Raw genomic sequence first — 57054 nt, forward strand, 5'->3', positions numbered from 1 at the left:
GTCGATCATGTCGTCGGTCAGCACGCAGATCTTGCCGGCGACCTCACCGACGACGCGGTTGGCGACGGTCTCGTTGGGCCGGTCGGTGCGACGGGTCTTGTGGATGAAGGCCAGCGGGGCGCCGCCGAGCTTGGCCGACCAGCGCTCGGCGACCTTGATCCGGCCGGCGTCGGGGGAGACGACGCACAGCGGCTGGTGGCCGTACTTCTCCATGACGTAGTCGGTGAGGATCGGCAGCGCCATCAGGTGGTCGACGGGGCCGTCGAAGTAGCCCTGGATCTGGTCGGCGTGCCGGTCGATGGCGATCAGCCGGTCGGCGCCGGCGGTCTTGAACAGGTCGGCCATCAGCCGGGCCGAGATCGGCTCGCGGCCGCGGTGCTTCTTGTCCTGGCGGGCGTAGCCGTAGAAGGGCATGACCACGGTGATCCGCTTGGCCGAGGCCCGCTTGAGGGCGTCGACCATGATGAGGTGCTCCATGATCCACTCGTTGATCGGAGCGGTGTGGCTCTGGATCACGAAGGCGTCGCAGCCGCGCACCGACTCCTCGTAGCGGACGTAGATCTCGGAGTTCGCGAACTCGTACGCCGAGGTCGGCACCAGGTCGGTGCCGAGCAGGTCCGCGACCTCCGCGGCCAGCTCGGGGTGCGCCCGTCCGCTGAAGACCATCAGGTTCTTCTCGGTGGTCTTCTTGTATCCGGTCACGTCGAGGTGCTCCTAGATGCCGGGAGAGGCGCCGCGGGGGTGGTGGGCGCCGCTGATTGTGCCCCTCGCGGGAGCCTCAGCCCAACTCTGGGGCCGAGGCTTGGGACGAGTCGTCGGTCACCTCTGGACCACCTGCTGTTCCCCTGCCCGCCGCCTCCGCGGCCTCGGCCTGCGCGGTGCCGGCCCGGCGCTCCAGCGCCCAGCCCTCGATCACACGCATCGGTCCGGCGCTCACCGCCAGCGCGCCGGGGGGCACCTCGCCGCGCACGACGGTCCCCCCGCCTGTGCTCGCGCCGTCGCCGATGACGACCGGGGCCACGAAGGTGTTGTTGGAGCCGGTGCGCGCATGCCGACCGACGACGGTGCGGTGCTTGGCGACCCCGTCGTAGTTGGCCGTGATCGTGCCGGCGCCGATGTTGGTGCCCTCACCGATCTCGGCGTCGCCGACGTAGGAGAGGTGCGGGACCTTCGCGCCGTCGCCGATCACGGCGTTCTTGGTCTCCACGAAGCCGCCGATCTTGCCGCCGGCGCCGAGGCGGGTGCCCGGGCGGAGGTAGGAGAAGGGCCCGACCTGCGCGTCGTCGCCGACCACGGCCAGCTCGGCGTGGGTGCGCACGACCCGGGCACCGGCGCCGACCTCGCAGTCCTTGAGCGTGGTGTCGGGGCCGACCACGGCGTCCTCGCCGATCGTGGTGGCCCCGAGCAGCTGCGTGCCGGGCAGGATCGTGACGTCGCGGCCCAGGTCGACGTGCACGTCGATCCACGTGGTCGCGGGGTCGACGACGGTGACCCCCTCGCGCATCCAGCGGTCCACGACCCGGTCGTTCAGCAACCGGCCGAGCGCCGCGAGCTGGGCGCGGTCGTTGGCGCCCTCGGTCTGCACGACGTCCTCGAGGACGTGCGCGCCGACCATCAGCCCGGCCTCACGGGCCAGCCCGACCAGGTCGGTGAGGTAGTACTCGCCCTTGGCGTTGTCGTTGCCCAGCCGCGGCAGGGCGTCGAGCAGGAACCCGGCCTCGAAGGCCATGATCCCGGAGTTGATCTCGGTGATCTCCAGCTGCTCGGCGGTGGCGTCCTTGTGCTCCACGATCGCCAGCACCTCGCCGTCGCCGTCGCGCACCACGCGGCCGTAGCCGGCCGGCTCGGCGACGTCGCCGGAGAGCAGGCTGACCGCGCGCTGGGCCGCCTCGTGCTCGGCCACGAAGTCGCGCAGGCTCTGCCCGGTGAGCAGCGGGGTGTCGCCGTACGCCACGAGGACGGTGCCCGAGGTGGTGCCGGCGGCCTCGACGGCGACCCGCACCGCGTGGCCGGTGCCCTTCTGCTCCTCCTGGACCGCGAGCAGGCAGTCGGGCAGCAGCGCGGAGACGTGCGGAGCGACGAGCTCGCGCTGGTGGCCGACGACGGCCACGACCGAGCGCGGGCTGGTCTCGGCCACCGCGGCGAGCACGTGCCCGACCAGGCTGCGCCCGCCGATCTCGTGCAGCACCTTCGGGGTCTTCGACCGCATCCGCGTGCCCCCGCCCGCAGCGAGGACGACGACGGTCAGGTCCTTGAGCACGGGCTCGGCCACTGGTCTCCCTCGCCGTCGGTCCGGGTCGACCCCGGCTGACCGCCACACTCTAGAGGTCCTGCCGCGACACGCCAGGGGGTGATGGGTGCCGACTAGCCTGCGCAGGTGACCGATCGCACCGACCTGGCCGCCCGCCTCCTCGACGCCCAGGTGGCGTGGGTCGTCGAGCAGCTCGAGCACGACCTGCCCGCGATGGTGGCCCGCGACGTCGCCGACCTCCTCGACGCCGGCTCGCGCGTCACCGTGGGCAAGGTCGCGGACCCGGAGGCGATCACCGCGCTCATCTCCGACGTCCTGGTCCGAGTGCCCCCGAGCACGGCCGCGAGCACGTTCACCGCCGTCCTCGCCGAGGTGCTGCACGACGGGCCGACCGATCAGCACACGCTGGGACAGGTCGTGGCGCGCGAGCACGTCGAGGCCTTCGCCGACACCCTGCTCGGCAGCGGCGAGCGGCTGCACAGCGCCCTGGACGACCTCACCCGGAGCCCCGCGGTCTCGGCCCTGGCCTCGCGCTTCATGGGCCGGGTCGTGGCCGAAGTGGTGCAGGCCAACCGCGCGGTCGCGGAGAAGCTGCCGGGCGTCGGCTCGCTGGTCTCCCTCTACGCCGGCGCGGCCGGCAAGGTCATGGGTGCCACCCAGCTCGACGCGCTCGTCGGTGCCGCGGCCGGCCAGGGCGCCGGCTTCGCGGTGCGCCGGCTCAACGCGGTCGTCGTGGAGACCCTGCGCGACCCCGGCACCCGCGCGGCGGTGCTCGAGGTCTACGACCTGTACGCCGACAAGCCGCTGTCCGGGGCGGGCGCGGTCCCCCTGGACCGGGTCCAGCACCTCGCCGGGATGGTCCAGGACGTCGTCATCGGCGCCGCACCGTCCGAGCCGGTCCTGGCGATGGTCCGCGCCGTGGTCGACGGCTTCGTGGCGACGTACGCCGAGCACCCCGTCTCCGAGCTGGTCACCGACCTGGGGCTGGACGCCGCGGTGCTCACCGAGCACCTGCTGCCGCCGCTGACCGCGCTCGTCGCAACTGCCCGGGAGTCCGGGGACCTCGAGCCGCTGGTGCGTGCCCGCCTGGCGCCCTTCTGGGAGTCCCCCGCTGTCGCAGGGATCCTCGCCGAGGGCTGAGCGCGCCCGACCCGGGCCCGGCCCGGCTCAGCCGGCCGTGCGGCCCGCGTCGACGACCTGGATGCTGCCGTTGACCGCGGCCGCGTCGTCGGAGGCGAGGAAGCAGATCGTCGCCGCGACGTCGTCGGCGGCCATCAGCCCGCGGGTGGCCGCGACCCGCATGATCAGGTCCCAGTCGGCGCCGTCGGGCACGCCGATCGTCTGCACCTGCGGGGTGTCCATCCCACCGGGGCACACGCAGTTCACCCGCAGCGGCTCCTTGAGGTACTCCACCGCCAGCGCCCGGGTCAGCCCCACGATGCCGTGCTTGGCGGAGGTGTACGCCGCGGAGTAGGCCTCCCCCATCACACCGGCGACCGACGCGACGTTCACGATCGTCCCGCCGCCGCCGGGGGCGAGCAGCAGGTGCGGGATCGCGGCCTGCGCGACGAAGAACGGCCCGCTCAGGTTGAGCGCGATGTCGTGCGCCCACTCCTGCTCGGTCACCTCGGTGGTGCGACGGAAGTCGTGGCGACCGGCGTTGTTGACCAGCACGTCCAGCCGGCCGTACGCCGCCACCGCCTCGGCCACCATCGCGCGGCAGGACGCGGGGTCGGTCTGGTCGAGGTGCCCGAAGCGCACCTCACCCGGGCCGTCGGAGCACTCCGCGGCGAGATCGGCGAGCAGGTCCTGCGACCGTGCCGCGGCCCAGACCCGTGCCCCGCCGGCGGCGAGCCGGCGCACGGTCGCGGCGCCCAACCCGCTGGAGGCACCGGTGACGACCGCGACCCGGCCGGTGAAGTCCTGGACCATGGCGAGAACCTAGCGGCGCCGGGTCCTACGGTGGCGCCATGACACCCGTCGGCGACCCCGGACCGTTCTCCGCCCACCTCGGGTTCCGCGTGGTGCGCGCCGACGCCCAAGGCGCGGTGGTGGAGGCCGACCCGCAGCCCGAGCACCTCAACGGCGGCGGCATCCTGCACGGCGGCTACCTCAGCGCGCTGCTGGACAGCGCCACCGGCTGGGCCGTGCACGGCGCCGGGCCGGCGGGCATGGTCGCGCCGCACGTCACGCTCACGACGCAGTTCCTCAGGGCGGGCGTCGCCGGCCGCCCGCTCGTGGCGACCGCCACCTGCACGAGCCTCGGCCGGCGCATCTGCACCACGGAGGCCGAGGTCTCGCAGGGCGGCAAGGTCGTCGCTCGCGCCACCGGCACCCACGCCGTCGTCGTCAGCGGAGGCTGACCCGGCGCGGGACCGGCACTGGACCGGCTTTCCCGCACGTGGTGGTGTGTGCCCGTGGACCTCACGTACCCCGTCATCGTGGCGGCCGCCAAGACCTGGTTCAAGGTCTCGGCGATGGACATCCACATGACCGGCGCCGAGCACATCCCCACCGAGGGCGGGGCCCTCGTGGCGGTCAACCACGTCTCCTACGTCGACTACCTCATGGGTGGCTACCCCGGTGCGCAGCGCGGCCGCTACATCCGCTTCATGGCCAAGAAGGAGATCTTCGACTCGCCCCTCGGCGGCCCCTTCATGCGCAGCTTCGGCCACCTCGAGGTCGACCGCGAGGCCGGCGCGGCCTCGATGCGCACCGCAGTCGACGCCCTGCGCAAGGGCGAGCTGGTCGGCATCTTCCCCGAGGCCACGATCTCCCAGAGCTTCCTCATCAAGGAGCTGAAGTCCGGCGCCGTGCGCATCGCCGCCGACGCCGAGGTGCCGCTCATCCCGATCGTGGTCTGGGGCACCCAGCGGATCCTCGCCAAGGGCAGCAGGCTCGACCTCTCGCGCCACCACCGCATCGACATCGAGGTCGGCGAGCCGATGCACCCCACCGGCGCGGACCCGGCCGCGGAGACCGCCGAGCTCAAGCGCCGGATGGAGGAGATGCTCGAGCGCTGCATCCTGGCCAGCCCGCCCGAGGAGCGCCCGGCCGGCGCGTGGTGGCTCCCCCAGCAGTACGGCGGGTCGGCGCCCACCATCGAGGAGGCCGCCGCCCAGTACGCCGAGGAGCGGCGCCGCCGCGCGGAGGCCAAGGCCGCCAAGCGCAAGCGCTGAGCTCCCCGGGTAGGAGTCGAACCTACGTCGCTAGTCCTGATTCAAAGTCAGGCGGGCCCTGCCGGCAGACCAACCGGGGAACGTCCAGGTGGACGGCGGTAACCATAGAGGCCCCGCGGACGTCATACGAACCGGCTGGACGGACGTCCCGCCCGGATGACGTCCCGCGACCGGAGCAGCGCTTACTCCGCCTCGATCACGTCGATGAGGAACCACAGGGTCGAGTTGCCGGGGATGCTCGGCGGGCTGCCCTGCGTGCCGTACCCCAGCGCCGGCGGGATCTGCAGCAGCACGCGGCTGCCGACGGGCACGCCCTCGAGGCCGATCGACCAGCCGGGAATCAGGCCGGAGAGCGGGGAGACCAGCGGCTCGCCGCGGGAGTAGGACTCGTCGAAGGGGGCGTCGGCGTCGTACACCGAGCCGAGGTAGTCGACGGTGACGGTGTCCTGCGGGCTGACCTCGCGGCCGTCGCCCTCCTCGAGCACGAGGACCTGGACGGGGGTGTCGAGCTCGGGCTCCTCCACGCCGGAGAAGTCCAGGCCGACCGGGTCGCCGCCCTCCTCCACGACCGTGGGCTGGGCCTCGGGGTCGGCCTCCTCGGCCTCCTGCGAGGACGGCTCGGGCGAGACCTCCTGCGGGGAGACCAGGTCGGCGACGACGACCACGGCGTCCTCGGCCGGCAGGCCGAGCGGGTTGGACTCGGCGGCCCCGCCGAAGAGCTCGTCGACGGTGGTGACCGCGGCGACGCGCGAGCCGTAGGTCGCGCCCTCCATCAGGTCGGTGAAGACCGGGCCGACCTGCGCCTCGTCGTAGGGCAGCGACTGCGGTGCGCCGTTGTCGTAGTCGTTGTAGACCTGCTCCTCGGTCGTGCCGTTGGCGACGTAGAGGTAGGTGGTGACGACGTCACCCTCGGCGATCTCCTCGCCGTCGCCCTCGACGAGGGTGGTGACCTCGGTGGCGTCGGTGTTCTCGACCCCGCCGTCCCACTCGACCTCGAGCGCCTCGCCGACCTCGCCGGAGAAGCTCACCCCCGAGATGGACTCCCCGGTGCCGGAGCCGGTGCCGGCCGGGTCGGAGGCGTCCTCGGAGTCGGAGCCGCAGGCCGCCAGGGGCAGCAGCAGCGCGGTCAGGGCCAAGGTGGTGCGGGTACGACGGAGCACGGGAAGCAACCGTACGTGGTCGCACCCCGCGCTCGTGTGCTCGGGTCAGCCGACGGTGCGCGCCGAGCGGGCGACGACCTTGCCGTCGCGCACCCAGCGGACCTCCACGCGGTGCTCGCCCGCGCCCACCGCACCGGCCGAGGCCAGGCGGAAGGCGGCCGGGACGCCGCGGCTCACGACCGTGCGCTCGGCGGCCAAGCGGTCGTCGACCCACAGCTGCACGCGCTCGTCGGCCCGGGTCGGGCAACCGGTCACGCTCACCGATGCCTTCGTCGGGCACCGGTCCGCGGAGTCGAACAGGCCGTCGCCGTCACGGTCGGGGCAGCCCGCGCCGGTGCTGGGCCCGCGGTCGCGGGGGCAGGCGTCGGCGACGTCCGGGACGCCGTCACGGTCGCCGTCGTCGATGACCGTCGTGGAACGCGCGACCACGGTGAAGGTGGTCGGCTCGACGACCTGCTGCGGGTCGACGGTGACCGAAAGGTCGCGGCGGGCCCAGGGCACGGTGACCGTGACGCGGTTCTCGCCCTCCTCGACGACCTGCGACGAGCCGCCGTTGACCGACATCGCGAAGACGCTGGCGCCGGTCCACTCGAGGGTCACCTCGACCGTGGACTGCTGCTCCACCGGGATCGTGAAGTAGTCCATCGTGTCCACCGCGCTCACCAGGCCGCCCAGGCCCAGGGTGCTGTCGGTCGGCAGCTTGGTGACGCCGCCCTCGGGCGTGAGCGTCACCGTGGAGCGGGTGACCTTCCCGGCCACGGGCGCGTCGCGCAGGTCGCGCCTCGGCATCCGCGGCGCCGCGACCTGGACGCCCAGGGCGTCGGGCACGGAGTCGGCGGTGGCGACCCAGTCGTTGCTGCGCAGGTGGTAGCCGGTGACCGCGTTGACCGTGTAGGGCGCCGTGATCTGCTGGTCCGCCAGGTAGTCGCGGCGGATCTTGAAGGTGACGGTGTTGTCGGCGTTCCACGTGGCGGTGCCGTCCGGCAGGTAGTAGCCGGTGCCGTTGTCCATCACCTTGACGACGCCCGAGGGGTCGCCGGTGCCGATGAAGGAGTCGAAGCGGCGGCCGTCGACGAGCAGGCTGTAGGCGGTGACCGACCCCGGCACGGCGGTCGGGGCGACCTGGCCCACCGACATCGTCGCGCGGACGAACTTCCGGTCGGTCCGCACGCTCATCGAGGACAGGTCCGTGACGGGGGTGCCGCCGTCGCCGGTGGCGTCCTCGGCGGAGGCCGAGCGCCGGGTGGGGAGCTTGCCCAGCGGCACGTTGGCGGCCTGGCCCGTGACCACGACCCGGCCGTCCTGGACGGTCGTCCGCGAGGTGCGCAGCAGCGGTCGCGTGCTCGCCACCGGGTCGGGGGTGAAGTCGCCGACGGCCAGCGGGACGGCTCCCTGGTCCGGCTGCGGGCAGTCGGCGGGCGAGCCGGTCGCGGACGCGTAGCGGTGGTCGCGCGGGTGCTGCACCTGGAAGGAACTGGTCCCGTCACCTGCCACGTCGTTGGCCGCGAGCCGGTCGCGGCGGGTCACCTCACCGTCCCCGTCGCGGTCGATGTAGCGGCTCATCCGGAGGGCGAAGCCCTCGACGTCGAGCGTGGAGACGCACTTGGCCAGGCCCGGCGGGTCGGCGCTGTAGGCCATGATGTCGTTGGTGGTGGTCGGGCCCCACGGGCCGTCGGCGCCGTCGCCGACGTGGCCGACGTGGCCGACGGTCAGGCAGTGGCCGACCTCGTGGGCGACCAGCTCGTAGAGCGGGAAGAAGTCCGAGGCGCCCGGCACCGGGTCGACGGCGCCGTTGACGGCGAAGCAGACGTTGCCGCCCACGCCCCCGCAGTCGGCGACGTAGGTGCCGCCGTTCTCCTGGCCGTGCTGGTCGAAGCCCTTCTTCCCCTGCCAGGACTCGAAGTTCAGCGGGTCGTCCTCGACGAAGCAGGGCGTGCCCTCGCCGTCGACGATGCCCAGCTCACCGGCGAACGAGACCGGGTCGATGCCGATCCCGATGCCGCCGGCGGGGTTGCTCATGATGACGACGATCTCCGGGTCGACCAGGTCGATCGGGTCCACCAGCAGCCCGGCGGGGTCGACCTTCAGCTCGTACGTCGTGATGTTGAAGTCGACGCCGTCGGCGAGCCACTCCATGCCCATCTCGTCGGCGAGGTAGTCGATGCCCTCGCCCCACATCTGCACGGCCTGCTCCCCCACCCGCAGGTCCCGCTCGACACCCGGGGAGACCGGGGCCAGCACCGCCACGTCGATCTGCGGGTCGTCGAGGGCGTTGAGCCCGACCTTCATGTGGTAGCAGGTGTTGTCGGGGTTGAGCGGGTCCCGGTCCACCACGCAGCCGGCGGGCAGGTTGCCGTCGCCGAAGTACGAGCGGGTGTAGTCGTCACCGGGCGAGGCGACGGCCGGGACCCCCACGGAGAGGAGGGCGGTGGCGGTCGCGGCGAGGAGGGCGACCGGGCTCAGGATCTGACGGGCGTTCACGTCTGCGTCAACGACCGAGCGCCCTCCACGACGTCCTCGGCGGCGACCGGCACCTCCACGGGCGGACCGGGATCGGAGCTGACCGTGTCGTCGTCGCCGCGGGTCAGCAGCAGCGCGACCCACACCAGGGCGAGCGCGACCACGACGGCGAGCAGCAGCACCAGCCTGCGGCGCACGGTCCCCCCTCACGTCGAGCCGGATGTCGGCGTACGTCGTTAGGGTCGCAGACGTGGACCTGCCCGTCATGCCGCCGGTGCGACCGATGCTCGCGAAGTCCGTCAAGGGGGTCCCCGACCCTGCGAAGCACGGCGGCCTCTCCTTCGAGCCCAAGTGGGACGGCTTCCGCTGCCTGCTCTTCAAGGACGGCGACGAGGTCGAGCTGACCAGCCGCAACACCAAGCCCCTGACCCGCTACTTCCCCGAGCTCGTGGAGGCCGCCCGCGAGCAGCTGCCCGAGCGCTGTGTGCTCGACGGCGAGGTCTTCGTCGCGCTGCCGCGCGCGAGCGGGGGCCGCGAGCTGGAGTTCGAGGTGCTCCAGGAGCGCATCCACCCCGCCGCCTCGCGGGTCACGATGCTCAGCGAGACCACCCCGGCCGAGTACGTCGCCTTCGACCTGCTCGCGCTGGGCGAGGACTCCCTGGTCGACCGACCGTTCGCCGAGCGCCGCGCGAGGCTGGAGCAGGCGTGGGCGCAGGTGCCGGCCGGACGCTGCCACCTCACGCGCACGACCACCGACCCCGTCGAGGCGGAGCGGTGGTTCGAGCAGTTCGAGGGCGCGGGGCTCGACGGTGTCATCGCGAAGCCGCTGGGGGCGGCGTACGAGCAGAACGCGCGGACGATGCTGAAGATCAAGCACGAGCGCACCGCCGACGTCGTGCTCGCGGGCTACCGCGAGCACAAGACCTCCACGCCGGAGCGGCCGCTGCTGGGCTCGATGCTGCTCGGCCTCTACTCCGGCGGCACGCTGCAGCACGTCGGGGTCAGCGCCAGCTTCACCGAGGCCCGACGTGCCGAGCTCTGGAGCGAGCTGCAGGAGCTGGTCTGCCCCATCGAGGAGCACCCCTGGGGAGCCTGGGCCGGTGAGGCCGGGTGGGCCATCGCCAACCCGGACAGGGTCCCGGGCACCCAGAGCCGCTGGAGCGCCGGCAAGGACCTCTCCTTCACCCCGCTGCGGCCCGAGCGGGTGCTGGAGGTGAAGTACGACAACATGGAGGGCCGCCGCTTCCGGCACACCGCTCACTTCAAGCGCTGGCGACCCGACCGCGAGCCCACCTCGTGCGGCTACGAGCAGCTCGACGAGGTCGCCCGCTACGACCTCTCCGACATCCTCACCGGCGGCTGACGCGCGCACCGGCGAGGGATCGGCGGATCGGGGCTAAGGTCGAGGCATGGCCGAGACCTACCCCGTCGTCCTCCTCGTCGAGCAGGCGCTCTCCCCCGCCGACGCCGTCCAGGTCCGCTCCCTGCACGAGGAGCTGGTCGCGGAAGGGCAGACGGTGAGCTACCACGTGCTGCTGCCGATCCAGGACGCCGCAGCGCGGATCGAGTCGGCCATGGGGTCGCTGGCCGGTGGCGACCTCCTGACCAGCCCCGCGATCACGATGTCCGAGGTCGACCTGGAGTCGGTGCGCGAGGAGTGCCGACAGACGTCGGAGGCGGAGCTGCGGCTGACGCTGGCCCGACTCGCCGACGCCGGCGCCATCGCGACCGGCCGGGTCATCCACGAACCCCCGGTCGACGCACTGGCCGCCGAGGTCAAGGCCATCGACGGGCGCGAGGCGATCATCCTGACCCGCCCGCACGTCGTGGCGGAGTTCTTCCACCTCGACTGGACCTCGCAGGCCCGCCGCAAGCTCGGCGTCCCGGTGCTGCACCTGCTCGAGCACGAGACGATCGAGGGCCAGTCCGCCGGGGGCGGCGAGGGGATCAGCGGCGCCTGAGCCTCAGAACTCGTACGTGAAGCGGCGCAGGTCCTTCTCGAAGACCTGCGCCACCTTGTCCCGCATCTCCGGCGTGTAGTGCTGGCGGTAGTCGGTCGAGGGCCCGGTGTTGACCTTGAGGGTCTCCCCCGGCCAGTCCAGGCCGATCCGCTCCCAGACCTGTCGCAGGTCCTCGTCGAAGCGCTCCTGGCGGCCGATGAAGTCGGCCGGGCGGCCACGGGCCCGCAGGTAGGTGATCTGCGCCCGCCGCAGCTCGCGCTGCTCGTCGGGACCACGCAGCACGAAGCTCTCGAAGTCGGGGTACGCCGGCAGCACCCGCTTCCACAGCCGATTCTTGGCCAGCTGCTTGGCGGCCTTCTCGTTGCCCTCGGCGGCCTGGGTCTCGGCGCGGCGCATCATGGCGTACCAGGAGTACATCCGGGCCCAGGGGTTGCGGACGAAGCCGAAGATGAAGTAGTCCGACAGCTCGGGGTGGGCCTTGAGCGCCGGACCGAGCCGGGCGTGCCGGCCACCACGCAGGCCCTGGAGGTACTGCACGTCCGGGATGTCCGCCTGGAGCATCCGGTCGATGGTCGAGCCACCGGTCTTCTGCACGTGCACGAAGAGCACGCGCTTCTCGTGGGAGACCATCATGCGGCGAAAACTACCAGTGGCCGACCGCCCGCCCGGCCCCTGCCGGCCGCCGTGCCGACCACCTCGACGCCCGCTGTTACCGAACCCTGGCGATCTTGTGGATCGCACGTGGTGGCCCCGCGAGGCAGCACTGCCTAGCGTTGTCACCACGAGGTCGCCGGGGGGCGGCCTCGCAACCTGGACCAGTGATCACAGGACCGTGCGGCTGGGGGGCTGCGCGGCTCCGATCCACCAGGCAAGGGCTCCGGGGGGAGCCCGGGAAACGACGACGACCCGCCCGGAGCACGCTCCGGGCGGGTCTCGTCCTTCGCGGCCGGCTCAGTCGGCGATCCGGTTGCCCTCGTCGTCCCAGTGCTCGGCGACCTTCTTGCTGGGCTGCACGCGCGGCGGCTCGCCCGGCATCTTGGGGTAGTCCGGCGGGAAGTTGAGCTCCCCGCCGGGCAGCGTCTCCCACAGCTCCAGCAGCGGCTCCAGGGAGAAGGCCTCGTCGTCGATCGTGGCCCAGGCGTCGCCCTGGTCGGCCAGCATCTGCGGGACGGTCACCAGGTTGAGGTCGCGGGGGTCGCGCACCTCGGCCAGCGCCTCCCAGGTGAGCGGGGTGCTGACGGGGGCACCCTGCCGGGGGCGCAGGGAGTAGGCGGAGGCGATGGTGCGGTCGCGGTTGTTCTGGTTGTAGTCGACGAAGATCCGCTCGCCCCGCTCCTCCTTCCACCACGCGGTCGTCACCTGGTCGTCGCGCTGCTCCAGGGCGCGCCCGAAGCCGATCGCGGCGTGCCGGACGTCGGTGAACTGCCAGCGCGGCTGGATCCGGACGTAGACGTGGACCCCGCGGTTGCCCGAGGTCTTGGCGTAGCCGCGCAGGCCGAGCTCCTCCAGCAGCTCCCGCGCGACGCCGGCGACCCGGACCGCGTCGGCGAACGTCGTACCGGGCTGGGGGTCGAGGTCGATGCGCAGCTCGTCGGGGTGGTCGAGGCTGGCCGGGTCGTCGGTGCGCCGCACCGGCCACGGGTGGAAGGTGAGGGTGCCCATGTGGGCGCACCACACGGGGACCGCGATCTCGGTCGGGCAGATCTCGTCGGCGGTGCGGCCCGAGGGGAAGGTGATGGTGGCGGTCTCGAGGTAGTCGGGCGCTCCCTGGGGCACCCGCTTCTGGTAGAACGCGTCGGCCTTCGAGTCCTGCGGGCCGGTGGCCAACCGCATCCCCTCGCGCACGCCGGAGGGCCAGCGCTCCAGGGCCGTCGGGCGGTCGCGCAGGGCCCGCATGAGCCCGTCCTCCACCGAGGCGACGTACTCCGCGACCATGAGCTTGGTGATCTCGGGCGTCCGGTCGGTCGCCTCGTAGACGACCCGGTCCGGGCTGCTCACGCGCACCGCCCGGCCGCCCGCCTGCACCTCCGCTGCCTTCGCCGCCATGCCCCGACCCTAGGGCGCAGCGACGACAGGCCAGCCGCAAATCGCGTGGCCCCACCCCGACGAGCGCCCCTACGGTGGGTCGGTGAGCTCCCACGACGACCTGACCTTCGAGACCCTCGACATCCACGCGACCGAGGGTCCGATGGCGGCGAAGGTGGCGGCGTACGGCGACGCCTGGCACCGCGGCTTCCACGAGGGCTCCCTGAGCGAGAAGCAGCGGGAGTTCTGGCTCGAGCACAGCCGCGCCGACGACGTGACCCTGCGGGCGGCGTACGCCGCGTCGTCGCTGGTCGCGGACCCGCCGCCGGTCGGGACCTTCACCAGCTGGGGCGGGTCGATCAACGTCGGGGGCGGCACGCAGCTGCCGCTGCACATGATCACCGACGTCACCGTGGCCCCGACGCACCGCCGTCGCGGCATCCTCAGCCGGCTCATGACCGACGACCTCACCGATGCGGCGTCGCGCGGCGTGCCGCTGGCGGCACTGACGGTGTCGGAGGGCGGGATCTACGGCCGGTTCGGCTTCGGCGTGGCGACGCGGCAGCGGATGGTCGAGGTCGACACCGGCCACGGCCGGTTCCGGCTGCGGGACACCGCGGACGAAGGCTCGCTCCAGCTGCTCGAGCTGCCGCAGGCGCGCCCGCACGTCGAGCGAGTCTTCGCCCAGCACCTGGCCACCACCCGGGGCGCGGTCTCGCGGCCGGCGTTCTACGGCCAGATCGAGGAGGGCCGGGACTGGGAGTCCGGCGACAAGGACACCAAGTCGCGGGTCGTGGTGCACCTCGACGCGGACGGCGAGGTCGACGGCTACGCCCGGTTCCAGCACAAGGACGAGGGCGAGGGTCCGCAGCGGGGCGTGGTGGAACTGCGGGGCCTGCACGCGCTGACCGACGTCGCGTGGCGGCGGCTCTGGTCGTTCCTCGCCGACATCGACCTCGCGCAGGTGGTGAAGTCCCGCGTCCCCGTCGACACCCCGCTCCACCTGGCCGTGACCGACCCGCGGGTCGTGCGCAGCACGGCACTCGTCGACTCCTTGTGGGTGCGGGTGCTGGACGTGGTCGCCGCGCTCGAGGCGCGGCCCTGGCGCGAGGACGCGACGGTCGTGCTGGAGGTGCGGGACCGGATGGGGTTCGCCGACGGTCGGTTCCGGATCACCACCGAGAAGGGCCGGGCCACCGTCGTGGCGACCCAGGACGAGCCGGGCGTCACGCTCGACGCCGAGACGCTCGGCGCGCTCTACCTCGGCGACCAGCCGGTCACGGTCCACGCCGCTGCCGGCCGCGTACGCGGCTCGGACGTCGACTCCTTCGCCGCCATGGCCGACCACGCAGGTCCGACCCCCTGGTGCTCCACGGGCTTCTGACGCACTGCCGAACCGTCAGTTTCGAACCCTCGATCCGTCAGTTCCTGCGCGGGACGGGTGCCGAACTGACGGCTGGGGGGTTCAGAACTGACGGTTCGGCTGACCAGCTCACTCCAGCAACGCGGAGGGTTGGAACACCGGGCGCCGGTCGAGGTCCTCGGAGGTCGGGCGCACGAACTCGAAGGCCGCGGTCCGCACGACCCGCCACGAGGGCTCGACGGCGGCGAGCGCCTCGGCGCAGGACTCGTGGAGCGGCGGGGCGTGGAAGGCGTTGCGTGCGACCTCGAGGTCGTCGCCGACGAAGGCGATCGGGCGCCCGAGCGACTCCGCGCAGGCACCGCAGATGCGCGACAGTGCGCACTGGGTGACCCGGGTGCCTACCAGCTCGCGGCGGCCGTCGGGCCCGGTCTCCCACGCGAAGGGCGCGGAGACCGGGTCGACGTCGCGGCTCAGGCCACGCAGCATCGGGCCGACCTCACGACGCCTGCTTGCCCCGCGACCACGCACCGAGCTCGCTGCGGCGCGGGGGTCGCTCGGCGTCGGACTTGCGGCCCTTGTCGACCGGCGGCGCCTCGGGGGCGTCCGGCTTGGCCGGCGGCTGCGGCGGCTTGTCGTCGCTGGTCCAGGAGTTGGGCACCGAGAGCTTGATGATCGTGCGCAGCGCCTGGCCGTACTGCTGGTGCAGGGGGCCGATCGTGTAGGGGATGTCGTACTTCGCGCACAGCTCGCGCACGCGCACCGAGATCTGGCCGTAGCGGTTGCTCGGCAGGTCGGGGAAGAGGTGGTGCTCGATCTGGTAGCCGAGGTTGCCCGAGAGGATGTGCAGCAGCTCGCCGCCCTCGAAGTTGGCCGCGCCGAGGATCTGCCGGAGGTACCACTCCGCACGGGTCTCGTCCTCGATCTCCTCCTCGGTGAAGTGCATCGCCCCGTCGGGGAAGTGGCCGCAGAAGATGATCACGTAGGACCACAGGTTGCGCGTCAGGTTGGCCGTGGCGTTGGCCTTGAGCGTGGTGCGCCACTGCGGCCCGGACAGCGCCGGGTAGACGACGTAGTCCTTGAGGATCTGGTTGCGGCCCTTGCGCACGATCTGCTTGAGCTGCCGCTTCATCTCCGCGGGGTCCTTCTCGAGCTTGCGGATCTTCTCCACGTCGAGGTCGTGCAGCGCGACGCCCCACTGGAACAGCGTGGCGAGCAACGCGTTGTAGACCGGCTGCCCGAGGTTGGCGGGGTTCCACCGCTGCTCGCGCGCCATCCGCAGGATGCCGTAGCCGATGTCGTTGTCGTAGCCGAGCACGTTGGTGAACTGGTGGTGCACGTAGTTGTGGGAGTGCTTCCACTGCTCGGCGGGCTGCGCGGTGTCCCACTCCCAGTTGGACGAGTGGATCTCGGGGTCGTTCATCCAGTCCCACTGGCCGTGCATGACGTTGTGGCCGATCTCCATGTTCTCGAGGATCTTGGCCAGGCCGAGCAGGCTCGCGCCGAGGACGGCGCCGGGCACGCGGGTCTTCCTGGAGTGAGGCGTGACCATGAGCGTCACGCGGGCCGCGGCGGCCAGGCCGCGCTGGATCCTGATCAGCCGGTTGATGTACGCCGCGTCGTCGGCGCCCCGCGAGGCCTCGACCTCCTCGCGGATCTGGTCGAGCTCGCGGCCGAGCTCCTCGACCTGCTCCTCGGTGAGGTGCATGTACTCCCGGACGTCCGAGATCGCCATGGGTGTCTCCGTTCCTCGGTGCTCAGTGGTCGTTCGGCTGTCGTCAGATGTCGAAGGTGCAGTCGCCGACGGCAGCGGTGACGCAGGTCTGCACCTGCTCGTTGTGCTGGTCGAACTCGTCCCCGTTGCGCAGGTCGCGGACCCGGCCCTCGACGAGCGTGAGCGTGCAGGTGTGGCAGATGCCCATGCGGCAGCCGTACGGCATCCCGACGCCGGCGCTCTCCCCCGCCTCCAGGACGGTGGTCGCGCCGTCGGCGTCGATCGTCTTCCCGCTGTTGCGGAAGGTGATGGTGCCGCCCTCCCCGCCCTCGCCGCCGAGCTGGAGGGTGAAGCGCTCCAGGTGCAGCTGGTCCTCGAGGTCGTGCGAGGAGAAGAACTCGGTGATGGAGTCGAGCATCGGTCCGGGCCCGCAGGCGTAGGTCTGGCGCTCGCGCCAGTCGGGGCAGAAGGAGTCGATGCCGCCCTCGTCGTGGCCGAGGTCGAGCATGCCGTCGGTGTCGGTGTGCAGCCGGTGCAGCGTGAGGCCGGCGTGCTCGTCGGCCAGGCGCTGCAGCTCGTCGGCGAAGATCATCCGCTCCGGGGTGGGGCTGGAGTAGTGCATGACCACGTCGACGCCCTCTTCCCCGTCGGCACCGCGCAGCTGCCCGCGGCGCTCCATCGTGCGCAGCATCGCCATGACCGGGGTGACCCCGGAACCGCCAACGAGGAAGAGCATCTTGGCCGGCGGCGGGTCGGGCAGCACGAAGTCGCCCTCGGGGGCGGCCAGGCGCACGATCGTGCCGGGCTCGAGCCCCTTGACCAGGTGCGTGGACAGCAGGCCCTCGGGCATCGCCCGGACCGTGATCGCGATGGTGCGACCGGACCGCTTGGGGGCCGAGGAGATGGAGTAGGAGCGCCATTGGAACGTGCCGTCGACCGGGATGCCGATGCCGACGTACTGGCCCGGGCGGTGGTCGAAGCGCCAGCCCCAGCCGGGACGGATCACCAGCGTGGCGGCGTCGTCGGTCTCGGGGACGACCTGCTCGATGCGGCCGCGCAGCTCACGCTGGCTCCACAACGGGTTGACCAGGCGCAGGTAGTCGTCGGGGTGCAGCGGGGTGGTGAGCTTCGACCCTGCCCGGCGCACGCGCTCCCACGGGACCACCCGCGCGGCCGACCTGACCTTGGTTCCTGCACCTGCCATCCGGAGCCCCCGAGCTTGTCGACCGGTCTCTTGACCCAGCCCGGTCAGTGAACGCCTGTGCACACCGGCGCGTCAACGACCCGGCAGGGTGAAGCAGGAGCCCCGCGGCAGGCTGGGTCACAGGCTGGGCGACGTTGACCGCGCGGGCTAGGTTCGAGGCATGCCCTACGACGTGGCCAAGACCGACTCCGAGTGGCGCGAGCAGCTCTCCCCCCTGGAGTACGCCGTGCTCCGCGAGGCCGGCACCGAACGTGCTTTCGTCGGCAAGCTCACCGACACCGAGACCGAGGGCGTCTACCGCTGCAAGGCCTGCGACGCCGAGCTCTTCCGCTCCGAGACCAAGTTCCACTCCGGCTGCGGCTGGCCGTCGTTCTACCAGTCGCTGCCCGACACCGTGGAGGAGCGCGAGGACAACAGCCACGGGATGCGCCGGGTCGAGGTGCTGTGCAAGAGCTGCGGCTCCCACCTGGGCCACGTCTTCCCCGACGGCTACGGCACGCCCACCGGCGACCGCTACTGCATCAACTCCGTCAGCCTCACCCTCGAGGACGCCCAGGGCAACCGCGTCGCCGGCTGACCCGCGACCGGCGCCACGGCTAGGACTTCACGGGGACCATCGCGGCCAGCAGCCGCACGACGCCCTCGCCGTACGTCGCGTCGGCCCACTCCTGCAGCGAGCCGTCGTCGTAGAACACGTCGGCCAGCACGTGGGTCTCGGCGGCGTAGGTGCCCTGGACGCCGGGGAGCACCTCCTGGAGCTCCTCGGCGATGCGCCGCAGCTCCCCGGCGGGGACCGGCGGGTCCGGGTCCGGCGGCGTGCTCGGCTCCTGCGCCATCACGTCGTAGAGCGCCGCCGGGATCGCGTCGGTGGCGGCGAGGGCCTCCCCGTCCCAGGACCCGGTGATGGCGAAGGAGCCCCAGCGGGTCCGGCCCTGCCTCTCGTGCATCTCCTGTGCCGACCAGTCCCAGTCGAGCAGCGCGGGGCCGCTGCACTGGGGGGGCCACGACTCCGCGATCGGGCCGAGGCAGACCTCGGGGCCCTTCCCGGTGTCCATGACCATGGCCAGGTTCGCGGTGCGCACCTGCGCAGGCAGGGTCAGCGCAGGCGGGCCGGCGGCGGACGGGTCCGAGGACCCGCCGGCACCGGAGGAGCCGGGGTCGCGGGCGACGGTGGTGTCCTCCCCGCCGCACGCGGCGAGGAGGACGACGAGGGGCGCGAGGGCCAGCAGGCGCAGGGCTGGGCGCGACGTGGGGCGTGCGGTCATGCCGCTACGACGTACGACGGTCGCGACCGGTTCCGCTCCCGTCCGGCGCCCGGGTCGGTCACGGCGCCGGGACCAGGGCCGAGGTCACCTCGACGACCCCCGCGCCGTACTCGTCGTCGAGCCGGGTCTGGAGCGACCCGTCGTCGTGGATGACGTCCAGCTGCACGACCCCCATGCTGCGGCCGCTGCCCAGGACGTCGTCCAGCTCCATGAGGCGCTCCTGGATCTCGCCCAGCTCGGCGTCGGAGCGCTCCGCCTCGACGACGCACAGTCCACCGCCCCACAGCTCGCGCAGGGCGGCCTCGGCGCCAGCGACGTCCTCGGTGACCCGGACGGTCCAGACCCACCCACTGACGTCCTCGCTCGCGAGGTCCTCTGACTGGTCGAGCTCCTCGGCGCTCTGCTCGCCACCGGAGGTGTCGATCCACGCGTCGGCGTACCCAGGCAGCCTCCGTGCCGCGCCGCCGAGCCGCTCGTAGTCGGCGTACGTCGTGCGCGACGGGTCCACGACCCAGCCGGCCTCGGGCTCGGGGCAGGGCGGGGAGAAGTCGGTCGGCTCCCAGTCCGGCTCGGACAGGTCGGCGGCGCTCGTCACCGTGGTCGGGGTGAAGGACTCGCCGTCCCAGCGACCCACGACACCGAAGGAGCCCCACCGCACGCCCCGGACCGTCTCGAAGTCGCCCTGGTGCTCGGCCCAGTCCCACCCGACCAGCCGCGGCCCGCCGCACTGCGGGGGCAGGGACGTCGCCACCCCGCCGAGGCACAGCTCGGCGCCGTCGCCGTCGTCGAGCACCGTCACGGCGTACCTGGTCATGAGCAGCTGCTCCGCGCCGTCACCCGCCGACGCCGGGTCGGTGGCCGTGCCGCCCTGCTGGTCGCCGCAGCCGCCCAGCAGGAGCGTGGGGACGAGGAGGACGGTCCCGATGCCGAGTGTTCTCACCACGGCAGTGTGACGCCGCGGGGTCGCGGCGGGTTCCCGCCGCGCCCGGACTGGCCCGCCGGGGCCCGCCCCGGTCAGGGCAGCCGGTCGACCAGCTCGGCGACCGGCGTGAGCGCACCGGTGTAGAACGGGATCTCCTCGCGGACGTGGCGCCGGGCCTCGGAGGCACGCAGGTGCCGCATCAGGTCGACGATGCGGTAGAGCTCGTCGGCCTCGAAGGCCAGCAGCCACTCGTAGTCGCCGAGGGCGAAGGAGGCCACGGTGTTGGCCCGGACGTCCTTGTAGTCGCGCGCCATCTTGCCGTGCTCGGCGAGCATCGCGCGACGCTCCTCGTCCTTGAGGAGGTACCACTCGTAGGAGCGGACGAAGGGGTAGACGCACACGTGCTTCTTCGGCTCCTCGTCGTCGAGGAACGCCGGCACGTGGGACTTGTTGAACTCCGCCGGACGGTGCAGCGCCATCTGCGACCACACCGGCTCGAAGCGGGCACCGAACGCGGTGCGGCGGAAGCGGTGGTACGCCGACTGCAGCTCCTCGCTGGTGGCCGCGTGGGTCCACAGCATCACGTCGGCGTCGGCGCGCAGGCCGCTGACGTCGTAGACGCCGCGGACCACGGTGTCGGCCTCGGCGAGCTCGGCGAACAGCTTCTCGACCTCGGCGCCCTCGGCGGCGCGGTCACCGTCGCCCAGGACGTCGCGGAGCCGGAAGACCGACCACATGGTGTAGCGGATCGAGGCGTTGATCTCCTTGACCCGGGCGGCGTTCGACTTCGTCTCGCTCATGCTCGCCATTGTGCCAACCCGGCCGTGACCGACCGAGCCGGAGGGACCAAGGTCACCCGCGACCCAGCCCCGCCTCGCGGGCGGCAATGATGGCCGCCGCCCGGTCGGGGGCGTGCAGCTTGGCGTAGATCGAGGACACCGTGTTGCGCACGGTCTTGCCGGAGACGAAGAGCTCGGCGGCGATCTGGTCGTTGCTGCGCCCCGCGGCCAGGAGGTCCAGCACGCCGCGCTCCCGCTCGGACAGCTCGGGGAAGGGCACCTCCTCGGGCTCGGTCCGGGCCGCCCCCACGAAGAGGGCGGCGACCCGGGCCGCGAGCGAGGCCCCGAAGACCATGCCCCCGGCCGCCGCGGCGCGCACCGCGTGCTGCACCTCCTCGGCCCCGGCCCCCTTGAGCAGGTAGCCCGAGGCGCCGGCGCGGATGGCGCTGACGACCGTGTCGTCGTCCTCGTTCATCGTCAGCATGACCACGCGGACCCCGGGGTGCCGGCCGGTCACGAACCTCGTCGCCTCGATCCCGTCGAGCCCGGGCATCTGGATGTCCATCACCACGACGTCCGGCTCGGTCTCGGCGACCAGGTGCACCGCCTCCCGCCCGTCGGCGGCGCTGCCGACGACCTCCATCCCCTCCAACGCGCCGAGCAGCGAGACCAGCCCGTCGCGCACGATCTGGTGGTCGTCCACCACCAGCACCCGGATGTCTGCGCCCGTCTCCCGCGTCATCGTCCCACTCCTCCTCGATCCACGTGCCCCGCGACCACTACTGCCACGCCCGCCCCGATGCTCATCCCGCGGCCGCCACCAGGGGCAGCCGGGCACGCACGAGCGTCCCCCGGCCCTCCAGTCCCGGGGAGCCGACCTCGGTCCGCCCGCCGAGCTCCTCGGCCCGCTCGCGCAGCGACAGCAGGCCCACACCCGCGGTCGCCGCCGGGTCCACGCCGACCCCGTCGTCGGCGACGTCGACGACCAGCGCGTCGTCCTCCACGCGCAGGCACACCTCGCCACGCGCGGCCCCGGAGTGCCGCGCCAGGTTGGTCATCGCCTCCGCGGCGATGCGGTAGGCCGCGACCTCGACCGCCGCCGGCAGCGGGGGCAGCGCCAGCGCACGCACCTGCACCGGCACGGCCATCCGCTCCCCCAGCTGGCCCAGCGCGCCGACGAGCCCGCGGTCGTCCAGGGCCGGGGGTCGCAGGTCGTGCACGAGGCGGCGTACGTCGGCGACGACCTCCTGCAGCTGCTGGGCCGCGGCACCGACGCGCTCCCCCGCCCCCGCCGGGTCCTGCGCGACGCCCAGGCGCGCGGACTCCAGCTGGAAGACCACCCCCGACAGCGCCGGGCCGAGCCCGTCGTGGAGGTCGCGACGGATCCGCCGGCGCTCCTCCTCGCGCGCGGTCACGAGCTGCTCCCGGCTGCGCTGCAGCTCGGCGGCCAGGCGCGCCGTGCGGGCCGCGACGACGGCCTGGCGCACCAGGTCGGCGAGCAGCCGCTCGTCGCGCGCCGAGAGCCGGCTGCGCAGGCCACGGTCGGGGATCTCGAGGGTGCCCACGACCTCCCCGCGGTAGCGGATCGGGATCTCCCGCACGCTGGTCGGCCGCTCCCCGCGCTCGGCCAACAAGGTGCCGCCGCCGATCCGGTCGACCTCCAGCCGCACGTAGGCCACGCCGAACGCCGAGGCCACCGCGTCGGCCACGGCCGCCAGCCGGTCGTCGAGGTCCTCGGCGTGCTCGAGCCGGTCGGCCAGGCCCGCCACCACGTCGTACGGCGCCGCGCGGCTGCCGAAGGTCAGCCGCCGTGCCAGCGCCCAGGCCCGGGTGCGCAGCGGGACGTAGACCAGCGCGGAGAGCAGCAGCACGAGGGCGACCAACTGGCCCCGCGACAGCGACTCCTCCACGGTCCGGTCGAGGGCGGCGTCGAGCAGGGCGACCGCGGCCAGGTCGATCCCCAGCAGGAGCAGGGCCAGCCCGCCCCACACCAGCGTGCGGGTGAGCAGGTCGGCGATGGAGACGAGGCCGGGGTTGACCAGGGCGATGGTGATGGCCGCGCCCGGCAGCACCATGACCACGAAGGTGAGCGCCAGCTCGGAGCCGGGCCCGTCGTAGACCGACATGGCCGTGACGGTCAGCAGGATGGTCACGACGCTCCAGAGCAACCACCGCATCCGGTCTCGCTCGACGCCGCGCGAGCGGCGGTAGCGCACCACCACGGTCGCCAGCGGGACCAGCAGCACCAGGGTCGTGGCCCGCGCCACGGCGGCCGCGGAGTCACCGACCGCGGCGAACGTCACCGGGTCCACCACGAGGTCGGTGGGGAGGTCGGCCGGGGGCGATGGGTACGGGGCGACGAGGAAGGTCAGGAGGCCCAGGCCCATGAGCACCACGGCGCCGCGCGACAGCCAGCCCCAGGCCCCCTCGAGGAACCGTCCCGTCGGGAAGACCATCAGGAGCACGGCCACCACGATCGGCAGCAGCGCACCCGCCCGGGCCCAGAACCACAGCACCGACGTGCTGCCCGCCCAGGACCCGTCCGAGGTGACCCCGGCACGCAGGTAGGACTGCGCCAGCCCGTCGAGCGCCCAGAACAGGCCCAGCCCCGACAGCGCCCAGGCGGTGCCCGACCGTGGGTCGCGGACCAGGACGACGGCGGCCAGCCCGGTCAGGATGATGCCGTTGGCGGTCCACGGCCAGCCGACCCCCTGCACCAGTGCGTCGCCGACCCCGTCGGGGGCGCCCACCACGTCGAGCCACACGCTCAGCGCCAGGGCGAGCAGGCAGGCCAGGGGGACCAGGACGACGCCCACCACCCCGCGGGCGCCGAGGTCCCGGGGCGAGTCGACCGGTCTGAGCACCGGGACATCATGCGGGCACGGGCCCGGCCCCGGAGGGGAAACCTCCGAGGCCGGACGATGGATCGGGCGGGTGGTGGGTCGCACGGACGGCGGGTCAGCGACCGGCGCGGAAGGCGCGGTCACCGAGGACCAGGCCGAGCGCGGTGACCAGCAGCCACACCGGGCCGGTCAGGCCGGCCATGTACTGCATCGGGCTGATGCCGAGCAGCAGGGTGAGCCCGCCGAGGACCAGGCCGGTGCGGCCGATCCACGTGGGCACGGCACCGACGCGGGCGGCGCGCCACACGGCCACGCCGGAGAGCCCGGCGAGCACCCAGCACCACGGGATGGTGCCGATCCAGTTGTTGTACATCGCCATGTTGGACGGGTCGATGGCGTCCTCGCCCGCCGCGAAGGCGAACATGAACTCGGTGTCCAGGCCGGTGCCGAGCACCGTCACGACCGCGGTGGCCAGCAGCCCGGCGGAGGCCACGGCGGGCAGCAGCGAGCCGGCGGGGGTGCCTGCGGCCAGCCGCCGGTGCAGGCCGGCCGCGAAGACCACCATCGCCACCGCGCCGATCAGGGAGACGACGTGGAAGACGGCGATGACGGGGGCCTTGTCGGCCACCGCCTCCGCGATCGCCTGCGGGTCGCCCCACAGGTCCTCGCGGTAGACGGCGTCGACCATGCCCGAGGTGACGATGGTGCCGATGCCGGCGACCCCGGCGACGACGCCGGCCAGCGCCCAGGCGCGGGAGGTCGTGGGGGCCGGCTCGCGGCGGTCGGTGCGGGCCGGGGTGGGGGTGAGGACGGTCATGGGGCTCTCCGTGTTCGGTCGGTGGGAGTCGGCGACACCGGCGGTGTGCCGACACCCAGGAGCCTCCGGGTCGGGGTGTCCCCCCGCCCAGGGACAGCGCGGCAAGGCTTGTCCCGGGTCGGCCCCGGTCACACCGACGCGACGGCCCGTTCCGCGGAGCCGATGACCGCGGGGACGCCGACCCCGTCGTACGCCGCTCCGCAGACGGCGAGCCCGGGGACCCGCGCCAGCTCGGCGCGGATGCGCGCGACCCGCCCGAGGTGGCCCAGGGCGTACTGCGGGAGACCGCCGCCCCACCGCTGCACGTGGGTGGCGACCGGCTGCGCACGGAGCCCGACCGCCTCACCCAGGTCCGCCAGCGAGGCCGCCACCAGGGCGGCGTCGGGGACCTGGAGCGAGGACTCCTCCCCGTGCCGGCCCAGCGAGGTGCGCAGGTGGAGGAGCCCCTCGGCCTCCCCGGCCTCGCGCACCCAGCCCCACTTGGCGAAGGAGAAGGTCGCGGCCTTGATCGCGCGCGCCTCGACCGGCGGGACCAGGAAGCCGGAGGCGTCGGTGCCGCCGAGGTCGCCGACGTCGGCGAGCCGGAAGGCGAGGGTCACGACCGCGACCGACGCGGTGCCGATGCCGCCGACCAGCTCGCCGGCGACCGGGGCGAGGTCGCCCAGCAGCCGGGCCGCGGGCGACGGAGGCACGGCGAGGACCACGGCGTCCGCGGTGATCGTGCGCTCGGCAGTGGTCGGTCCGACGACCAGGCGGAACCGGGCGTGCTCGCGGGTCAGCCGGCGCACCGTCTCCTGCGTGCGCACCTCGAGCCGCTCGGCGAGGGCCAGCGGCAGCCCGCCCATGCCACCGGGCAGCCCGGCGAAGACGGGCGCGGAGTAGGTCGCGGGCGTGGACAGCGAGGACGCCTGGTCGAGCAACGAGCCCTTCTCGGCCAGCGCGACCAGCTGCGGCACCGCCGCCCGGGCGGAGATGGCGCGGGCGTGCCCGGCGTACACCCCGCCCAGCAGCGGCTCGACCAGCCGGTCGGTGACGGCCGGTCCGAGCCGGTCGTCGACCAGTGCGCCGACGGTGACGTCCTCGCCGACGTCGGTGGGTGCGTGGCCGCGCTCGGCTCGCACGCGGTCGAGCTCGTCTGCGGTGAGCACGCCGCTGGCCTCGAGGTCCTCGAGGTCGAGCGGCACGCCCATGAGCGAGCGCGGGAGCGGCCGCAGCGCGCCGCGGGTCCAGATCCGTGACGACGCCTGCGCGGGGTGGCAGACCTCGAGGCCCAGCTCGGCCGCGAGCGCGACGCCCTCGGGGCGGCGGTTCAGCATCGCCTCGGCGCCGACGTCGACCCCGACCCCCGCGACGGTACGACGCCGCAGCACTCCCCCGACCTCCGGCGAGCCCTCCAGCACCAGCACGTCGCGGCCCTGCTCGCGCAGCCGGTGCGCCGCGGCCAGACCCCCGATCCCAGCGCCGACGACCACCACGTCGCGATGCTCACCCGTCACGTCGCCAGCGTCCCACGCGCCCGGTCGCGGCTGCGGGAACCCCCGACCGCTCCCCCGCGTCCCAGCGGCATGACCCGCCCGCGCCGCACCCACCGCGTCTCCCGGCCCTCCGCCTCTCTGGCTGCCCTGGCCACCGCCCTCCTGCTCGGCCTCACCGCGTGTGCTGGCGGCTCGGGCGGCGGGGACGCTGCCTCCAGCGAGGGGGCGCTCATCACCGACGAGGCCCCACAGGCTCCTGGGGAGGTAGGCGCGGTCGACGGTCGCGCCCTGGCCTTCGACGCCGACACCCAGGACCTGGGCGGGGGCGCGGTGTCGGGCTCGACGGCGAGCGGTTCGCGGCAGTCCGCCCGGACGGCGGCGGTGCTGCGCGAGCCGTCGATCATCAGCAAGGGCACCGTCAGCCTCCGCGCCGACGACGTCGGCGAGACCCGCTTCGAGGTGCAGAAGGTCGTCGACCGGCTCGGGGGGCAGGTCACCGACTCCGAGACCAGGACCGACGACGACGGCACGGTGCGCGACGCGCGGCTCGTGCTGCGGGTGCCGAGCGAGGACTTCACCGAGGCGATGGACCTGCTGGAGGGCCTCGCCGACCTGGAGGCCTCCTCGACCTCCTCCGAGGACGTGACGACGCAGGTCGTCGACACCGAGGTCCGGATCCGGATCCAGCGCGAGTCCATCGCCCGGATCGAGGCGCTCCTGGCCCGCGCCGGCACGATCCAGGCCGTGGTCTCGGTCGAGCGCGAGCTCAGCCGTCGCGAGGCCGACCTCAACTCGCTGCTCCAGCAGCAGGCCTACCTCGCCGACCGCACCTCGCTCTCCACCATCACCGTCCACCTCCAGCGCCACCCCGAGGACGGCGGCCCCGACGAGGACGACGACGACTCCGGCTTCCTCGCCGGCCTGGAGTCGGGCTGGGACGGCTTCACCACCGTCGCGGTCGGCCTCGCCACCGTCACCGGCGCCGTGCTGCCCTTCGCCGCGGCGGGGCTGCTCGTCGGCGTCCCGGCCTGGCTGCTCCTGCGGGCCGCGGCCCGCCGCCGTCGTACGCCGGTGACGGCCGCGCCGGCCGGTGCCGCCCCGGCCGGTGCGGACCCCGCTGGTCCCGAGGGCTGAGCCCACCCCGGACCCGGGTCGGGCAGGATGGCGGGATGGCCGACTCCTCCGCCGTCCGGATGGCGGTCCTCATCGACGCCGACAACACCTCCGCCTCCCACGCGGGAGCCCTGCTCGAGGAGGTCGCGCGCTACGGCGTACCGACCGTCAAGCGCGCCTACGGCGACTGGACCACCCAGCAGCTGGTGGGCTGGAAGAAGGCGCTCAACCAGCACGCCATCCAGCCGGTCCAGCAGTTCGCCTACACGCAGGGCAAGAACTCCACCGACTCCGCGCTGATCATCGACGCGATGGACCTGCTCTACTCCGGCAACCTGGAGGCCTTCGCGATCGTCTCCAGCGACTCCGACTTCACCCGGCTCGCCACGCGGCTGCGGGAGTCGGGCAAGACGGTCTACGGCCTGGGCCGGCGCCGGACGCCCCCGTCGCTCGTCGCCGCCTGCGACAAGTTCATCTACCTCGAGGTGCTCGGCGACCCCGGCGACGACGAGGAGGCCACGGGAGCCGAGCCGGCCGCCGAGGAGCAGGCGCCGCTGCCCGACCTGCAGAAGCTCCTGACCTCCGCGATCGACGCGACCTCCGACGACGACGGGTGGGCCCACCTGGGCTCGGTCGGCAGCTACCTCGGCAGCAGCCAGTCCTCCTTCGACCCGCGCAACTACGGCTTCGGCAAGCTCGTGACGCTGGCGCGTGCGCAGGACTACGTCGAGGTCGAGGAGCGCGAGGACCACGTCATCCGAGTGCGCCTGGTCGCCCGGCCGTCGTCGCGGCGGCGCGGCGGGCAGGCCCGCAAGCGGACCGCCGCCAAGGAGTGAGGACCGGCTCAGCCGAGCGGGTAGCCCTGGACGAACTCCGTCAGCCGCGCGAGCTGGTCGGGGTCGGTCGAGGGCAGCACGCCGTGGCCGAGGTTGAACACGTGGCCCTTGGCCGCGCGCCCGGCCTCGATGATCTCGGCGGCACGCGCGGTCATCACCTCGGTCGGGGCGAAGACCAGCGTGGGGTCGAGGTTCCCCTGGACGCCGCGGTCGCCGACCATCGGGATCGCCCGCTCCAGCGGGGTGCGCCAGTCGACGCCGACCACGTCGGCACCGGCCTCGCCCATGAGGTCGAGCAGGTTGGAGGTCCCCACGCCGAAGTGGATGCGCGGCACACCGAGGGCCCCGGCCCGCTCGAGCACGCGCGCGGAGTGCGGCTGCACGTGGGCGGCGTAGTCCTGCGGGGTCAGCGCCCCGGCCCAGGAGTCGAAGAGCTGGACCGCGGAGGCCCCCGCAGCGACCTGCACCTCGAGGTAGGTCGCGGCGATCCCGGTGATCTTCTCCATCAGCGCCGCCCACACCTCGGGGGCGCCGAACATCATCGCCTTGGTCCTCGCGTGCTCCTTCGAGGGCCCGCCCTCCACGAGGTACGACGCCACCGTGAACGGCGCGCCGGCGAAACCGATCAGCGGGGTGCTCCCGAGCTCGCCGACCAGGCCCTGCACCGCCTGGGTGATGAAGGGGACGTGCTCGGGCGTCAGGTCGGGGATCCGCGCGACGTCCTCGAGGGTGCGCACCGGCTCGGCCACGACCGGGCCGACGCCCGGCTTGATGTCCAGGTCGACCCCGACCGCCTTGAGCGGCAGCACGATGTCGGAGAAGAAGATCGCCGCGTCCACGCCGTAGCGCCGCACGGGCTGCATGGTGATCTCGACGACGAGGCCGGGGTCCATGCAGGACTCCAGCATCCCCACGCCCTCGCGCACCTTGAGGTACTCCGGCAGCGAGCGGCCCGCCTGGCGCATGAACCACACGGGGGTGTGCGGCACCGGCTCACCGCGCAGGGCCTTGAGGAACGCACTGCCCGACAGGTCGGGCGCGGGGCTGCTGGCGGGGCTGGAGGTGGGGCTGGAGGTGGGGCTCGTCACCGGGCCAGCCTCCCAGGGTCCCGGCGTGTTCGCACATCCCTTCACCCGAACCGGACCTACTGTGAAGGCATGGTCGTCCGCCAGGAGACGCACCCCGGAGCGGGTGCGTCCGCCGAGCCCCCCGCGTTCCGCGAGGCGGTGGCCGGCATGCGGCGGGCCCGGATGCGACCCGAGGTGCTGTGCGAGCCGATGCCCGCACCGCAGCGGATCGCGCCGTACGCCGCCGCGGTCTCCGCCGACGTCACCGTCGACGACGTCGACCTCGGCACCGGGCGGATCATCCTGCTGCACGACCCGGCCGGCAACGACGCGTGGGACGGCACCTTCCGGCTGGTCGCCTACGTCCGGGCCGAGATCGAGCTGGACCTGGTCACCGACCCGATGCTCTCCGCGGTCGGGTGGGACTGGCTGACCGAGGCGCTGGACGCCCACGGGGCGGCGTACACCGCGGCCTCGGGGACGGTCACCCGCGTGGCCACCGAGAGCTTCGGCGCCATGAGCGAGGAGGGCGGGACCGCGCAGGTCGAGGTCCGCGCCTCGTGGACCCCGCTGGTCCCCCCCGACCAGGTCGGCGACCCCGACGCGGTGCCCGACGTGACGCCGCACATCGAGGCCTGGGGCGAGCTGCTGTGCACCGCCGCAGGGCTTCCTCCGGTCCCCGACGGCGTCGCGGTCATGCCGAGCCGACGCGGGCGCGGCCGATGAGCGACGACCAAGCGCCTGCCGAGCAGGCTGCCGAGGACGCCCCCGAGGCGCCCGCCGAGCCGGAGGCGCCGCCGGCCCCGCTCCTCACGCTGCGCGACGGTCTCTCCGCCGTGGTCGACACCCACGCGCAGCTCGAGGCCACCTGCGAGGCGGTCGCGAGCGGCACCGGACCGGTCGCCATCGACGCCGAGCGCGCCTCGGGCTACCGCTACTCCAACCGCGCCTACCTCATCCAGCTGCGCCGCGAGGGCGCCGGCACCCACCTGGTCGACCCGGCCGCCTTCGACGGCCTGCCGATGCTCCAGGAGGCCATCGGCGACGCGGAGTGGATCCTGCACGCCGCCACCCAGGACCTCCCCTGCCTGCGCGACGAGGGGCTGTCCCCGGCCGCGCTCTTCGACACCGAGCTGGCCGGTCGTCTGCTGGGCTACCCCCGCGTCGGCCTGGCCACCCTGGTCGAGTCGCTGCTGGGCCAGCGGATGAAGAAGGAGCACTCGGCCGTCGACTGGTCGACCCGGCCGCTGCCGCAGCCCTGGCTGGAGTACGCCGCGCTCGACGTCGAGGTGCTGCTCGAGCTGCGACACCTGCTGGGCGAGGAGCTCGAGGCGACCGGCAAGGCGGAGTGGGCGCGCCAGGAGTTCGACGCGCTGCGCAGCTTCGAGCCGACGCCCCGGGTCGACGCCTGGCGACGTACGAGCGGGTTGCACAAGATCCGCGGACGCCGCTCCCTCGGCGCGGTCAAGGCGTTGTGGGAGCTGCGCGACGAGATCGCCGAGCAGCGCGACGTCACGCCGGGCCGCATCCTCCCGGACTCCGCGATCACCGTCGCCGCGACCGCACTGCCCACCGACAAGCCGTCACTGCTGGGGCTCAAGGGGTTCCACGGCCGGGGCGCCGAGCGCTACTCCAGCCGCTGGGTCGCCGCGCTCCAGCAGGTCGCCGAGATGCCCGAGGAGCACCTGCCCACCCGGCAGCCGCGCACCGACGGACCGCCGCCGCCGCGGGCCTGGGCCGACCGCGACCCGGTCGCCGCTCGCCGCCTCCAGCACGCCCGCGACGCGATGGCAGCGCTGGCCGAGGAGCACGGCATGCCCGCCGAGCAGCTGCTGACACCCGACTACCTCCGTCGCACGCTGTGGACCCCGCCGCGCACCCGCGACGCCGAGGCGCTGGCCGAGGCCGTGGGCGAGCAGCTCACCGGCTACGGCGCGCGCCCGTGGCAGGTCGAGCTCGTGACGCCGCTGCTCGTGGCGGCGATCCTGCACGGCGACGAGCCGGTCCCGGACCCCGAACCGGAGCCCGAGGACGGCTCCGCAGACTAGTCCTGCGGCTCCTCGACCGGCTCGCCGTCCTCACCGACCACCGGGTCCGGCGCCAGCACCAGCTGGGAGGCCAGGTCGATCTCGGCGGTGACGGCCTCGAGGTCGAGCACGCCCGGCGCGGTCACGAGGGTCTCGACCAGATCGTCGACAGCCCGCTGGAGCGGACCCCAGGAGTCCAGCAGCGGCGGGATCACCATGTCGTCGACGGATTCGGTGAAGACCGTCGAGGACTCCGGCAGCCGACCGGGCTGGAGGAAGTCCTCCGAAAGGGCCACCTGCTGGTTGGCGGGGACGAGGTAGCCGCTGCGGGTCAGCGGCCGCACCACGTCGTCGGAGATCAGATGCACCAGCAGGTCGGCGGCACCGGACAGCGACAGCGGCCGGCGGGCCAGGCAGAAGCCGATCAGCTCACCGGTCGTGGCGGTCTCCTCGAGGGTGGGGATCGGCATGACGTCGAACTCCAGGCCCTGGGTCACGCGCAGACCCGGCACCCAGGACCGGTCGCCGGTGATCATGGCCAGCTTGCCGCGGCGGAACCACTCCAGGGCCGAGGCGCGCTCCAGCTGGCTGTCGCTGAGGGTCAGCGGGCCGCTGCGCAGCAGCTCCAGGGTCCGCTCGAGGGCCTCGCGCGTCGACTCCTCGCTGAAGGCCAGCGACGTGGGCGGCTCGCCGTCGGCGAAGAGCTCCCCGCCCCCGGCGTACACGAAGGGCGCCAGCCCGGCGAGGGACGGGTCGACGTGCACGCCCTTGGTGCCGCGGCGCGGCCGGGTGGCGAACTCCGCCGCCTCGCGGAACTGCTCGAAGCTCCAGCGGTTGGGACTCGTGGGCGCGTCGAGACCGCGCTCGCGCATCCGCTCGAAGTCGACGAGGTCGGTGTTGTAGTAGACGACCGTCGGGGAGACCTCGAAGGGCATGCACTGCAGGCGCTGGTCGGCCGAGAACGCGAGCAGCGCCTCGCGGGCGTAGCCGTCGCCGAACTCGACGAAGCGCTCGTCGAGCAGCTCGTCCACCGGGATAGTCCGCTCGTCCTCGCGCAGGCGGCTGAGGTCGCGGCGGGAGGCCATGAAGACGTCGGGGCGGACCTCCCCGGACTCGATGGCGTCCATCGCCTCCTCGCGGTCGGCGAAGGCGACGACCTCGACCTCGGAGGTGTCGGAGGAGGAGGAGTACTCCGCCATGAGGCGCTCGTAGGTGGCGACCTCGATGGCACTGCCCCAGACCGCCAGGGTCAGCACGTCCTCGGCCCGGGGGGCGGGCACGGGGTCGGGGCTCAGCGGCGGCTGCTCGTCCTCGGAGGTGCAAGCGGCCAGGGTCGCGAGCAGGGCGACGCACGTCGCGGCCACGCCTGCGCGCCGTAGCCGGGTCCGTCCCCTCGGACTGCCCGTCGCCACCGCCGTCACCCTCACCTCACGCCTCCCCGGTCCCGGGTCGTGCGACCCGCGCCGACACCCTACTCAGTACGCACCGGGTCGCTGAGCCGTCACCGACGTGCCGATCCTCACGCAGCGGGCGGGAACTCCGGGCCACCCGCGCGGGGCGGGGCGGCAGCAGCGGGTCGCGGGCGGCAGGCTCAGGCGAGGTCGTGGAAGGCGCGCGCCCCGGCGACCACCCGCTCGAAGGTCGGCCGGTCCAGGGCGGCCCCCTCCCGGCGTACGTCGTCGGGCGCGAGGGTCAGCAGGCGGTCCAGCCGCACCTCGCTGGGCCGCCGCTCGCGGTCCCACCCCCCGGCGCCGACGTCCATCCAGTGCCGGCCGTGGCGGGCCTCGTCGTCCCGGTCGCGGTCGTGGTCGACGCTGGAGAGCATCAACCCGTAGAGCCGCTGCCGGTCGCGGGCGAGCAGCAGCACGGGGCGGTCCTTGCCCTGCCGCGGGTCGTCCTCGTAGGGCACCCACGCCCACACGACCTCGCCCGGGTCGGGCTTGCCGTCGGTACTCGGGTTGTAGGTGACCCGCAGGCCGCGGGAGACCCGGAGGCGGGCCCGGCGCAGGGCCGTGCGCACGCGACGGGGGCGGGGGACGGTGGCCATGCCGCCGACCCTAGACCCGAGGTCGTGGGCGACCGCCAGGGTGAGCCCGGACAGGTCCGCCCGGGACGGGTGAGCCCCGGAGGAGGTGTTGTGCGCCGGACCGGGAGCGCCTCACGGCGCGTGGCCGCTCGTAGCGGCTGATGTTGGGACCCGGGGCTGCCGCGGCCCGGCGCACAAGTCACCAGTGTAGGCGGCTGACGGTCGCGCACAACCCGCCCTCCCCAGCCCGCACCGACCCCCTCGCGGGCGGCAACGGGCGGCGTACGGTGGTCGGATGAGCCGCCCCCACCACCGACCGACCCAGAAGACCTCGGCGTTCTTCGACGCGGTCGAGGGCGGCGCCGACCCGGCGCTGGTCACCGAGGCCGCCGACCGCGCCGCCGCGCTGCTGGTGCGCGGGTCGCGAGCCTCCGACGACGACGGGGTCGCCGACCGGGTGCTGCACCTGGCCGACACCGAGGGCATCGAGGCGATCGCCGAGCTGTGGGCCGGCGCTCCCGCGGACTCGCTGGCCGGCTGCCTGTGGCGGCTCTTCCTGCTGCGCCAGTGGGTGCACGCGGAGCCGGCGCGGATCGCCCGGGCGTACGACGAGGGCCGCGCCCGCGCGCAGGTCGCCCGGGTCGTGGCGGGGGTGGCCGACCCGCCCGGGCCCGACCAGCTCAAGGCGATGGTCGACGAGGTGCTGCGCGGCATCGCGTCCGCGGACTTCGCCGACGTGCTGTTCCGCGCCTCGGCGTTCGCGCGGGTGGTCGCCGCCGGCAACGCCTCGGCCGACGAGACGACCACCGACGAGGTCGCGCGGGTGCTCGCCACGGCCGAGCAGCTCGAGGCCGCGGGCCACCTGGAGCTGGCCGGCCGCCTGGCCTGACCCCTCCCCCGGGGCGCGGATCAGCCTGCGAGCACCTTGCGGATCCGCTGGTCGGAGACGGACTGGGCGGTGCCGAGCTGCTGGGCCCACAGGGAGATGCGGTACTCCTCCAGCAGCCAGCGGGCCTCACGGAGGCGCTCCGGCAGCGGGCGGCCCTCGGGGAGGGCGGCGACGGCGTGCAGCCAGGAGTCCTGGAGGTCGCCGATCCTGTCCATGAGCTGACGGTCGCGGCCGATGGAGCCGCCGCCCTCGAGCAACTTCTCGCGGCGCTGGGCCAGGGCGGCGAGGTAGACGGTGAACCGGCGCAGCCGGGTCGGGCCGGCCTCCCCGATGAACCCCCGGGTCACCAGCCGACCCAGCTGGGCCCGCATGTCGGTGAGTGCGGGGAGCATCGCCATGTCCGCGCGGCCCGAGAGGTCCTTCTCGACGGCTCGCCAGGCCGACAGCACCCGCACGACGTCGGCCAGGACCGCGCGCACCCGCGGCTCGAGGTCGGCGCGGACCGTCGCCAGGAGGGCGTCGTACGCCGCCTGCGACCGCACCGCGGGCCGGGCGTCGACCGCCTCGACGACCACGGCGGCACGGCAGTCCTCCAGCAGCTCGGCGACCGAGGGGTACGGCGAGCCCGCCAGCCCGAGCTTCTCGGTGTTGGACAGGCCGTCGACGACCCGCTTGACGGTCTGGTCGCCGCCGGCGTCGAGCCCGAGCAGCACCAGCCGCACCACGCCGAGCCGGTGCCGGGCGTCGCGTTCCTCCGCGGACCCGACCACCTCGAGGCCCACCGACTCCCCCTCGTCGACGAGGCCGGGGTAGGCGGTGACCTCGTGGCCGGCGCGGGTCTGGGTGATCGAGCCGGGCAGGTCGCCGAAGACCCACGTGGTCTCGCCGGTGCGGGCGAGCCCGGAGTCGGTGGCGACCTCGTCCATCGCCTGCTGGAACTGGCCCCGCAGCGGGGCCTTGAGCGCCTCGAGGTCCTTGCCGCGGGCCTGCTCGCGACCCTGCTCGTCGACGACGCGGTACGTCGGGCGCAGGTGCTCGGGGACCTTGGACCAGTCCCAGGCCTCGCGCGGCACGACGACGCCGGTCGTGGAGCGGCACCAGCGCTCGAGCGCGTCGAGCAGCGGCTCCTCCCCGACCGGGACGGAGCGGAGGAACTCCCGCGCCCGGTCGGGCGCCGGCACGAGCGAGACCCGCAGGTTCTTGGGCAGCGAGCGGATGAGGGAGGTCACCAGCTCCTCGCGCAGGCCCGGGACGTTCCAGGAGAAGTCGTCGGCGGCGACCCGGTTGAGGGTGGCGACCGGCACCTCGATGGTGAGGCCGTCGTCCTCGGCACCGGGCTCGAAGTGGTAGGCCAGGTTGAAGGTCAGCCCCTCGTCCTGCCAGACCTGCGGGAAGTCGGCCTCGGTGACCTCCTCGGCCGTGTCGTGGGTCAGCATCGCGAGGTCGAAGTCGAGGAGCCCGGGCCGCTTCTGCCGCTCGCGCTTCCACCACTGCTCGAAGTGGGCGCCGGAGACGACGTCGGCGCCGACGCGGGCGTCGTAGAAGTCGAAGAGGATGTCCTCGGAGACGACGATGTCGCGGCGCCGGGAGCGGTGCTCGAGCTCGGCGGCCTCGTCGAGGAGCCGCTTGTTGTGCTCGTAGAACTTCTGCCGTCCCGACTCCAGGGCGGCCCACTCCCCCTGCACCAGGGCGTGCCGGATGAAGAGCTCCCGGGCCAGGGCGCGGTCGACCTTTCCGTAGTTGACCAGCCGGTCGGCGACCAGCGGCACGCCGTACAAGGTGACTCGCTCGCGGGCCATGACGGCGGCGCGCCTGGTCGACCAGTGCGGCTCGGAGTACTGCCGCTTCACGAGGTCGCCGGCGAGCCGCTCGGCCCACTCGGGCTGGATGGCCGCGACCTGGCGGGCCCACAGGCGCGAGGTCTCCACCAGCTCGCCGGCCATCACGAAGGCCGGCTGCTTCCCCTTCAGGCCCGAGCCCGGGAAGATCGCGAACCGCGCGTTCCGGGCGCCGAGGTACTCCCGAGGACCGGGCCGCTTGCCCTTGGCCCCCGGCGCCGGCTTCTCCTTCTCCTCCAGCGCGCCGATGTGGGAGAGCAGCCCCGACAGCAGCGCCTGGTGGATGCCGTCGGCGTCGTACGCCGCCCCTTCGGTGGTCGAGCCTGTCGAGACCCCGAGGTCGATCCCCATCTCCTTGCACACCTGCCGGAGCTGGGACTCGAAGTCCTGCCACTCGCGGATGCGCAGGTAGTTGAGGAACTCCCGCTTGCACATGCGGCGGAAGGCGCTGGAGGACAGCTCCTTCTGCTGCGCCTTGACGTAGCGCCACAGGTTGAGCCACGTGAGGAAGTCCGACCCCTCGGCCCTGAACCGGGCGTGCTGCTGGTCGGCCTGCGGGCGCTGCTCGGCCGGACGCTCGCGGGGGTCCTGCAGCGAGAGCGCGGCCACGATCACGACCACCTCGCGGACGCACCCGAGCCGCTCGGCCTCGAGGATCATCCGGCCCAGACGCGGGTCGATGGGGAGGCGGGCCAGCCGTCGGCCGGTCTCGGTGAGGGAGTCCTTGCCGTCGCCCTCGGGGCGCAGCGCCCCGAGCTCCTCGAGCAGCTGGAGGCCGGAGCTGACGTTGCGGCGGTCGGGCGGCTCGACGAAGGGGAACCGCGCGAGGTCCCCGAGCCCCAGCGAGCGCATCTGCAGGATGACACTCGCGAGGTTGGTGCGCAGGATCTCGGGGTCGGTGAACTCCGGCCGGCCGAGGAAGTCCTCCTCGGAGTAGAGCCGGATCGCGATGCCCGGACCGAGACGACCGCAACGGCCGGCTCGCTGGTTGGCCGACGCCTGGCTGACCGGCTCCACCGGGAGGCGCTGGACCTTGGTGCGCAGGGAGTAGCGGCTGATCCGCGCGACGCCGCTGTCGACGACGTACCTGATGCCCGGGACGGTCAGCGACGTCTCCGCGACGTTGGTGGCCAGCACCACGCGCCGGCCGGTGTGCGGGGAGAAGACCCGGTGCTGCTCGGCGGCGGAGAGCCGCGAGTAGAGCGGCACCACCTCCAGGCCGCCGCCGGCACCGCGGAAGGACGGCGCGGCCTCCTCGAGCGCGTCCGCGGTGTCCCGGATCTCGCGCTCGCCGGGGAGGAAGACCAGCACGTCGCCGGGGCCCTCGGCCGCCAGCTCGCGCACCGCGTCGACGACGGCCTCGGTCTGGTCGCGCACCACGACCTCCCCGTCGTCGTCGTCCTCCGCCAGCTCCATCAGCGGGCGGTAGCGGACCTCGACCGGGTAGGTCCGACCGCTGACCTCGATGACCGGCGCCGGGTTGCCGTCGCGGTCGGCGAAGTGCTCGGCGAAGCGCTGCACGTCGATGGTCGCGGAGGTGATGACCAGCTTGAGGTCGGGCCGACGCGGCAGCAGCCGCTTGAGGTAGCCCAGGAGGAAGTCGATGTTCAGCGAGCGCTCGTGCGCCTCGTCGATGATGATCGTGTCGTAGCGCCACAGCATCCGGTCGCGCTGCAGCTCGGCCAGCAGGATGCCGTCGGTCATCAGCTTGACCCGGGTGTCGGCGCTGGTGCGGTCGGTGAAGCGCACCTGGTAGCCGACGACGCCCTTCTCGCCGAGCGGTTGCTTCAGCTCCTCGGCGATCCGCTCGGCGACCGAGCGCGCGGCGATCCGGCGTGGCTGCGTGTGCCCGATCAGTCCGCCGCGGGGGCGGCGCTTGCCGTCGCGGCCCTTGCGGTACGTCGTCGTGCCGCGCCCCAGCTCCAGGCAGATCTTCGGCAGCTGGGTCGTCTTCCCCGAGCCGGTCTCCCCCGCGACCACGACGACCTGGTGGTCGCGGATCGCCTCGGCGATGTCGTCGCGTCGCTGGCTGACCGGGAGGTCGGCGGGGTAGGTGATCTCGAGGGCTGCCTGCTCCGCCGTGCCTGCTGGGTCCATGACCGACCCATCCTCTCAAGGCCACCACCACCCGGACGAACCGATTCCCCCCGCCCCCTTGATAGAACACGTTCCACCCGCGAGAGTCCGGGGCGTGAGCGAGCAGATCGAGCCGTACGACGTCGTGGTGGTCGGGTCCGGAGGGGGCGCCATGACCGGCGCCCTGCTGGCCCAGCGGGCCGGGCTGCGGACGGTCGTGCTGGAGAAGACCCACCTCGTCGGGGGCACCTCGGCCTACTCCGGCGGCGCCTGCTGGCTGCCCGGGTCCACCGTGCAGCAGAAGGCCGGGATCGCCGACTCGACCGAGGGTGCGCGCGAGTATCTCGCGGGGGTGCTCGCCCCGGTCGACGGCTGGGCCCCCGACCAGGACAAGATCGAGACCTTCCTGGCCCAGGCCCCCGTGGTGGTGGCCGAGCTGGAGGCGGCCGGCATCGACTTCGAGTGGCTGCCCTTCCCGGAGTACTACGACGCCCCTGGCCGCTTCCCGATGGGCCGCTCGATCCAGCCCACGGCGGTCAAGCGGGCCGACCTGGCGCCCGAGGTCGCGGCGCTGGTGCGGCCGCCGGTCGAGCGCGACCGCGTCGGCGGCCCGGGACGCAGCACGCTCAGCGGGGGCCAGGCGCTCATCGCGCGGCTGCTGGCGGCGTACGTCGAGGCGGGCGGGACGGTGCTGACCGGCTACTGCGTGCGCGACCTGATGACCGAGACCGACGCGACCCTCGGCGACCACGTCGTGGGAGTGTGGGCGACGACCGACGCGGGCCCGGTGGAGGTGCGGGCCCGGCGCGGGGTGCTGCTGGCCAGCGGCGGCTTCGAGGGCAGTGCCTCGCGGCGGCAGTCGCACGGCACGCCCGGTCGCGCGGAGTGGACGATGGCGCCCCGCGGCACCAACACCGGCGAGCCGATCGGTGCGGCGATCAACGCCGGAGCGGCGGTCGACTGGACCGGGCTCGGGTGGTTCTGCCCGGGCCTGGAGCACCCGGACGGCGCCGGCTCGTTCACCCTCGGCGTGCGCAGCGGCGTGATGGTCGACGCGCACGGGCAGCGCTACGCCAACGAGTCGCTGCCCTACGACCGGTTCGGCCGGGAGATGGCCAAGGACCCTGCGCGGGTGCCGTCGTGGTTCGTCTTCGACTCCCGCGAGGGCGGACGGCTGCCCGCGATCGCGATGCCCGAGGGCGACCCGGCAGACCACCTCGCCGCCGGGACCTGGGTGCAGGCCGACTCGGTCGCGGAGCTGGCCCAGCGCATCGGCGTACCTGCCGAGGCACTGACCGCGACCGTCGAGCGCTACAACGGCTTCTGCGCCACCGGCGTGGACGAGGACTTCGGCCGCGGCGCCGACGAGTACGACACCTTCTTCACCTACGGCGAGGGCCCCAACAAGGCCCTCACCCCGGTCGACACCGGGCCCTTCTACGCGGCCCGCTTCGTGCTGTCCGACCTCGGCACCAAGGGCGGCGTCGTCACCGACGCCCACGGCCGCGCCCTGCGGCCCGACGGCAGCGCGCTGCCCGGCCTGTACGCCGTCGGCAACACCGCCGCGCCCATGACCGGCCCCTACTACCCCGGCCCGGGCGCTCCCCTCGGCACGGCGATGGTCTTCGCGTCGCTGGCCGTGCGGGACCTGGTCGACTGAGGCCGGGCCCGGGCACCCGGTCCGGAGGTCTTCCGGCGAACCGCCCGATCTCCCGGACAGGTGTCCGGCCCGTCGATTCGGACGCCGCAGGATCCGGGTGCGAACCTTGGTTTTCCGCTCCGACTCTGTTCTCGTGGGGTCAGAGCACGTCCGAGGAGGCCGACCCGTCCGGGCGGCGCCGACGAGCCGAGGAGGCGAGCATGACCACCACCGCAGAGACCCCCGCCGCGACCCCGCAGGAGACGGCGCGGTCCACCGAGCTGTTCCAGCGCGCCGAGGCCCGCACTGCCCGCAACTACAAGCCGCTCCCGGTCGTCATCGAGCACGCCGAGGGCGCGTGGATGACCGACGTCGACGGCACCCGTTTCCTCGACCTCCTGGCCGGCTACTCCGCCCTCAACTTCGGCCACGGCCACCCGGGCCTGCTGCGCGTCGCGCACGAGCAGCTGGACAAGCTGACCCTGACCAGTCGCGCCTTCGTGCACGACCAGTTCGCCGACTTCTGCGCCGAGCTGGGCGACCTGTGCGGCAAGGAGCTGGTGCTGCCGATGAACACCGGCGCCGAGGCGGTCGAGACCGCGATCAAGGTCATGCGCAAGTGGGGCTACGAGGTCAAGGGCGTGGCCCCCGGCGAGGCCGAGATCATCGTCGCCTCCGGCAACTTCCACGGTCGCACCACCACGATCGTGGGCTTCTCCGACGACCCCGACGCCCGCAACAGCTTCGGCCCGTTCGCGCCCGGGTTCGTCATGGTCCCCTACGGCGACCTGGCGGCCGTCGAGGCCGCGATCGGCCCGAACACCGTCGGCGTGCTCATGGAGCCGATCCAGGGCGAGGGCGGCGTGGTCATCCCGCCGGACGGCTTCTGGAAGGGCCTGCGCGAGCTGACCCGCCGCGAGAACGTGCTCATGGCGGCCGACGAGATCCAGGCCGGCCTGGGTCGCACGGGCAAGACCTTCGCCAGCGACCACGAGGGCGTCGTCCCGGACCTCTACGTCCTGGGCAAGGCGCTGGGCGCGGGCATCGTCCCCGTCTCGGCCGTCGTCGCCGACCGCGACGTCCTCGGCGTCCTGCGCCCGGGTCAGCACGGCTCGACCTTCGGCGGCAACCCGCTGGCCTGTGCGGTCGGCCTCGAGGTGGTGCGGATGCTCGCCACCGGTGAGCACCAGGTCCGCGCCGCCGAGCTCGGCGAGCTGATGCGCGAGCGGCTCGAGGCGCTGGTGGGCCACGGGGTGCTCGCGGTGCGCGTGCGCGGCCTGTGGGCCGGCGTCGACATCGACCCCGCCGTCGGCACGGGTCGCGAGGTCTGCGAGCGGCTCATGGCCCGCGGCGTCCTGGCCAAGGACACCCACGGCTCCACGATCCGGCTCGCCCCGCCGCTGGTCATCAGCGCCGAGGACCTCGCCTGGGGCCTGGACCAGCTGGCCGAGGTCGTGCGCGGCGACTGACCCACGGCCGCACCACCCGGCACCCACGAGGGGGCATCGTCCGACCACCGGACGGCGCCCCTTCGTCGTACGCCGTCAGCGACCGTTCCCGGCCAGCGGCCGCCACCGCCTTGGCCGGCTCCCGGGACCGACCTAATCTCGGGTCTTGGGGAGCTTGGCAACTACTCGGTCCCCCGGGACGGGTCCGCTGCGCCGGGGTCCTGAGACTCCCCCGGCCGCCGGCGGCCCGTCCCACCCGCTCATTCCCGCGGCGGCAGCACCCCGACCAGCGCCGGCAACGACATCACCAGCACGTCGAGGACCTCCTCGCGGGTGACGCCCGCCGGATCGGCCTTCCAGCCGAGCACGACCTCCTCGGCGAAGGCCGCCCACGCCTTGACCAGCAGCCGGGTCTGCGGGGTCTCGCGGATGATCTGGCCCTGCGCGTCCTCCCGGAAGATGCGGTCGGTCAGCGCGGCGCGCGCCTGGTCGTAGATCTCCCGGAGCGTGTCGTTGCCGCCCTGGGCGGCCTTGACCAGCGACAGGTAGCCCGCGTGGTTGGTGTCGACGTAGTCGAGGTAGGCGGTCATCGAGACCAGCAGCCGGTGCAGCGGCTCCCCCTCGACCGGCGGCGCGGTCTGGGCGACCAGGTCGTCGGCGGCGCGGCGCACGACCGCCTCGTGGAAGGCCTGCTTCGAGCCGAAGTAGTGGTAGAGCAGCCCGCGCGAGATGCCGGCCTCCTCGGCCAGCAGGTCGATGCTCAGCTCGTCCAGCGACCGGCTGGAGAGCAGCCGGACCCCGAGGTCGAGCAGCTGGGAGCGGCGCTCCTCGGGGCTGAGCCGGGTGCGGGTGCTCGGTGTGCGGGTGGTCACGTCGGGCAGTCTATTGACACTTTTTCAATAACGCCACTACCGTCGAAGCATGAGCACTCCTGCCACCCACCGTGTGGTCGACCACCTCGTGATCGGCTCCGGCTTCGCCGGCCTGGCCGCCGCCATCAAGCTCGACGAGGACGGCGAGCGCGACCTGGTCGTCATCGAGAAGGGCTCCGACGTCGGCGGCACCTGGCGCGACAACACCTACCCCGGTGCCGCGTGCGACGTGCCGAGCCAGCTCTACTCCTTCTCCTTCGCCCCCAACCCCGACTGGTCGATGTCGTTCTCGCGACAGCCGGAGATCCACGCCTACCTCCAGCGCGTGGCCCGCGAGTCCGGGGTCCTGGACCGCTTCGTCTTCGACACCCGCGTCGTCGCCGCCGCCTGGGACGAGGAGTCCCAGCGCTGGCTGGTCGAGACCGAGGGCCCCACCGGCTCGACGACGTACGCCGCCCGCACGCTGCTCTCGGGCGCCGGCGGCCTCTCCGAGCCCAAGCTCCCCGAGATCGAGGGCATCGAGACGTTCCAGGGCGAGGTCTTCCACTCCGCGCAGTGGGACCACTCCGTCGACCTGACCGGCAAGCGGGTGGCCGTCATCGGCACCGGCGCCTCGGCCATCCAGATCGTCCCCGAGCTGCAGAAGATCGTGGGCCGCCTGGATCTCTACCAGCGCACCGCGCCCTACGTGCTCCCCCGCCACGACCGCACCTACTCCGCGCTCGAGAAGGCCGCGCTGCGGCACGTGCCCGGGCTGCAGAAGCTCTACCGCACGGCGATCTACTGGGGCCGCGAGACCTACGTCCCCGCCTTCACCCTGCAGCCCAGGATCGCCGCCCCGGCGAAGGCGGCCGCCCTGGGCAACCTGCGCAAGGCCGTCAAGGACCCGGTGCTGCGCGAGAAGCTCACGCCGACCTTCGAGATCGGCTGCAAGCGCATCCTCATCTCCAACGGCTACTACCCCGCCGTCGCCTCCGACAACGTCGAGCTGGTCACCGACCGGATCGAGAAGATCACCGGCAGCGGGATCGTGACGGCCGACGGCACCGAGCGCGAGATCGACGCCCTGGTCGTGGCGACGGGCTTCCACACCACTGACATCCCGATCGCCCACCAGATCACCGGACGCACGGGCCGCACCCTGGCCGAGCGCTTCGCCGAGCACGGGATGGCGGGCTACAAGGGCACGACCATCCCGGAGTTCCCGAACCTGTTCATGATGGTCGGCCCCAACACCGGGCTGGGCCACTCCAGCATGGTCTTCATCATCGAGTCGCAGGTCGCCTACATCCGCGACGCGATCCGCACCATGCGGACCCACCGGCTCGCCACCGTCGAGCCCCGCGAGGACGTCACGTCGCAGTTCAACGCCGGCCTGCAGGAGCGGATGAAGCGCACCGTGTGGACCACCGGCGGCTGCGCGTCGTGGTACCTCGACTCCGAGGGCCGCAACACCACGCTGTGGCCGCGCGCCACCTTCACCTTCCGTCGGCTGCTGTCGCGCTTCGACCTCGCCGCCTACACCGTCACCGGGGAGACCTCCCCCGTGACCACCCCGTCCCGAGAGGCTGTCTCCGCATGAAGAACCTGTCCGACAAGGTCGTCGTCATCACCGGGGCCGGCTCCGGCATCGGTCGCGCCCTCGCGCTGAACCTCGCCCGCAAGGGCTCGCTGCTGGCCCTCTCCGACGTCGACGAGGCCGGCCTGGCCGAGACCGTCGACCTCGTCAAGGGCGCCGGCGCCCGCGAGGTCCGCTCCGACCGCCTCGACGTGGCCGACCGCGCCGCCTTCGAGGCCTACGCCGACGCCGTGGCCGAGCAGTTCGGCCGGGTCAACGTCGTGGTCAACAACGCCGGCGTCGCCCTGTCCGGCGACCTCGCGGACCTCGCCTGGACGGACATCGACTGGATCCTCGGGATCAACCTGAACGGCGTCCTGCACGGCACCAAGGCGTTCCTGCCCCACCTCATCGCCTCCGGGGACGGCCACGTCGTGAACCTGTCCTCGCTCTTCGGCCTGGTCTCGATGCCCGGCCAGTCGATCTACAACGCCACCAAGTACGCCGTGCGCGGCATGTCCGAGGCGCTGCGCGAGGAGATGCTCATCGCCGGGCACCCCGTCGGCGTGACCGTCGTGCACCCGGGCGGAATCAAGACCGCGATCGCCCGCAACGCCCGGGTCTCGGAGAAGGACGACAAGGCGGCCACCGCGAAGCTCTTCGACGAGAAGCTGGCCAAGATGACCCCCGAGCGGGCTGCCGAGATCATCGTCCGCGGCATCGAGAAGGACCAGGCCCGCGTCCTGGTCGGCATCGACGCGCACGCGCTGCACTGGTTCGCCAAGCTCTCGGGCTCGCGCTACCAGGACGTCGTCGCGAAGGTCTCCAAGAAGGTCCTGCCGGCGAAGACCCAGCTGGTCTGAGCAGCGCCCCCCACCGCGTAGGGTCCCCGGGCATGGAGCTCGGGGACCCTCTGCACGTCCGGATGTCGAAGTGGGGCGAGCGGCCCCACTGGCAGTACGCCGGCCTCTGGCTCGGCTCCGACGAGCTCGGCGACTGGGTGGGCGCGACCGCCGGCACCCACCACCACCGCCCCGGCATGGAGTTCCACTCCGACGTCGACACCGTCACGCTCTTCCCCCGCGAGCGCTGGTGGGCCGCGACCTTCCACGCCCCCGGCATCTGGTGCTCGACGTACGTCGACATGACCACGCCCCCGGTCCTCGAGCCGGGCCCCGACGGGGTGGAGGTGCGCTGCGTCGACCTCGACCTCGACGTCATCCAGCGAGCCGACGGCACCTGGTACGTCGACGACGAGGACGAGTTCGCCGAGCACCAGGCCGCCTACGGCTACCCGCCCGAGGTCGTCGCCGCCGCAGAGGCCTCCCGCGACGAGGTGTGGACCGCGGCGCACGCCGGCACGGGGGCCTTCGACGGCCGCGGGCAGGCGTGGCTGGACCGGCTGGACCAGTGGTCCACCCGGACCCGACTTTTAACTTGAGTGAACCGGTCCACTTAGGCATCATGGGGGACGTCCGGGCCAGCCCGGGCCGAGGGGGAGTACCCACCACCGACGTCCCGTCACTACGAGCCGACCGGCTCCGGGGCCCGGGGACCGCGAGGTCCGGGGAGACCTTCGTTTCACCGAGATGAAACGAGGTCCCCGATGGATGTCCCCTTCTGGGCGTGGTTCGCCGTGCTGGGCGTGATCGTCGCCATGCTCGCGCTCGACCTGTTCATGCACCGCGACGCGCACGCGATCAGCGTGCGCGAGGCCGCGACCTGGTCAGCGGTCTGGGTCGCCTTCGGCGTCGCGTTCGGCGGCGTCATCTGGTGGCAGTACGGCGCGGAGTACGGACAGCAGTACTACGCCGGCTACCTGATCGAGAAGTCCCTGGCCGTCGACAACGTCTTCGTCTGGGCGATCATCTTCAGCTTCTTCGCCGTCCCCCGGGAGTACCAGCACCGGGTGCTCTTCTACGGCGTCGTCGGCGCCCTGGTCTTCCGAGGCATCTTCATCGCCGGCGGTGCCGCGCTGATCGAGAACTTCGCCTGGATCCTCTACCTCTTCGCGGCGTTCCTGCTGGTGACCGGCTACAAGATGCTGCGCCAACGCGACAGCCACATCGACCCGTCGAGGTCGAAGGTGCTCTCGCTGTTCCGCAGGAGCATCCCGATGGTCGAGGAGTACCGCGGCCAGCGCTTCTTCGTGCGCCACAACGGGCTGCTCGTGGCCACCCCGCTGCTCGCGGTGCTGGTGCTGGTCGAGGTCACCGACGTGATCTTCGCGGTCGACTCGATCCCCGCGATCTTCGCGGTCACCGACGAGGTCTTCCTGGTCTTCACCGCCAACGCCTTCGCGATCCTGGGCCTGCGGGCGATGTACTTCCTGCTCGCCGACCTGGTCCACCGCTTCGTCTACCTCAAGGTCGGCCTGGCCCTGGTCCTGATGTGGGTCGGCGTGAAGATGCTGCTCAAGATCGACGTCTACTACGTCCCGACGACGATCTCGTTGGCGGTCATCTCCACGATCATCGGCGTCTCGATCGCCGCCAGCCTGCGGGCCACGCGCGGGCAGGAGCGTCACGCCGTCGAGGTCGGCGGGGCCATCCCGTTCCGGGTGCGCGACGAGGACGGTGGCGTGCTGGCCGGCCACGAGCACGAGTACGGCGAGGACACCCCCGCCCGGATCGTCGGCGGCACCGCCCGCCAGCGGGCCCGTCGTGGGTTGGCGACCGAGGAGCCGGAGGAGCAGCTCTCCGGCCGCGGCTGAGCAGGTTCCTCCCCGCTCACGCGAGCAGTCGCAGCGACGCCCTAGCCGCCCTGCCGGGCGCGGCTGCGACGGCGCCGCCTCCCCGTCGGGTCCTCGGACCCGGCGGGGAGCGGTGCGTTCCGACGGCGTCGCCACAGGTCGCGACGCTCGGAGTGGTCGACCGGACCGACGAGGCGGGGGCCGGTGAGGCGGGACTCGAGCCGAGCCGCCTCACGCTTGAGCGGCTGGGCGACGTACTCCCCCAGGATCACCCCGGAGGACAGCGCGATCGCCACCGAGATGGCCGCGGACATCGCCAGCAGGCCCTCGGGAACGCTGGAGCCGCCCTCGCCCAGCAGCGTGAGGCCGCGGTAGATCGACAGGCCGGGGAGCATCGGCACGATCGCCGAGACGACCACGACCAAGGGCGGCACCCGCATCCGGCCGGCGATCGCGAAGCTGACCAGGCCGACGAAGAACGCCGCGATCGCGATGCCCCAGGCACGAGCCAGCCCGGCCTCCTGGAGGATCCCGCTGATGGTGATCGCCGTCCCCGCGACCAGCGCGATCGGGCCGAGGATCCGCTTGGGGGCGTAGCAGGAGAAGGCGAAGGCCGCCGCCGCGATGGCCGAGCCGAGCGCCAGCACACCGACGCTCTGGAGGGTGTACTGACCCGGCTGGAGGCGCGGGATCTCCAGCCCGAGCACGCGACCGATCGAGAGCCCGCCCGAGACGCCCGCGATGATGCCGGCCGTCGCCAGGAACGCCTCGGTGAGGCGGGCTGTGGCGGTGACGTAGAAGCCGGTGAGGGCGTCCTGCAGGGCGCCCATGAAGCCGATGCCGGCGAGCAGCATGATGATGTTGGCGGTCACGACCTGGGACACGTCGACGCTGACCGGGGTCGCGCCGACGCCGAGCGCGATCAGCGTCGCGACCCCGCCGCCCACCACCTGCTGGTAGAAGGCGGGCATCCGGCGTCGGGCCATCCGCAGCTGCAGCCGGTCGATCGTGATCGCCGCGAGCGCCGCCAGGCCGACCACGACCGCGTCTCCCCCGAGCTGCAGGCCCACGCCCGAGCACATGACGCCCCAGCCCAGGGTCACCGCCCACCGGTGCCGCGGGTGGCCGGTGGAGGTGATCCGGCCCAGCTCCGTGCGCGCCCCGCGCAGGTCCAGCTCGCCGCGGAGCACGTCGCGCACGAGGTGGTCGACACGGGTGAGGTCCTCGTAGTCGATGGCGCGCTGCTTGACCTGGCGCGTGCTCACGATCGGCAGGTCGTCGGGGGTGTCCTGGTAGGTCATCGACAGCGACGTGAACGTGATGTCGGTCTGCGCGCCCCGCAGGCCGAGCGCGAAGGACAACGACTGCATCGTCGCCGTCACGTCGGCGGCGCCGGCTCCGCTGGAGAGCAGCAGCTCACCGACGCGCAGGCACAGGTCCAGGCCCAGGTTCACCTCGCGCGCGTCCACCGGCTGATCGTGTCAGGGTCCGCCGCGACGCCCCAAGCCGTCACCCGGAGCCACGGCACGTGAGCCTGGACACGCGGTGGTGGGTCGCGGTGTGGAACGCTGGGCGGGTGCGGATCGACTTCCGGGGCTCCCCCGAGCCCACCCTGGGCGTCGAGTGGGAGCTCGGCCTCGTCGACCGCCGCTCGCGCGACCTGCGCAACGACGCCGACGAGCTCTTCGCGGCCGCCGCGGGCCGGCTGCCCGACCCGGCCAAGCTGCACAAGGAGCTGCTGCGCAACACCGTCGAGGCCGTCACCGGGGTCTGCGGCACGGTCGCGGAGGCGATGGGTGACCTGCGCGCCACGGTCGAGGCCGTCGTCCCGGTCGCCGACGGGCTCGACCTGGACCTCTACGGCGCCGGCACCCACCCCTTCGCCTCCTGGACCACCCAGCAGCTGACCGAGGGCCACCGGTACGCCGAGCTGATCAACCGCACCCAGTGGTGGGGGCGGCAGATGCTCATCTGGGGCGTCCACGTGCACGTCGGCCTCCCCGAGCGCGACCGGGTCATGCCGGTGCTCTCGGCGCTGCTCACCTACTACCCCCACCTCCAGGCGCTGTCGGCCTCCTCGCCGATCTGGGCGGGCACCGACACCGGCTACGCGTCCAACCGGGCGCTCATGTTCCAGCAGCTGCCCACGGCCGGGCTGCCCTTCCAGTTCCAGACCTGGGCGGAGTTCGAGTCCTTCGCCCAGGACCAGCTGACGACCGGCGTCATCGACGAGCTGAGCGAGATCCGCTGGGACGTCCGCCCCGCACCCCACCTCGGCACCCTGGAGAACCGGGTCTGCGACGGGGTCTCCACCCTCACCGAGCTCGCGGCCCTCACCGCGCTGTGCCACTGCCTGGTCGTCGACCTCGACGAGCGGGTCGCGCGCGGGGATCGGCTCGCCGTCCTGCCCCCCTGGCACGTGCAGGAGAACAAGTGGCGCGCGGCGCGCTACGGCCTCGACGCCATCGTCATCCTCGACGCCGACTCCAGCGAGCGCCTGGTCACCGACGACCTGGTGGACCTGGTCGCGCGACTGGCCCCGGTCGCCGAGCGCCTGGGCTGCGCCGAGGAGCTCCAGGGGGTCCTGGGACTCGTCGAGCGCGGGGCCTCCTACCAGCGCCAGCGGGCGGTGGCCGAGCGCACGGGGGGCGACCTGGTCGCCGTGGTCGACTCCGTCGTGCAGGAGCTGCGCGACTCGTTGTGAGCCGGGGCGGCGGCCGGCGGCTCAGCTGCGGCGGGCGTGCTTGATCGCGCGCTTGGTGTCGACCAGGTCGCGGTACCACGTCTTGACCTCGACGCGGCAGCGGATGCGGCCGACCTTGGCGGTGTACTCCTGGCACTCCGCCATCGCCTCGGAGTCGGTCGGCGGGAAGGCGGAGGAGCCGTCGTAGTACTCGATGCCGAAGCCCTCGGCTGCGTTGCCGGTGACCTTCACGATGGTGTCGGGTGCCGGGGCCTTCGCGTCGGGCGCGGCGCCCCCGGAGGCAGCCGTCACCAGCAGCGCCGCGAGGGCGGCCGAGACGGCGAGGCTGGCGCGGGCCAGCAGCGACCGCCGGCGGGCGGACTGGCGGGGCTGGGCGGGCTGGGTCGTGGTGGTCATGCGGGTCTCCCGAGGGTCCGGCGCCGGCGGGTCCGGCGCGCTGCAGGGGACACGCTGGCAGCGCGCGGGGCGTCCGCGGCCCGGCGTACGACGGGCTGGGGAGGAGGCCGGGCAGGTCCGTCCTGTGGACGACTGACGGGCCCACCGTCACCTGCGGGAGGCTCGGGCGTTCTCACCCGTAGGTGGGTGCTTGTGACAGGCGTCACGCCGGAGGAGGATCGCCACCCGGCCCCCGCGGGCAGCACCCCCTCACCGCGCTCCACCGGCTCCACCCATCGAAAGGCACCTCGTGGTCTCCGTCATCGACCCCACCTCCGCCGCGTTCCTCCTCTCCGAGAACCGATCGATGCCGATGCACGTGGGTGGGCTGCAGCTGTTCGAGAAGCCCGAGGGCGCGGGCCCGGACTACATCCGGGAGATGTTCGAGTCGATGCGCGGCACCGAGGAGATCTCCCCGCTCTTCCTCAAGCACCCGCACCGCTCCGCCAAGACGGCCGCCCAGCTCGTGTGGCGCCCCGACCAGCAGTTCGACATCGAGCACCACGTGCGGCACAGCGCGCTGCCGCAGCCCGGGCGCTACCGCGAGCTGTTCGAGCTCTGCTCCCGCCTGCACTCGACCCGCCTGGCGTGGGAGCGGCCGCTGTGGGAGGCGCACGTGATCGAGGGCCTGGCCGACGGCAAGGTCGCGATGTACACCAAGATCCACCACGCCCTCGTCGACGGCGTCTCGGCGATGCGGCTCATGCAGAGCGTGCTGTCGACCGACCCCGACGAGCGCGACATGGGCGCTCCCTGGGCGAAGCAGTCGCGGCCGCGCCGCAAGCCCGCCGAGGACGGCGGCGGCAGCCTCCCCGAGGTCCCGGCGGCGGCCCTGCGCACCGCGCTCGGCATCGCCTCCGAGGCCGCCGGCATGCCCGGCGCCCTGGTGCGCACCCTGTCCAAGGGCGTGCGCAACCAGACCTCCGCGGTCTCCTTCCACACCCCGCGCACGATCTTCAACCAGTCCATCACCGGCGCCCGGCGCTTCGCCGCCGACGACTGGCCGATCGAGCGGCTCAAGGCGATCGCCAAGGCCTCGGGCACCACGCTCAACGACGTCGTGCTCGCCATGTGCGCCGGCGCGATGCGCACCTACCTCCTCGAGCTCGACGCGCTGCCCGAGGACCCGATGGTCGCGATGGTGCCGGTGGGCCTCAACGCCAAGCAGTCGCAGGTGGCCTCCGGCGACGGCGGCAACGCGGTCGGCTCGATCATGGTCCAGCTCGCCACGCACGTCGCGGACCCGGCGCAGCGCCTGGACCGGATCCACCTGTCGATGCGCGACGGCAAGGAGGCGCTGTCGTCGATGACCCAGACGCAGATCCTCGCGATGAGCGCGCTCGGCCAGGCGCCGATGATCCTCGCGCCGCTGCTGCGGATGGAAGGCATCGTGCGCCCGCCGTACAACCTGATCATCAGCAACGTGCCCGGCCCGCGCACGACCCATTACTGGAACGGCGCCCGGCTCACCGGCACCTACCCGCTGTCGATCCCGATCAACGGCATGGCGCTCAACATCACCTGCACCTCCTACGACGGCCAGCTGGGCTTCGGGCTCACCGGCTGCCGGCGCACGGTGCCGCACCTGCAGCGCCTCCTCGGCTTCCTCGACGACGAGGTCGCGAACCTCGAGGAGGCGGTCGGGGTCGCCTGACCGCCCCGTCCGACCGGGTCAGCCGACCCGCTCGTCCAGCCCACCGCCGTACGCCGTCGCGACGGCCCGGAGCCGGGCGCGGGTGACGTCGGCGACCGTGACCAGGCCCGCGGCCGCCGCGGGCGAGCCGGGCGGCACCGGCTCGGGGAGGTTGATCGAGGTGCACGTGCGACGGCCGCCGTCCTCGCTGTTGAGCAGGGCGAGGGCGTGCCCGGTGGTGCCGCTGCCGGCGTACGGGTCGAGCACGCGCGCGTCGTCGGGGAAGGTGCCGAGCACCCGGCGCAGCAGCCCCGTGGGCTTGGGCGAGGCGAAGACCGGGCCGACGAGCGCCTTGAGCTCGGCCACCGCGGTGTCGGTGGAGCCGACCTCCTCGGCCAGCCAGACGGTCCGCAGCTTCTTGCGTCGGCCCTCGTGCAGCCAGTCGCGCTGGTAGACGTCGACCCGCTCACCGCGCCGGCCCTGGACGACGCGGCAGACCAGGTCGTCGGGGCGCTCCTCGACCCGCGGGGGGCTCCAGCGCCACACGGCGGGCGAGCCGTCGCCGAAGACCGGCACGATCTCGAGCGCCGGGCCCTGCTCGCCGTCGAAGGCGGTGGTGCGGACGCGGCCGGTCGCGGGGTCGCCCCACAGCGGGTAGTGCAGGGTCCGCGCGGTCGTGGGGTTGAACTTCTTGTTGGTGTTGCGCAGCGGCAGCAACCGGTAGCGCCGGCCGCTCGCCTCGTCGAGGTGCGGGAAGTCCGCCGGGTCGACCGTCTCGCTCGTGGAGGCGTCCAGCGCGCACGAGGCGCGCGCGACGGCGTACACCAGCAGGTACTCGTGGCTGGTCGCGAACCCCGGCCCCAGCTGGCGGCCCTTGGGGTTGAGCTCGACCACCACCTGCGCGAGGAACTGCTCCTCGCCCATCACCTCGTCCAGCAGCAGCCGGGTGCGGGCCACCTCGTGGTCGTCGATGCTGACGAAGACCGCTCCCGTCGGCTCCAGCACCGCTCGCACGGCCTCCAGCCGCGGCCGCAGGTGCTCCACCCACGTCGCGTGCGAGGTCGCGCGGTCGGAGAAGGTCAGCGCACTGCCGGTGTTGTACGGCGGGTCGAGGTAGGCCAAGTCGAAGCGAGCGCCCTCCGCGGCCAGCCGCCCGAGCACCGCGAGGTTGTCCCCCTCGAGGAGGGTGTTCCACGCGCCCACCCCGCGACCGTACGCCGTCGCCGTCCCCCCTCGTGCGAGGCCGACCACGTCGCGGGCTCGTGACCTGTGACGGGCGTCTCTCGTTGTCCCGGGCAACCACGTCGTCCCGACGTCCCCAGCACTAGGAGCACCACCGTGCGTCGCAGCACCCGAGCCGTCCTCGCCGCAGGCCTGGGCACCGTCCTGGCCGCCACCTCCCTGGGGCTGGTGCCCGCCGCGCCAGCCGCCTCCGGCACCGCGGCACCGGCCGCCGCGGCCGCGACAGCCGGCCGCGCGGTCGAGCAGACCGACGGCTGCCTGCAGAGCGTGCCGGAGCCGGGCACGAGCGAACCGGTCGACATCTGCTACTCGGTCTTCAAGCCGGCCGGCGCCAGCAAGCGACGTCCGGTGCCGCTGGTCTTCCAGTCGCACGGGTGGGGTGGCTCGCGGTGGACGACACCGGAGCAGGCGCAGCGCTTCACCGACGCCGGCTACGGCGTGCTCTCCTTCGACCAGCGTGGCTTCGGGGAGTCCGGTGGCAAGGCGCACGTGGAGAACCCCGACTTCGAGGGCAAGGACGTCCGCGCGCTGGTCGAGCTGGTCAGCGAGCTCCCCTGGGTGCTCCAGGACGGTCCCGGCGATCCCCGCATCGGCGCGATCGGCGGCTCGTACGGCGGCGGCTACCAGTTCCTCATGGCCTTCGAGGAGATCCGGGCGACCGGGCGTCAGGTCGTCGACGCGCTGGTCCCCGAGATCACCTGGCACGACCTCAACGAGAGCCTGGCCCCGAGCGACACGGTCCGCACCGAGTGGGCGCTGCTGCTCTCGGCCGCCTCGCTGCCCAGCCAGGCGCTGCCGGAGAACGTCTACAAGGCACTCGTCGAGGGCGCCGCCCTCGGCACCTGGCCCGACGGCTCGGTCCCGGGCACCGAGGACATGGTGGCGTTCATGGAGAAGAACGGGCCGAAGTGGCAGGTCGCGCAGGGCGCGAGGATCGACGTGCCCGTGCTCTTCGGGCAGGGCACCACCGATACCCTCTTCCCGCTCGAGCAGGCGATCCGCAACTGGGACGTCGCGCTGACGAAGCGGGCGCGCAAGCGCAGCATCTTCACCGCCTACAACGGTGGCCACGTGCTCCCGGCGGTCCTGCCCTCGGGCATCGCCGTCGACGGCGACCCGTGCGCCCGGAAGCTCGCCGACGGCGACTTCACCGACCTGACCCTGCGCTTCCTCGACCGGGCGCTGCGCGGCGGCCCGAAGACGCTGACGGGCTACGGCCGCTTCCACCTCGCCACCCCCAGCGACACCTGCGTGACGACCCGCTCGGTGCGCCCGCGCACCGAGGTCCCGATCGGCCCCGTGGCCACCACCGCGACCGCCGGTGTGCCGGTCGCCACCGAGATCGCGGCCGGTCCGCTGACCATCGCGGGCAGCAGCCACCTCACCGCCCTGGCCACCACGCTGGGCGTCGACAGCCGGGCTTTCTACGGGCTCGCGGTCGGCACCTCGCCCGCCGACGCGGCCCTGGTGCAGAACAACGTGCTGCCCTTCCGCGCCGAGCTGCCGCTGGTCGGGGAGGAGGTCCGCATCGACCTGCCCGCCGTGGGCGTCGAGGTCCCCGAGGGGCAGTCGCTCTTCCTGCTGGCCAGCCCGCTCAGCGACACCTTCGTCGGCATGGGCAGCCGTACGTCGGCGGCGGTCCTGCTCGAGGACGTGGTCGTCCACCTGCCGATGCGCTGAGGTCGGCCCGACCGGCCCGGGGAGCGCGACACGCGGCTCGGCGTGTCACACCCGTCACTCACGTAACATGCCCGGGTGTCCTCGGTCACCCTGCGCGCTGCCGTCGCCGCCCTCGCGGTGAGCGGCCTGGTGGCGACCGGCCTGCCGGCCGCCACCAGCGCGGGCTCCCAGGGTGAGGACCGCTCCCGGGAGCGGTCGGCGGGGGCGCAGTGGCAGACGCGGGTCGCCGCCTTCGGGGACAGCGGGCACACCCGGCACAGCTCGGACCGCCGACGCGGCCCGATCGCGCCGTACGTCTCCCCGAAGGACCAGACGCCGCTGCTGCGCACCACGCCGGTGCAGCAGCCGATGGGTCCGGGCGTCACCTACACCCGCTGGGGCCAGACCGACGCGCGCGGGCCGATCCAGGCGCACCTGCTGGCGGTCGACCTCGACACCCCGGGCGTGCGGCTGGACGTGGTCAACCCCGGCCGGGTCGCCGCGGTCGAGGACGTGCTGACGATGGCGCGTCGCAACGGCGTGCTGGCCGCCGTCAACGGCGACTTCTACGACATCGGCCGCACCGGCGCACCGCTCGGCGTGAGCGCCTCCCCGCGCAGCGGGCTGATGAACGCCCGCGAGACGGGGTGGAACCAGGGCTTCTACCTGACCCGGAAGGGCCGCCCGCAGTTCGGCGAGGTCACCTTTACCGGACGCATCCGCGAGCGCCCGGGCGCGCGGGTCACCAACGTCAACAGCCACTTCGTGCTGCCCGGCGGCATCGGCGTCTACACGCCGCGGTGGGGCCGCTCCCCCGGCTACGCCGTGACCCAGGGTCAGCAGCGCGACATCCGGATGGTCGAGATCCGCGACGGCCGGGTCGTGGCCAACCGCGGCAAGCTCCGCCCGGGTCGCGAGATCCGCGGGATCGTGCTGGTCGGGCGCGGACCGGGTGCGGTGGAGCTGCGCAAGCTGGGGCGCGGGCCGGCGCACGTCTCCTGGTGGCTGCGCGGCCGCCCGCAGCTGGTGATCACTGGCTCCAAGCTGCTCATCGACGACGGCCAGGTGATGGTCGTCGACGACGCCGAGATGCACCCCCGCACCGCGGTCGGCATCGACCGCGACACCAACGAGGTGCTGATGCTGGCCGTCGACGGCCGCTCCGAGGAGAGCCGCGGCTACACGATGGTCGAGCTCGCCCGGATGATGCAGGACCTCGGCGCCGACGAGGCGCTCAACCTCGACGGCGGCGGCTCCACCACGATGGTCGGTCGCCGCTCCGGCACGCTGCGGGTCCTCAACGACCCCTCGGACTCCGTGCTGCGCAACGTCGCCAACGCCCTCGTCGTCCGCCGCGACTGAGCCGCTGCCCCGCGGGGCTCGGCCGGCCCGGGCCTCAGGGCTGCAGCGGCAACAGCCCGGCCGCCCGCCCCACCTCGGCGTACGCCTCGGCCAGCGTGGCGACGGTCTCGTGCGCGTTGAGCCCGCTGGGGTTCGGCACGACCCACAGCTCGGCGGGCCCGATCGGCTCCGGCTGCCGCCCGGGCACGGCCTTGGGCAGCGCGAAGGCCTGGCGGTACGCCGTGACGCCGGCGACCGCGACGACGCGAGGTCGCACGCGCTCGACCAGCCGCACCAGCTCGGCTCCTCCCTCGCGCAGCTCGGGGGCGGTCAGCTCCGAGGCACGCACCGTGGCGCGACGCACCAGGTTGGTGATGCCGATGCCGCGGGCCCGGAACCGGTCCCGGTCCTCCTCGCTCATCCCGGCGGCGGCGTCGACCGGCTCGGTGATGACCCCCGCACGCAGCAGCGCGGGGTAGAAGCGGTTGCCGGGGTGGGCGAAGTGGGTCTGCGTGGCGGCGGTCCACAGACCGGGGTTGATGCCGACGAAGAGCAGCCGGGTCGGCGGGTCGGCCGGCCCGGGGAGCAGGTCGGGGACCTCCGCGTCGCGGAAGGACTCCAGCTCGGCGCGCGAGAAGCGTGGTCGCTCGGTCATCAGCAGCTCGGGCGGGGCGAGGCCACGAGGGTCACGCGGGTCACGCGGGTCACGCGGGGAAGGGCTGGTCCTTGCCGAGGACGGTGAGGCCCTCGGTGACCAGGAACCCGCGCTCGCGGTCGGCCTCGGGGTCGACGCCGATGCTCGCGCCCGGGGGAACGACGACGTTCTTGTCGAGGATGGTGTTGCGCACGACCGCGCCCTCACCGACCACGACGCCGTGCAGCAGCACCGAGCCGGTGACCTCGGCGCCGTCCTCGACCCGCACGTCGGGCGAGAGCACCGAGCGGCTGACCTTGCCGCCGCTGACCACGACGCCCGGGGAGAGCACGGCCTCGTCGGTGGTGGCCGGGGAGCCGCCGGCGCCCTGCACCAGCTTCACCGGGGGCTGCGGGCCGTAGGAGGTGTAGACGGGCCACTCGGTGTTGTAGAGGTTGAAGACCGGCATCGGGGAGACGACGTCCATGTGGGCCTCGTAGTACGAGCGCAGGGTCCCGACGTCGCGCCAGTACCCCTGGTCGCGCGCCGTCGCGCCGGGCACCACGTTGTCCTTGTAGTCGTAGACGCCCGCCTGCGAGCGACGTACGAAGGCCGGGACGATGTCGCCGCCCATGTCGTGCTTGGAGCCGGTGGTGCTGGAGTCGCGCGTGACGGCCTCGACCAGGGCGTCGGCGTCGAAGACGTAGTTGCCCATCGAGGCCAGCACCTCGCCGGGGCTGTCGGGCAGGCCCACGGGGTCGGTGGGCTTCTCGAGGAACTCGCGGATGCGCGAGGGCTCCTCGGCGTGCACGTCGATGACGCCGAACTGGTCGGCCAGCGCGATCGGCTGGCGGATCGCGGCGACGGTGCAGGCCGCGCCGGACTCCACGTGCTGGGCGACCATCTGGGAGAAGTCCATCCGGTACACGTGGTCGGCGCCGACCACGACCACGATGTCCGGCTGCTCGTCGCGGATGTGGTTGAGCGACGGGTAGATCGCGGCGCCGGAGCCGAGGTACCAGTGCTTGCCGACGCGCTGCTGGGCCGGCACCGGGGCGACGTAGTTGCCGAGCATCGTCGACATCCGCCAGGTCTGCGTGACGTGACGGTCCAGGCTGTGCGACTTGTACTGCGTGAGCACGACGACCTTGAGGTAGCCGGAGTTCACGACGTTGGACAGCGCGAAGTCGATCAGCCGGTAGATCCCGGCGAACGGCACCGCCGGCTTGGCGCGGTCGGCGGTCAGCGGCATCAGCCGCTTGCCCTCCCCGCCCGCCAGGACGATGGCGAGGACTTTCTTGCGGCCGGCGCTGGCGCTCATGCCGCCACCGTATCCGGGTCCGTCGGGGGCGAGTAGGTTCGCTGCCGTGCGAGTCGACGTGCTGACCAAGGAGTACCCGCCGGAGATCTACGGCGGCGCGGGGGTGCACGTGGCCGAGCTCGTGCGGGCGCTGCGCGAGCGCGACGACGTCGAGGCGCGCGTGCACGCGTTCGGCGCGCAGCGCTCGGAGGAGCTGACGTCGTCGTACGCCGAGCCGGAGTCGCTCGCCGGGGCCAACGCCGCGCTGCGGACGATGGGGGTCGACCTCGCGATGGCCGACGCGTGCGCGGGGACCGACGTGGTGCACAGCCACACCTGGTACGCCAACCACGCCGGCCACCTCGCCGCGCTGCTGCACGACGTCCCCCACGTGGTGACCGCGCACTCGCTGGAGCCGCTGCGGCCCTGGAAGGCCGAGCAGCTCGGCGGGGGCTACCGGCTCTCCTCGTGGGTCGAGCGGACGGCGTACGAGTCCGCGGCCGCCGTCGTCGCGGTGTCGGCCGCGATGCGCGAGGACGTGCTGCGCTCCTACCCCGCGATCGACCCGGCCCGCGTCCACACCGTGCACAACGGCATCGACACCACGCTG

The 57054-nt window shown here is 73.2% G+C and carries 51 protein-coding genes and 1 tRNA gene (2 of these 52 cut by a window edge); 23 read left to right on the forward strand and 29 right to left on the reverse strand.

Translation table 11 applies throughout. From position 1 onward, the window contains the following. Both Q1V71_RS16225 and glmU read right to left on the reverse strand, forming a co-directional pair. Positions 1–702: the 5' portion of a ribose-phosphate diphosphokinase gene (locus tag Q1V71_RS16225; RefSeq protein ID WP_300645115.1), read on the reverse strand. Its footprint begins 279 nt before the window's first position; the window shows 702 of its 981 coding nt (coding positions 1–702); it begins with the start codon at positions 700–702; the stop codon falls past the left edge of the window. A 76-nt stretch (positions 703–778) separates the two neighbouring features. Beyond that, entirely contained in the window at positions 779–2272 is a 1494-nt protein-coding gene (glmU, locus tag Q1V71_RS16230; RefSeq protein ID WP_300645116.1) for a bifunctional UDP-N-acetylglucosamine diphosphorylase/glucosamine-1-phosphate N-acetyltransferase GlmU, read from the reverse strand. 105 nt (positions 2273–2377) lie between these two features. Here glmU and Q1V71_RS16235 point away from each other — a divergent pair, with 105 nt between their 5' ends. Continuing rightward, entirely contained in the window at positions 2378–3391 is a 1014-nt protein-coding gene (locus tag Q1V71_RS16235) for a hypothetical protein (protein WP_300645117.1), read from the forward strand. A 27-nt stretch (positions 3392–3418) separates the two neighbouring features. On the opposite strand, the gene Q1V71_RS16240 is transcribed toward Q1V71_RS16235, so the two are convergent. Further along, positions 3419–4183, reverse strand: a complete 765-nt coding sequence (locus tag Q1V71_RS16240) for an SDR family NAD(P)-dependent oxidoreductase (RefSeq protein ID WP_300645119.1) — start codon at positions 4181–4183, stop codon at positions 3419–3421. 38 nt (positions 4184–4221) lie between these two features. On the opposite strand from Q1V71_RS16240, the gene Q1V71_RS16245 reads away from it, so the two are divergent. After that, entirely contained in the window at positions 4222–4614 is a 393-nt protein-coding gene (locus Q1V71_RS16245) for a PaaI family thioesterase (protein WP_300645121.1), read from the forward strand. A gap of 54 nt (positions 4615–4668) precedes the next feature. After that, a complete protein-coding gene (locus Q1V71_RS16250) occupies positions 4669–5430 on the forward strand; it encodes a 1-acyl-sn-glycerol-3-phosphate acyltransferase (protein WP_300645122.1) in 762 nt (253 codons plus the stop codon). Between the two features lies 1 nt (position 5431). On the opposite strand, the gene Q1V71_RS16255 is transcribed toward Q1V71_RS16250, so the two are convergent. The 4 genes from Q1V71_RS16255 to Q1V71_RS16270 all read right to left on the reverse strand — a co-directional run bounded on the left by Q1V71_RS16255 (position 5432) and on the right by Q1V71_RS16270 (position 9247). Then, a tRNA-Gln gene (locus Q1V71_RS16255) sits at positions 5432–5510 on the reverse strand. A gap of 102 nt (positions 5511–5612) precedes the next feature. Further along, positions 5613–6590 carry an FKBP-type peptidyl-prolyl cis-trans isomerase gene (locus Q1V71_RS16260; RefSeq protein WP_300645124.1) on the reverse strand — a complete coding sequence of 326 codons (978 nt, stop codon included), beginning with the start codon at positions 6588–6590 and terminating at the stop codon, positions 5613–5615. 45 nt (positions 6591–6635) lie between these two features. Further along, positions 6636–9071, reverse strand: a complete 2436-nt coding sequence (locus Q1V71_RS16265) for a hypothetical protein (RefSeq protein WP_300645125.1) — start codon at positions 9069–9071, stop codon at positions 6636–6638. Next, positions 9068–9247: a hypothetical protein gene (locus Q1V71_RS16270; RefSeq protein WP_300645127.1), complete on the reverse strand. Its 180-nt coding sequence runs from the start codon at positions 9245–9247 to the stop codon at positions 9068–9070. Before Q1V71_RS16270 ends, Q1V71_RS16265 begins: the two co-directional genes overlap by 4 nt. A 53-nt stretch (positions 9248–9300) precedes the next feature. Between Q1V71_RS16270 and Q1V71_RS16275 the strand changes: the two genes are divergently transcribed. Then, on the forward strand, positions 9301–10413 hold the full coding sequence (locus tag Q1V71_RS16275) for an ATP-dependent DNA ligase (RefSeq protein WP_300645129.1): 1113 nt from the start codon (positions 9301–9303) through the stop codon (positions 10411–10413). Positions 10414–10459: 46 nt separating this feature from the next. Next, entirely contained in the window at positions 10460–11011 is a 552-nt protein-coding gene (locus Q1V71_RS16280; protein WP_300645130.1) for a hypothetical protein, read from the forward strand. A gap of 3 nt (positions 11012–11014) precedes the next feature. On the opposite strand, the gene Q1V71_RS16285 is transcribed toward Q1V71_RS16280, so the two are convergent. Beyond that, on the reverse strand, positions 11015–11644 hold the full coding sequence (locus Q1V71_RS16285) for a sulfotransferase family 2 domain-containing protein (protein ID WP_300645132.1): 630 nt from the start codon (positions 11642–11644) through the stop codon (positions 11015–11017). 318 nt (positions 11645–11962) lie between these two features. Next, complete coding sequence (locus Q1V71_RS16290) at positions 11963–13057, reverse strand: DNA polymerase domain-containing protein (protein WP_300645133.1); 1095 nt, start codon at positions 13055–13057, stop codon at positions 11963–11965. 82 nt (positions 13058–13139) lie between these two features. On the opposite strand from Q1V71_RS16290, the gene Q1V71_RS16295 reads away from it, so the two are divergent. Further along, on the forward strand, positions 13140–14420 hold the full coding sequence (locus Q1V71_RS16295) for a GNAT family N-acetyltransferase (protein ID WP_300645134.1): 1281 nt from the start codon (positions 13140–13142) through the stop codon (positions 14418–14420). Positions 14421–14528: 108 nt separating this feature from the next. Here the strand turns inward: Q1V71_RS16295 and Q1V71_RS16300 are convergent, their stop codons facing one another. The 3 genes from Q1V71_RS16300 to Q1V71_RS16310 are packed head-to-tail and all read right to left on the reverse strand — an operon-like array spanning position 14529 to position 17314. After that, complete coding sequence (locus Q1V71_RS16300; RefSeq protein ID WP_300645135.1) at positions 14529–14885, reverse strand: hypothetical protein; 357 nt, start codon at positions 14883–14885, stop codon at positions 14529–14531. A gap of 10 nt (positions 14886–14895) precedes the next feature. Then, the gene (locus Q1V71_RS16305) at positions 14896–16131 is read right to left on the reverse strand and encodes an acyl-CoA desaturase (RefSeq protein ID WP_300645136.1); all 1236 of its coding nucleotides are present in this window, start codon (positions 16129–16131) and stop codon (positions 14896–14898) included. 43 nt (positions 16132–16174) lie between these two features. Further along, positions 16175–17314, reverse strand: a complete 1140-nt coding sequence (locus tag Q1V71_RS16310) for a ferredoxin reductase (RefSeq protein ID WP_300645138.1) — start codon at positions 17312–17314, stop codon at positions 16175–16177. Positions 17315–17474: 160 nt separating this feature from the next. On the opposite strand from Q1V71_RS16310, the gene msrB reads away from it, so the two are divergent. Then, the gene (gene msrB / locus Q1V71_RS16315) at positions 17475–17891 is read left to right on the forward strand and encodes a peptide-methionine (R)-S-oxide reductase MsrB (protein WP_300645139.1); all 417 of its coding nucleotides are present in this window, start codon (positions 17475–17477) and stop codon (positions 17889–17891) included. A 19-nt stretch (positions 17892–17910) separates the two neighbouring features. On the opposite strand, the gene Q1V71_RS16320 is transcribed toward msrB, so the two are convergent. The 7 genes from Q1V71_RS16320 to hemG all read right to left on the reverse strand — a co-directional run bounded on the left by Q1V71_RS16320 (position 17911) and on the right by hemG (position 25436). Then, on the reverse strand, positions 17911–18579 hold the full coding sequence (locus Q1V71_RS16320; RefSeq protein WP_300645141.1) for a hypothetical protein: 669 nt from the start codon (positions 18577–18579) through the stop codon (positions 17911–17913). Between the two features lie 58 nt (positions 18580–18637). Continuing rightward, positions 18638–19519 (reverse strand): hypothetical protein, encoded by an 882-nt coding sequence (locus Q1V71_RS16325; RefSeq protein WP_300645142.1) that lies wholly within the window; start codon positions 19517–19519, stop codon positions 18638–18640. Between the two features lie 74 nt (positions 19520–19593). Continuing rightward, on the reverse strand, positions 19594–20301 hold the full coding sequence (gene hemQ, locus Q1V71_RS16330) for a hydrogen peroxide-dependent heme synthase (protein WP_300645143.1): 708 nt from the start codon (positions 20299–20301) through the stop codon (positions 19594–19596). Between the two features lie 52 nt (positions 20302–20353). Further along, positions 20354–21022 carry a response regulator transcription factor gene (locus Q1V71_RS16335; protein WP_300645145.1) on the reverse strand — a complete coding sequence of 223 codons (669 nt, stop codon included), beginning with the start codon at positions 21020–21022 and terminating at the stop codon, positions 20354–20356. Positions 21023–21083: 61 nt separating this feature from the next. After that, on the reverse strand, positions 21084–23144 hold the full coding sequence (locus Q1V71_RS16340) for a histidine kinase (protein WP_300645146.1): 2061 nt from the start codon (positions 23142–23144) through the stop codon (positions 21084–21086). 94 nt (positions 23145–23238) lie between these two features. Then, positions 23239–23940 (reverse strand): hypothetical protein, encoded by a 702-nt coding sequence (locus Q1V71_RS16345; protein ID WP_300645148.1) that lies wholly within the window; start codon positions 23938–23940, stop codon positions 23239–23241. 128 nt (positions 23941–24068) lie between these two features. Then, positions 24069–25436 carry a protoporphyrinogen oxidase gene (hemG, locus tag Q1V71_RS16350; protein WP_300645149.1) on the reverse strand — a complete coding sequence of 456 codons (1368 nt, stop codon included), beginning with the start codon at positions 25434–25436 and terminating at the stop codon, positions 24069–24071. Between hemG and Q1V71_RS16355 the strand changes: the two genes are divergently transcribed. Both Q1V71_RS16355 and Q1V71_RS16360 read left to right on the forward strand, forming a co-directional pair. Further along, entirely contained in the window at positions 25422–26549 is a 1128-nt protein-coding gene (locus Q1V71_RS16355; RefSeq protein WP_300645150.1) for a DUF4349 domain-containing protein, read from the forward strand. The genes hemG and Q1V71_RS16355 overlap by 15 nt on opposite strands. Positions 26550–26584: 35 nt before the next feature. Beyond that, positions 26585–27364: an NYN domain-containing protein gene (locus Q1V71_RS16360; RefSeq protein ID WP_300645151.1), complete on the forward strand. Its 780-nt coding sequence runs from the start codon at positions 26585–26587 to the stop codon at positions 27362–27364. Positions 27365–27372: 8 nt separating this feature from the next. On the opposite strand, the gene hemE is transcribed toward Q1V71_RS16360, so the two are convergent. Continuing rightward, on the reverse strand, positions 27373–28395 hold the full coding sequence (hemE, locus tag Q1V71_RS16365) for a uroporphyrinogen decarboxylase (protein ID WP_300645193.1): 1023 nt from the start codon (positions 28393–28395) through the stop codon (positions 27373–27375). Positions 28396–28521: 126 nt separating this feature from the next. Between hemE and Q1V71_RS16370 the strand changes: the two genes are divergently transcribed. Next, a complete protein-coding gene (locus tag Q1V71_RS16370; protein ID WP_300645152.1) occupies positions 28522–29157 on the forward strand; it encodes a DUF3000 domain-containing protein in 636 nt (211 codons plus the stop codon). Next, positions 29154–30479, forward strand: coding sequence for a ribonuclease D (locus tag Q1V71_RS16375; protein ID WP_300645153.1), 1326 nt, complete (start codon positions 29154–29156; stop codon positions 30477–30479). The genes Q1V71_RS16370 and Q1V71_RS16375 overlap by 4 nt, the downstream gene beginning before the upstream one ends. Here Q1V71_RS16375 and Q1V71_RS16380 read toward each other — a convergent pair. Next, positions 30476–31822 carry an extracellular solute-binding protein gene (locus Q1V71_RS16380; RefSeq protein ID WP_300645154.1) on the reverse strand — a complete coding sequence of 449 codons (1347 nt, stop codon included), beginning with the start codon at positions 31820–31822 and terminating at the stop codon, positions 30476–30478. The two genes, Q1V71_RS16375 and Q1V71_RS16380, sit on opposite strands and share 4 nt — an antisense overlap. 227 nt (positions 31823–32049) lie before the next feature. Continuing rightward, the gene (locus Q1V71_RS16385; protein WP_300645156.1) at positions 32050–32505 is read right to left on the reverse strand and encodes a type II toxin-antitoxin system PemK/MazF family toxin; all 456 of its coding nucleotides are present in this window, start codon (positions 32503–32505) and stop codon (positions 32050–32052) included. Positions 32506–32779: 274 nt separating this feature from the next. On the opposite strand from Q1V71_RS16385, the gene Q1V71_RS16390 reads away from it, so the two are divergent. Beyond that, on the forward strand, positions 32780–33373 hold the full coding sequence (locus tag Q1V71_RS16390) for a hypothetical protein (protein WP_300645157.1): 594 nt from the start codon (positions 32780–32782) through the stop codon (positions 33371–33373). Between the two features lie 20 nt (positions 33374–33393). On the opposite strand, the gene hrpA is transcribed toward Q1V71_RS16390, so the two are convergent. After that, positions 33394–37308: an ATP-dependent RNA helicase HrpA gene (gene hrpA / locus Q1V71_RS16395; protein ID WP_300645158.1), complete on the reverse strand. Its 3915-nt coding sequence runs from the start codon at positions 37306–37308 to the stop codon at positions 33394–33396. Positions 37309–37402: 94 nt separating this feature from the next. Between hrpA and Q1V71_RS16400 the strand changes: the two genes are divergently transcribed. Then, positions 37403–38947, forward strand: a complete 1545-nt coding sequence (locus Q1V71_RS16400; protein ID WP_300645159.1) for an FAD-binding protein — start codon at positions 37403–37405, stop codon at positions 38945–38947. A 200-nt stretch (positions 38948–39147) separates the two neighbouring features. Next, complete coding sequence (rocD, locus tag Q1V71_RS16405; RefSeq protein ID WP_300645161.1) at positions 39148–40395, forward strand: ornithine--oxo-acid transaminase; 1248 nt, start codon at positions 39148–39150, stop codon at positions 40393–40395. A 239-nt stretch (positions 40396–40634) separates the two neighbouring features. On the opposite strand, the gene Q1V71_RS16410 is transcribed toward rocD, so the two are convergent. Beyond that, on the reverse strand, positions 40635–41246 hold the full coding sequence (locus tag Q1V71_RS16410) for a TetR/AcrR family transcriptional regulator (RefSeq protein ID WP_300645163.1): 612 nt from the start codon (positions 41244–41246) through the stop codon (positions 40635–40637). Between the two features lie 49 nt (positions 41247–41295). Between Q1V71_RS16410 and Q1V71_RS16415 the strand changes: the two genes are divergently transcribed. The 4 genes from Q1V71_RS16415 to Q1V71_RS16430 all read left to right on the forward strand — a co-directional run bounded on the left by Q1V71_RS16415 (position 41296) and on the right by Q1V71_RS16430 (position 45517). Continuing rightward, positions 41296–42828 (forward strand): NAD(P)/FAD-dependent oxidoreductase, encoded by a 1533-nt coding sequence (locus Q1V71_RS16415; RefSeq protein ID WP_300645164.1) that lies wholly within the window; start codon positions 41296–41298, stop codon positions 42826–42828. Beyond that, entirely contained in the window at positions 42825–43667 is an 843-nt protein-coding gene (locus Q1V71_RS16420; protein ID WP_300645165.1) for an SDR family oxidoreductase, read from the forward strand. Before Q1V71_RS16415 ends, Q1V71_RS16420 begins: the two co-directional genes overlap by 4 nt. 32 nt (positions 43668–43699) lie before the next feature. After that, positions 43700–44245 carry a DUF402 domain-containing protein gene (locus Q1V71_RS16425; RefSeq protein ID WP_300645167.1) on the forward strand — a complete coding sequence of 182 codons (546 nt, stop codon included), beginning with the start codon at positions 43700–43702 and terminating at the stop codon, positions 44243–44245. 165 nt (positions 44246–44410) lie between these two features. After that, positions 44411–45517, forward strand: coding sequence for a TerC family protein (locus Q1V71_RS16430; RefSeq protein WP_300645168.1), 1107 nt, complete (start codon positions 44411–44413; stop codon positions 45515–45517). A gap of 41 nt (positions 45518–45558) precedes the next feature. On the opposite strand, the gene Q1V71_RS16435 is transcribed toward Q1V71_RS16430, so the two are convergent. Further along, positions 45559–46965, reverse strand: a complete 1407-nt coding sequence (locus Q1V71_RS16435) for a threonine/serine exporter family protein (protein ID WP_300645170.1) — start codon at positions 46963–46965, stop codon at positions 45559–45561. Positions 46966–47024: 59 nt separating this feature from the next. Here Q1V71_RS16435 and Q1V71_RS16440 point away from each other — a divergent pair, with 59 nt between their 5' ends. Continuing rightward, positions 47025–48200 (forward strand): glutamate--cysteine ligase, encoded by a 1176-nt coding sequence (locus Q1V71_RS16440; protein WP_300645172.1) that lies wholly within the window; start codon positions 47025–47027, stop codon positions 48198–48200. Between the two features lie 21 nt (positions 48201–48221). Here Q1V71_RS16440 and Q1V71_RS16445 read toward each other — a convergent pair whose 3' ends face one another. Further along, positions 48222–48596: a hypothetical protein gene (locus Q1V71_RS16445; protein WP_300645173.1), complete on the reverse strand. Its 375-nt coding sequence runs from the start codon at positions 48594–48596 to the stop codon at positions 48222–48224. Between the two features lie 289 nt (positions 48597–48885). On the opposite strand from Q1V71_RS16445, the gene Q1V71_RS16450 reads away from it, so the two are divergent. Next, positions 48886–50289, forward strand: coding sequence for a wax ester/triacylglycerol synthase family O-acyltransferase (locus Q1V71_RS16450; protein WP_300645174.1), 1404 nt, complete (start codon positions 48886–48888; stop codon positions 50287–50289). An 18-nt stretch (positions 50290–50307) separates the two neighbouring features. Here the strand turns inward: Q1V71_RS16450 and Q1V71_RS16455 are convergent, their stop codons facing one another. Further along, the gene (locus Q1V71_RS16455; protein ID WP_300645175.1) at positions 50308–51471 is read right to left on the reverse strand and encodes a site-specific DNA-methyltransferase; all 1164 of its coding nucleotides are present in this window, start codon (positions 51469–51471) and stop codon (positions 50308–50310) included. Positions 51472–51606: 135 nt separating this feature from the next. Between Q1V71_RS16455 and Q1V71_RS16460 the strand changes: the two genes are divergently transcribed. Next, positions 51607–53190: an alpha/beta fold hydrolase gene (locus tag Q1V71_RS16460; protein WP_300645176.1), complete on the forward strand. Its 1584-nt coding sequence runs from the start codon at positions 51607–51609 to the stop codon at positions 53188–53190. 75 nt (positions 53191–53265) lie between these two features. Continuing rightward, positions 53266–54531 (forward strand): phosphodiester glycosidase family protein, encoded by a 1266-nt coding sequence (locus Q1V71_RS16465; RefSeq protein ID WP_300645177.1) that lies wholly within the window; start codon positions 53266–53268, stop codon positions 54529–54531. 34 nt (positions 54532–54565) lie between these two features. Here Q1V71_RS16465 and Q1V71_RS16470 read toward each other — a convergent pair whose 3' ends face one another. Next, positions 54566–55165, reverse strand: a complete 600-nt coding sequence (locus Q1V71_RS16470) for a mismatch-specific DNA-glycosylase (RefSeq protein ID WP_300645178.1) — start codon at positions 55163–55165, stop codon at positions 54566–54568. 49 nt (positions 55166–55214) lie between these two features. After that, positions 55215–56465 carry a glucose-1-phosphate adenylyltransferase gene (locus Q1V71_RS16475; protein WP_300645179.1) on the reverse strand — a complete coding sequence of 417 codons (1251 nt, stop codon included), beginning with the start codon at positions 56463–56465 and terminating at the stop codon, positions 55215–55217. A gap of 46 nt (positions 56466–56511) precedes the next feature. Here Q1V71_RS16475 and glgA point away from each other — a divergent pair, with 46 nt between their 5' ends. Then, on the forward strand, positions 56512–57054 hold the start of the coding sequence (gene glgA / locus Q1V71_RS16480; RefSeq protein WP_300645180.1) for a glycogen synthase. The gene runs 666 nt beyond the window's last position; the window shows 543 of its 1209 coding nt (coding positions 1–543); it begins with the start codon at positions 56512–56514; the stop codon falls past the right edge of the window.

Source organism: Nocardioides sp., assembly GCF_030149505.1.
In the GTDB taxonomy this organism is placed as follows: Bacteria; Actinomycetota; Actinomycetes; order Propionibacteriales; family Nocardioidaceae; genus Nocardioides.

Coding starts and splice junctions, on each gene's coding strand:
- Q1V71_RS16240 (WP_300645119.1), bottom strand. CDS start 4,183: ATGGTCCAGGACTTCACCGGCCGGGTCGCGGTCGTCACCGGTGCCTCC.
- Q1V71_RS16245 (WP_300645121.1), top strand. CDS start 4,222: ATGACACCCGTCGGCGACCCCGGACCGTTCTCCGCCCACCTCGGGTTC.
- Q1V71_RS16280 (WP_300645130.1), top strand. CDS start 10,460: ATGGCCGAGACCTACCCCGTCGTCCTCCTCGTCGAGCAGGCGCTCTCC.
- Q1V71_RS16285 (WP_300645132.1), bottom strand. CDS start 11,644: ATGATGGTCTCCCACGAGAAGCGCGTGCTCTTCGTGCACGTGCAGAAG.
- Q1V71_RS16290 (WP_300645133.1), bottom strand. CDS start 13,057: ATGGCGGCGAAGGCAGCGGAGGTGCAGGCGGGCGGCCGGGCGGTGCGC.
- Q1V71_RS16300 (WP_300645135.1), bottom strand. CDS start 14,885: ATGCTGCGTGGCCTGAGCCGCGACGTCGACCCGGTCTCCGCGCCCTTC.
- Q1V71_RS16305 (WP_300645136.1), bottom strand. CDS start 16,131: ATGGCGATCTCGGACGTCCGGGAGTACATGCACCTCACCGAGGAGCAG.
- Q1V71_RS16310 (WP_300645138.1), bottom strand. CDS start 17,314: ATGGCAGGTGCAGGAACCAAGGTCAGGTCGGCCGCGCGGGTGGTCCCG.
- msrB (WP_300645139.1), top strand. CDS start 17,475: ATGCCCTACGACGTGGCCAAGACCGACTCCGAGTGGCGCGAGCAGCTC.
- Q1V71_RS16320 (WP_300645141.1), bottom strand. CDS start 18,579: ATGACCGCACGCCCCACGTCGCGCCCAGCCCTGCGCCTGCTGGCCCTC.
- hemQ (WP_300645143.1), bottom strand. CDS start 20,301: ATGAGCGAGACGAAGTCGAACGCCGCCCGGGTCAAGGAGATCAACGCC.
- Q1V71_RS16335 (WP_300645145.1), bottom strand. CDS start 21,022: ATGACGCGGGAGACGGGCGCAGACATCCGGGTGCTGGTGGTGGACGAC.
- Q1V71_RS16345 (WP_300645148.1), bottom strand. CDS start 23,940: ATGACCGTCCTCACCCCCACCCCGGCCCGCACCGACCGCCGCGAGCCG.
- Q1V71_RS16355 (WP_300645150.1), top strand. CDS start 25,422: ATGCTCACCCGTCACGTCGCCAGCGTCCCACGCGCCCGGTCGCGGCTG.
- Q1V71_RS16360 (WP_300645151.1), top strand. CDS start 26,585: ATGGCCGACTCCTCCGCCGTCCGGATGGCGGTCCTCATCGACGCCGAC.
- Q1V71_RS16370 (WP_300645152.1), top strand. CDS start 28,522: ATGGTCGTCCGCCAGGAGACGCACCCCGGAGCGGGTGCGTCCGCCGAG.
- Q1V71_RS16375 (WP_300645153.1), top strand. CDS start 29,154: ATGAGCGACGACCAAGCGCCTGCCGAGCAGGCTGCCGAGGACGCCCCC.
- Q1V71_RS16385 (WP_300645156.1), bottom strand. CDS start 32,505: ATGGCCACCGTCCCCCGCCCCCGTCGCGTGCGCACGGCCCTGCGCCGG.
- Q1V71_RS16390 (WP_300645157.1), top strand. CDS start 32,780: ATGAGCCGCCCCCACCACCGACCGACCCAGAAGACCTCGGCGTTCTTC.
- hrpA (WP_300645158.1), bottom strand. CDS start 37,308: ATGGACCCAGCAGGCACGGCGGAGCAGGCAGCCCTCGAGATCACCTAC.
- rocD (WP_300645161.1), top strand. CDS start 39,148: ATGACCACCACCGCAGAGACCCCCGCCGCGACCCCGCAGGAGACGGCG.
- Q1V71_RS16415 (WP_300645164.1), top strand. CDS start 41,296: ATGAGCACTCCTGCCACCCACCGTGTGGTCGACCACCTCGTGATCGGC.
- Q1V71_RS16420 (WP_300645165.1), top strand. CDS start 42,825: ATGAAGAACCTGTCCGACAAGGTCGTCGTCATCACCGGGGCCGGCTCC.
- Q1V71_RS16425 (WP_300645167.1), top strand. CDS start 43,700: ATGGAGCTCGGGGACCCTCTGCACGTCCGGATGTCGAAGTGGGGCGAG.
- Q1V71_RS16430 (WP_300645168.1), top strand. CDS start 44,411: ATGGATGTCCCCTTCTGGGCGTGGTTCGCCGTGCTGGGCGTGATCGTC.
- Q1V71_RS16445 (WP_300645173.1), bottom strand. CDS start 48,596: ATGACCACCACGACCCAGCCCGCCCAGCCCCGCCAGTCCGCCCGCCGG.
- Q1V71_RS16470 (WP_300645178.1), bottom strand. CDS start 55,165: ATGACCGAGCGACCACGCTTCTCGCGCGCCGAGCTGGAGTCCTTCCGC.
- Q1V71_RS16475 (WP_300645179.1), bottom strand. CDS start 56,465: ATGAGCGCCAGCGCCGGCCGCAAGAAAGTCCTCGCCATCGTCCTGGCG.